This is a genomic window from Dokdonia sp. Asnod3-C12, from assembly GCF_045063975.1.
GTDB lineage: Bacteria > Bacteroidota > Bacteroidia > Flavobacteriales > Flavobacteriaceae > Dokdonia.
Genome location: NZ_JBEFNY010000003.1, coordinates 2,554,313 through 2,611,983 on the forward strand (window position 1 = coordinate 2,554,313; position 57,671 = coordinate 2,611,983).

Consider the following 57,671-nt stretch of genomic DNA (forward strand, 5'->3'; position numbering starts at 1 on the left):
AGTACACTCTAGTGCTGAAGATATGAACACCTTAAAAGAAATGTTAGAAAACGGTAGCATTAAACCAAACATTTACAAAACGTTTGCTTTTGAAGATATGGCTGCTGCCCATACTGAAGTTGAAAAAGGAAGAACAGTGGGTAAAGTAATCGTGACACTTTAGTATCAACTATTAAAACACAATGAAAATGAAATTACAAGAAGAATTACCAAATTATACGAGAAAAATATTTGTTGGTGGTGAATGGAAAGACGGAAAAGGACCAGCAATTAAAGATATTAATCCTTGGAACCAAGAGGAGTTATTCTCTTTAAATGGAGCTACTACAGATGATGTAAATGAGGCTTTTGAACAAGCAGCAGCTGCGCAGAAAAAATGGGCAGCGGTACTACCTCCTGAAAAGAGTAGAATGATGCTTAAACTAGCCGAAGTAGTTAGAAACCGAAAGCAAGAGTTTGCAGAATGGGCAAGAAAAGAAGTAGGAGCAACCTTAGCAAAAGGGTATTTTGAAGCAGAATTGGTTGCTAGCGTTTTTGAAAGTGCGGTGCATTTACCATTACAAGTAGAAGGTAAAATATTACCACAAGATATTGATGGCAAAGAATCTATGGCAGTTAGAAAACCATTAGGTGTTATTGGTTTAATTTCTCCTTGGAATTTTCCGGGTCAATTAACTGCGCGTACTTTAGGTCCAGCATTGGCAGTTGGTAATGCTGTGGTCTTAAAACCGGCATCAACGTCTATAGTAACTGGTGGTTTAATTTTCGCTTCTTTTTTAGAAGAGGCAGGTTTCCCGAAAGGGTTATTAAGCGTTTTACCAGGTGGTGGTAGTACTATTGGTACGGCAATTACAAAGCACCCAATCTCAAAACTAATTTCGTTTACAGGCTCAACACCAGTTGGTCGTCAAGTTGGTAAAAATGCTCTGGAAGCAGATATCATTAAAAATATCGAGTTAGAATTAGGTGGAAATAGTCCGTTTGTGGTGCTAGAAGATGCAGATATTGATCAAGCGGTTGAAGCTGCTGCTTGGGGTAAATTTATGAACCAAGGTCAAATCTGTATGGCTATCAACAGAATTATCGTTGAAGATAAAGTCTATGATGAATTTACAGAAAAGTTTATAGCAAAAGTTAAGACCTTAAAACGTTTGGATATGAATGATCCGGATACGTTTGTAGGTCCTATTATTGACCAAAACCAGTTTGATACTGTTAAAGGCTTAATAGACGATGCAAAAGAACAAGGTTACAAAATGGCATTAGGTGGTGAAGCTGAAGGTTTACATATGCCGCCACACGTTTTTGTAGATGTAGACGAAAACTGTCCGTTGTTTCAAAATGAGATTTTTGGACCAGCAGTGTCTATTGCTAGAGCAAAAGATACTGAAGATGCGCTACGATTAGCAAATGCTACAGACTACGGTTTATCTAGTTCTGTATTTACACAAGACGAAGCTAAAGGAATGGCATTTGCACAAGGTATTGAAGCTGGTATGACACATATTAATGACCAACCAGTTAATGATAGTGCTTATGCACCTTTTGGAGGGGTTAAAAACTCAGGTCTAGGTCGTTTTAATGGACAATGGGGGGTGAAATCTTTTACCGTAGCACATTGGATAACCATTCAAAAAACACCTAGGAAATATCCTTTTAAAGCAGCTGACTTCCAATAAGAGTAACTATTTGAGAATGTTCATACTGTGGGAATCATTAGAAAATATTAATCTCGTTATTTTTATGATATTTCTTAAATAGTCTATATTTAACACTAGATAATAACGGCGTTACAGCGTTTCTATACCGTTTTAAACAAAATAACAATCAGAAACAACCTAGTGATTAATGGATAACCTACTTACGTTTGCAATTACTGTGTTTACAGGCTTTTTTGCTATAACAAATCCTATCTCAAACATGACCATCTTTTTGTCGCTTACAGAGGGAGCAGATAAAAAGACAAAGCAGAATATCAATAAAAGGGCAAACATAGTTGCGTTTATTATTGTAGCAGGTTTTGTCTTGTTAGGTAAATTTATCTTTGAGTTATTCCAAATAACAATCCCTGCTTTCAAGATATTTGGTGGCATCCTAGTGTTTCTTATTGGATTTGATATGTTACAGTCTAAAAAAGTTAATGTCAAACATTTAAAGGAAGTAGATATAGATGAAAATATTGCTATCTCACCCTTAGCTATACCGATTATTGCAGGTCCAGGAACCATTGTTACAGCCATGAATACTGTCTCAGATGCCACTTATATACAGATAGGCATGGTGATTGTAATTTTTGGAATTATGTGTTTGTTAATGTATGTTACTTTTAGCGCAAGTACACTTATAGTAAAGGTTTTAGGCAATAATGTAATTTCCGTAATAGGTAAAATTATGGGATTAATTATAGGTATCATAGGCACGGGAATGATTATAGAAGGAGTGAAAATTTCATTCAACTTGTTTCCATAAATCGTCAAGGCAGTATCATGGAACGGCATAAATGCTATGCCTATAAATTTATGGCGAGTAAATTATCCTTCTTTTAAGAATGTATTGTTATAATTAACAAGGGAATCTTTTTTTTCATTTAAAAACCACCTCTACAATAGTTGCTTCGTCCTTTCTGGCTTCGTTAGAGATAAAAAGCTTTCCGTCAGGACTAAAAGTAATTCCCTCCGGCTGAGCAAAGTCGTCTTTATCAAGCTTGTATACTTTTTTAATTGTACCATCGCTATCTAGCATCGCTAGCTTTGGGTTTTTACCTTCGAGCACATAGTAGTCACCTGTTACTGGATGTATTGCCACGTCAGAGGGACTAAAGGTGCGATATGCTTTCTTCTTTTTATAATCCTTAAAAGCTTTATCATTCATATCTATGCGTAAAAGCGGCTTTTCATCCATCGTTTTTGCATCTAGCGTGATATAATACAAACCTTTAAAGTCATCAGATTGATCGCGATCTTTTGGTGTTACTACTAAGCTATTTTTTTCGGCGTCTAGCGTGAGTGTTTCTATATTATTACGAGCGGTAAATGCTGTTTGAAAAGTAGTTATTTCAGGTTCGCTTTCGCGAAAGCGTGATACCTCATAAATCAATCCATCACTTCGCATCACATAAGCATCCTTGTCATTAATCGCGATACCCTCATAGTCCCCACCACCAGCAAATGTTATTTCTTGAATGACTTTTTCCTTTTTGAGATCATATATAAAAATGATACCGTCTTCATCCTCTACACAAGCTATGGTGTTTTCAGAAATCCACGAGATACCACTTACCTCATTTAAAATTTCTGGCATTTTCCAGGTATTAATAATTGTATAGTCCTCCTTAGATTTTTTTTGAATCGTTGTTTTATCTTTTTCATCGCTCTGGCCGTTGTAGCTATTTGCACAGCTTATAGTGAGAATGATTGCGAGAGTAACAATAAATAGGTGAGGTATATATTTTCTATAGTTCATTAGATTTCTTTTTAAAGATATTTTGAGTGTGTTTCTTTTTGCTTTCGCGAAAGCTTAAAACATATTTTTAGGTAGCTGGATCACGTTTAAAAATCTGAATTAAATCAAAAACAATCACACAAAATACTACCCAAACAAAGCCTGCAATAAATCCACCTGCAATATCTGAGGGATAGTGTACTCCTAAATAAATACGACTTATACCGATACTTAAAATCAGGATTAAGCACAAAGTGATAAATAGGACTTTATAGAATCTCTTAATTGGAAACTTACTGATTAAAAATAACAAGGTTCCGTAAAAAGCCATTGCCATCATAGCATGCCCGCTTGGGTAACTCAGAGTTTCTACCGTAACGAGGTGTTCTACATCTGGTCGAGCTCTATTGATTATTTGTTTTAAGAGAAGATTAGAACTTAGAGCAAGCACCATTACAAATGCAAGCTGAGCAACGTATCTCCATTTTTTAAACGTAACGTAAAATATAATCGTACATAATACAAACGTGATTACATAGCCTAATGCATCACCTAGATCTGTGACAAAAACAAAATAACTAGTGAGGTAAGGTGTTCTGAAACTAGCTACATAATTAGAGATTGCCGTATCAGACTCAGCTAGATAGGTGCTTTTTAAAGTTTCTGTAAGGGATATAAATAATTTAATACCGCCTATAAAGAGTGCTAAGGCTATGGTTGTGGTGATGATATAAGCCCATCTACCATCATATTTTTTAAATACCTTGACTAATAAACTTTTAATCCAATAAATAAGTGATGCTAGTTTTTGCTTCATGCTTTATAATTACCATTCTCTACAAATTTAAGTATCAAAAATTAGTAAAGTCTAAAGAAGATTATAATGTTAAGATCTAAATTTATTTTAAACCAACCGTCGATACATAGGATAGGAGCATAATTACAAACGTTGTTGAGTTTTATATCCTAATTATTTCTAGAGCAGTCAACTTTATTGTTAAATAAGAGAGTGCTAAAAATGTATGGTCTAAGACTTTTAAGTAGAATTTTGTACAAAAAAAAAGGCTTTACATTTCTGTAAAGCCTTTATAATTATGTAGCGAGAGGGGGGCACGATCCCCCGACCTCCGAGTTATGAATCCGACGCTCTAACCAGCTGAGCTACCTCGCCATAATTTTAAATTGCCAATAAATAATAAAAGCAATTCTGTATGCTCGCATAAGCAATGTGCCTAAGCGGGTGCAAATATAAAATATATTTGTGGTTGTGCAAACCTCTTTCTTAAATAAAATCAATTTAATTACTTTGTTCTACAAATTACTTTCAATATATTGTCGTTCTATTAATACCTTTCTATGAGCGATAAAATAAAATATGAGATTGAGTTTGTTGTAAGAGCTTCTCCTTCTTTATTATACCAATATATAGCTACTCCATCAGGAATGAGTGAGTGGTTTGCAGATAATGTAAATTTAAGAGGTGACCACTATACTTTTATTTGGGACGGAAGTGAGGAAATAGCAAAACTTCTTACTAAAAAGAACGGTGACCGCATAAAATTCCAGTGGGAAGCAGACGAGGGAGAGGAGTATTATTTTGAATTACGCCTGCAAGTAGATGAGATCACAAAAGATGTATCTATCATGGTAACAGATTTTGCAGAGGAAGATGAGATTGATGAGGGTAAAATGTTTTGGGAAAACCAAATTTCAGAGTTGAAACAAGTAATAGGCTCTTCATAACTAAAGCCTAATTAATATCTTTGCACCGCCTCCCTAAGAGGCGGTTTTTTTATGGTAAATCACAACGGAACAATATTCTCACCAGAGGATGCGCAACTTAATCCATTTAATAGAGGTCTGCTTTATGGCGATGGACTTTTTGAAACAATTAAAGCAGTAAATGGGAAGCTCCTTTTCTGGGAAGACCACTACTTTAGACTTATGGCTTCTATGCGTATACTTCGCATGGAAATCCCAATGGAGTTTACACCAGAATTTCTTGAGGAAGAACTCTTAAAGACATTGACGGCGTCAGGTTTAATTGATCAAACAGCGCGTATACGTATCACAGTGTATAGATCTGGCGGTGGCACCTACTTGCCAGAGGAGCGCGGTGTGGGGTATTACGCTTTCGCGAAAGCGCACCCTAATCCTTTTTATCTCCTTAACGAAGAACCTTACGAGGTTGAGTTGTATAAAGACCACTATATAAATGCAGATTTAATATCTACACTTAAAACAACTAATAAGATTGTACATGTTACAGGAAGTATTTATGCTCAAGATAACGGATATGATAATTGTCTGCTTGTCAATAATGAGAAAAATATAGCCGAAGCATTACAAGGTAATTTATTCCTTGTAAAAGGAACCCACATTAAAACGCCACCACTTTCTGATGGTTGCTTGCGTGGAGTTGTTAGAAAACAACTCATTAGTATTATAGGGTTGATGGATGACTATACTTTTGAAGAGGCTTCTATATCACCGTTTGAATTGCAAAAGGCAGATGAGCTTTTTATCACAAACACCATTATGGGAATACAGCCTATAACAAAATATAGAAAAAAGGAATTTAAAATAGAGACAGCCGCAGCGTTACTTAAAAAGCTTAATGTAAAAGTACGTCTAGGTTAATTATATTGAGGATTTTCTGGAGCATTAGACCATAATGCATAATCACCGCCTATCTCAATAATTTTATCTCTCCACAGTGCTGTGTGGTTATCTTTGAGTAGCTCGTCATGTTGATCATTTTCAAGAATAACCCAGCTGTTTTGAATAATCTCTTGGTTGAGCTGGTTACTCTCCCAGCCGCTATAGCCTAGAAAAAATTTAATTTTCTCACAGCATATCTCTTTATTCATGATTAGATCTAGCGCTCTCTCAAAATTACCACCCCAGTAAATACCTGATGCTATCTCTAGGCTGCCTTCTATGAGGTCTGGAGCAGTGTGTATGAAATAGAGATTTTCTTGTTCTACAGGACCGCCATTATATATAGGCATCTCACATTCTTCTATTCCTTCTATTAAATCTGATAGTGTGACATCCAGTGGTTTATTGAGAATAAACCCTACAGAACCTTCATCATTATGATCTGCAAGAAGTATTACAGACCTAGTAAATGATGTATCACCTAGGATAGATGGTTCGGCTACTAATAAATGTCCCTTTGTAGGATATGCAATCATAATAGTGACGTTTATATATATAAAATTAGGTTTTTTTTATATCACAAAAAATATATTTCGAATATTTTTCACTAGTAAAAATTTAACTTAAGTAGCTGTAAATAAGAGGTTTATTAATTTTATGGTTTAGCAGGTATGTAAAAAAACATAGATGTAAGGCAATAAATAGAGGATGAAGCGCTTACTTTTTGAGGAAAATACGGGAAACTTGAGATCTTTAGAATATCTTTCTGTTAGTAAAGTATGCATATGATTAAGTACTTTTACGAGACTAATACAATCCTATTGAAAGCACATTATAAAAAGCATATTTTAGAATTTAAGAGACCTAGCGGTACTTCTCGAGGGGTCTTGCGTACTAAAGAGACATGGTATATCATTATTCAAGATGCTGGTAAAACGGGCATAGGTGAGTGTGGTATTCTTAGAGGTCTTAGTTATGATGATGTGCCAGGCTATGAAGAAAAATTGCAATGGGTATGCGCTCACATTTCAAAAGGACCTCAGGCGCTTTGGGATGAGCTAATGGAATATCCAAGTATACAGGCAGGTGTTGAGATGGCATTTTTATCGCTTGCATCTAGCGATCCCTTTGTTCTATTTCCATCTTCTTTTACAAGAGGAACATCTGCTATAGATATTAACGGACTTGTGTGGATGGGAGATGAGGATTTTATGAGAACCCAAGTAGCCGAAAAGCTTGAGCAAGGTTTTGATTGCATAAAAATGAAAATAGGTGCTATTGACTTTAAAGACGAAATGGCGATTCTTTCCTCTATAAGAAAGAATTACAATAAAGAGCAACTTACCTTGCGGGTAGATGCAAATGGTGGTTTTGCTTTCGCGAAAGCTAAAGAAGTCCTAGCCCAACTAGCCGAGCTAGATATTCACTCGATAGAACAACCTATTGCTACAAAACAGTGGGAAGAAATGGCCGAATTATGTGCCAGTACACCTACACCAATAGCGCTAGATGAAGAACTTATAGGAGTGACAGATCTCGCTTCAAAACGTGAGCTACTAGAAACTATACAACCGCAATATATTATTTTAAAGCCTAGTTTTATAGGAGGTTTTAAAGGAAGTCAAGAGTGGATTGACGTAGCAGATTCATTAGGAATCGAATGGTGGGTTACCTCTGCATTAGAAAGTAATGTTGGACTTAATGCTATCGCACAATGGACACAAAAAATAGGAGCAAAAGGTCCTCAAGGACTGGGTACTGGAAGCCTTTTTACAAACAATATACCTTCACCACTAGAAGTGGTGAATGGAACTTTAAGAACGGATAATAACAAGTATTGGGATTTTAAAATATAACATATGTATATAGAGCAGGCGTACAAGAGTTTACACGAGGGATGGAGATATATAATAGGTTTCATGATTATATTTTTTGTAGGCTGGCAAATTTTAGGAGCAATTCCATTAATGGCAGGCTCGTGGATGAGAGCTGGTGATATAAATACTTTTTTAGAAGCAGGTGAAGAGAACTTCTTTCCGCTTTTTGAGGGAGAAAGCAATCTCTACTTAATACTTGCACTTTGTACTTTTTTAGGAGGGCTACTTGGACTCGTTGTTGTGGTAAAGTATATCCATAAACAGCGATTTACAAAGCTAGTAACCGCTAGAAAAAACATAGATTGGTCGCGTTTTTTCTTTGCTTTTGGTATTTGGGGTGTCTTTTCTGTAGTATCGACATTAGTTACATACTATTTTGCTCCAGAAGATCTTGTGTGGAACTTTAATCTCATGCCTTTTCTTGGGCTTCTAGCCATCACATTAATTTTGTTACCCTTACAAACTTCTTTTGAAGAGTTTCTTTTTAGAGGATATTTAATGCAGGGAATAGGAGTTGCTGCAGGTAATAAGCTTGTTCCTCTTATTATTACATCGCTCATTTTTGGACTCATGCACGCGCTTAATCCTGAAATAGAAAAGCTAGGATATAGTATTTTATCGGTCTACATAGGTTTAGGTTTCTTTCTTGGCATTATAACGCTTATGGATGATGGAATGGAGCTTGCACTAGGATTTCATGCAGCAAATAATATGTTTATTGCATTGCTCGTAACATCAGACTGGAGTGCGTTACAAACTAATTCTATCTTTCGTGATGTTGCAGAGCCTTCGGCTATAGGCCAGATTGTTCCTATCTTCATAATACTGCCTATTCTCATGTTTATTTTTGCTAGAAAATATAAATGGTCTAACTGGAAAGAGAAACTCACAGGTAGTGTAAAGCCTCCTGTTGCCGCTTAAATAGTTGAGCAGACTTACATTTTACATTTGCTTAATATTAATCTTACAAGGAACCCGTATATTTAAATGATATGACGGAGCTTGCTGAAAAATATACGCGCTTACACCCTAAATTTAAACTTAACGGTGCTTCATTTACCATTGCTTCATTAAAGGAGCAAGCGCATACCTTTATTAAAGAAGGAGAACCTTATGAGGAATCTGTAGGTGAGTTTATTATAGAGTGGCTAGATGCTAAGAAGTATGTGACGGTACGTACCTCTGGATCTACGGGAACACCTAAGCTTATTAAGATAAACAAGGAACATATGATCAATAGTGCAAAAGCAACTGCAAAGCACTTTGATGTATTTGAAAAAACAACAGCATTACTTTGTCTTCCTGCGCATTACATTGCTGGGAAAATGATGCTTGTAAGAGCCATGACATTGGGATGGCGTATTGATATGGCGCAGCCAAAATCCAATCCGCTGGATGCTGTGTATAGAACGTATGATTTTTGTGCAATGACGCCTTTTCAGCTTGATAATTCGTTATCGCGATTACACCTACTTTCAAAGCTCATTGTAGGAGGAGGAGCAATATCACCAGCACTTTCTTTAAGGTTACAAGGACTTAAAACTAAGGTTTATGAAACCTATGGAATGACCGAAACCGTTACTCATATTGCAGCGAGGAGAGTTAATCCTAAAAAAAATAAAGAAGGAATTATTCCTTTTAAAGTGCTAGATAAAGTCACGGTAGAGACAGATAGCAGAGACTGCCTTGTTATAAAAGCTCCTAAAGTGAGCTCAGATCCGGTGATTACAAATGATCTTGTAAAGCTTATAACCTATAAAAAGTTTATCTGGCTAGGTCGTATTGATAATGTGATAAATAGTGGTGGAGTAAAATTGTTTCCAGAACAGATAGAAGCTAAGTTGGCGCCATATATCCACGTTCCATACTTTGTCGCTGGAGTTCCAGATGAACTGCTGGGCGAGCAATTAACGTTATTTGTAGAGCAAGAAGAACCTCTTTTTATAAAAGAGCATATTACTGATACATCAGCTTTTGATCCTTTTGAACTTCCTAAGCTGGCAGTTTCTTTAACTTCCTTTAAGCGCACAGCGACAGGGAAAATACAGCGAGGCCAAACCTTAAAAGAATATTTAAATAGTTTATAGAGTTGAGGTTACGCTTTCGCGAAAGCGTAATAAATACATTATACTACTTCGCTCATTGGTACTAGGCTTTTGCTCATTCTAACTGGAAATGACATCGTATAGAGTATAGGTTTACAACTCATTTAAAATGTATGACCTATGAAAAGTATCTTCACACTAGCCCTATTATTTATTGTATTACAACTATCTGCTCAAAACGAAAGTGAGATCAGATCTGCGGTTATAAAAGCAGAACATCTCATCACCTATGCTGCCGAAAACTTCCCAAGTGATGATGCTCAGCAACTCTATATCCTTGTAGAGACGGGAAAGGCAGGAATCTCTCCCGAAGATAAGTTTTATATAGAGCAAGGAATAAAGCTCCTCATTAAAAGGCTTGATGGTAATGATATGATAGCGATAGGAACCTATGGAGCGATAAGTGCAAATATTCTTCCCTTTACAGAAGTAAGTAAAGCAGTAGTATTGCAAGAGGCGGTAGAAAGTTTATTTAAGGGTGACTTTATTGCGATGACTTCCTCTGGAATTTCTATAGCTTATGATATGATGGAGGCACATTATGATGAGGGAAGAGTGAGTAGTGTGATTATGATAAGAGGTACGGGAATTGATCTTAGTGAAGACGCGCAAGAGGTAATCGCCAGCGCTAGCGGTGTAAAAAGTCCGGCTGCCACCACATCATTATACCAAGGAGCAGAAGTTTCTAGTCGTGATAAAAGAAAGCAAGAAAGAGAACAGCGCAAACAATCAAGAGCTGCAGATCATAAAAATCTAGGTGGCGCAATTGCTTTAACTGCACTAACCTTATTGCCAGAAATACTTGATGTAATTAAGGATTAATAATTTGGGCATCATTATTGAATATGAGTATTCACGAAATAATTATGCATATTTGCAAAAATAGAAAGTCTAGTTTATGAGATATTTTATAGTGATAGTAATGATGTTGTCCTTAGTGAGTGTAGAAGCTCAAGGATACGGAAACCCTTATGGGAATTCAGGAAGAAGAAGAAGCTCAGTACCTGCACCTCCACAAACAAATCAGGGAAGCCCAGAAAGACCAGACCCTAATATATTAAGTTTAGAGCGATCAAGCGTATATCAAGAAATGTTTGAACTAGACGTTTTTGGTAAAGAGGTGCTTAGAAGTTATTTAAAAGATTACTATACTGTCTTATTGGCAATCCAAGATGATAAGGATATGGTTATTGATGATAAGCGTAAAAAAGCCGAACTAGAGAAAAAGAAATTTGAATCTCAGTTAAGAGATATCCTGACCGAAGAACAAGTTGTAAAAATCATAGCAGAGGAGGAGTCTGGAAGAACTCAAAAGCTAGTTGCTAAAAAGCAAAAGAAAGAGCGCAAGAAAAAGCGCAAAAATAAAGGTGACAAATAAAATAGTCATACATCAATTTATAATTAAGAAAAGAGTATTCAGATGAATACTCTTTTTTGTTTTTAGTATTTTTAAGGACTAGCAACTTAACTATGAAAACATTACTATTACTTTTACTACTTCCGTTTACATGTATGTACGGTCAGATTTTAACAGAACGGGATAGAGCAGACGTAATCGATGAGGTCTTGGCAGATAGATTTGATAATTTGTTACCTACTTTAATGGATCGCGCAGATATCGATATGTGGGTTGTGATTTCTAGAGAATATAATGAAGATCCGGTTATAAAAACGATGCTTCCCTCTACGTGGCTCAATGCGAGAAGAAGAACCATATTAGTTTTTTATAGAAATAAAGAAAAAAACACGATTGAAAAGCTAGCAGTAGCTAGATACAACGTAGGAAAGAATATCATCTCTGCATGGGATAAAGAAAAACAACCAGATCAATGGGCACGTCTTCTAGAGATTATCGAAGAGCGCGAGCCTTCAAAAATTGGTCTTAATTATTCTGATGATTTTGGTCTTGCAGATGGAATTGCAAAGACAGATTATGAGGCATTTATATCAAAACTATCATCTGCTCAACAAGCAAAAGTAGTTTCTGCACAGAATCTAGCTGTAGGATGGCTAGAAACACGCACGGCACTTGAAATGAAATATTTTGAACAGCTAGTAGATGTGACGCATGATATTATTAAGGATGCCTTTAGCTATAAAGTGATTGTCCCAGGCGTTACAACTACAGATGATGTGGTGTGGTATTTACGCCAGCGAGTTACAGATATGGGATTAGAAACATGGTTTCACCCTACAGTTGATATCCAGCGTTCTGAAGAGAAATTAGAAAGTCATATTGTTTCATTTTCTAATAGACCAGAAGGTAAAGTAATTCAAAAAGGTGACTTGCTACATTGTGATTTTGGAATAACCTACTTACGTCTCAATACAGATTGCCAGCAACACGCATACGTTTTAAAGGATGATGAGAAAGAACTGCCAGCATTCTTGAGTAAAGCATTTGCAGATGGTAACCGTGTGCAAGATGTGCTTGCGTCAAATTTTATGACAGGTAAAACTGGAAATGAGATTCTTTTAAAATCATTAAAAGAAACTAAGGCAGAAGGCCTTGTTCCTTCTATCTATACGCACCCACTTGGACTATACGGTCATGCCGCTGGCCCTACGATTGGGATGTGGGATTCTCAAGGAGGGGTGCCTGGTACAGGAGATTACAAACTCTACGAGAACACGGCGTACGCTATAGAACTTAATACAACAGTAACTATTCCAGAGTGGAATAAGGACATTAGAATCATGCTTGAGGAAGCAGGATTCTGGGGTGAAGATGGCTTTAGATATGTTTCAGGAAGGCAAGAAGAAATACTTATTGTTGAGTAATATAAGTACGCTTTCGCGAAAAATTGAAACAAAATCCTAAGAATCCTTTCTAGGGTGATATTGCTCCATCACACGAGCGAGATCACTACGGTCTACATGCATATAGATTTCGGTAGTTGTGATGCTCTCGTGACCTAACATTTGCTGAATACTCCTTAAATCGGCGCCATTTTGTAAAAGGTGGGTAGCAAAGCTGTGACGAAACGTATGCGGACTAATACTTTTCTTAATTCCAGCTTTTACTGCGAGATCTTTTATGATCGTAAAAATCATGGCACGTGTGAGTTGGCGACCTCTTCTATTCAAAAATAAAATATCTACATGCTCTGGCTTGACGTCTATATGCGTTCGTATTTCATTGCGGTATATGTCGATATACTTCTGAGTATGCTCACTTATAGGGACAAAGCGCTGTTTGTCTCCCTTACCTATCACATTTATAAACCCTTCTTCAAAATATAGGTCAGAAAGTTTTAAGCTTATTAATTCTGTTACACGCAGACCGCAAGAATAGAGTGTCTCTAGCATTGCGCGATTGCGTTCTCCCTGAGGAGTAGAGAGGTTAATTGCCGTGATAAGAGCGTCTATTTCTTCTTCGGCGAGTGTGTCTGGAAGTTTTCTTCCTAGGCGAGGTGATTCAATAAGGTCTAGAGGATTGTCTTTTCTATAATCTTCAAATATCAGGTAATTAAAAAAACCTTTTAGCCCAGAGATGATACGAGCTTGTGATCTCGCTTGTACTTCTTTGGCTATGGTGTATATAAAGTCTTGAATGTCATCTTTAGCTATAGTAATAGGGTCTGGTGGGCTATCTAATTGCTCCAGATGACGCGTTAGTTTTTTTAAGTCTCGAGCATAGTTGTCTATAGTGTTCTCAGAGAGACCACGTTCTATACGTAAGTAACTTTTGTAGTTTGATATGCCTGTTTCCCATTTCACGAAAGTGAAAATACAATTATTAAAGGATTCTCAATTAACAAGAGTTTAGAAAGTGCCTAACACGCATTTAACACGATGATAGATAGCTTTGAATATCATTTAAAACAAACACAAACATGAAAAAAATAGTAGTAGTAGCAATCGCAGCCTTATTTGGAACTGTAGCAGTTCAAGCACAAGATGAGGTGTCATTTGGAGCAAAAGGAGGAGTTAACTTTGCAACCGTAGGAGGAGACGATTTTGATGATCCAGATGCAAGAACAAGCTTCCATTTTGGAGGATTTGTAGAAGTGCCTATCACAGAGAAATTCTCAATACAACCAGAGGTTTATTATTCAGGTCAAGGATATGATATCCAGAGTGTTAATAACGGAGATGATGTCGAGTTTCAGCTAGATTATATTAACGTGCCAGTACTTGCAAAGTATTACTTTGTAGATGGGTTTTATGGGGAAGTAGGGCCGCAAATAGGATTTAATGTAAATAGCGAGATTGATTCTAATCCTGATGGAGATTCTGGAGATATTGATTTTAACAACGATGCTATAAACACGGTAGACTTTGCTGTTGTAGGTGGTTTAGGATATAAACTTAACAATGGTTTGTTTTTTAACGCACGTTATAATCTAGGACTTTCTGATGTTTTTAGTAGTGAAGATTTAGGAGGTTTTGACCTTGATGCTCGTAATAGAGTATTCATGATAGGAGCTGGATTTGCATTTTAAATCATAAGTAAAAAGAATTATCAAAAGCGCCTCAGTAGAGGCGCTTTTTTTACGCCTTGTAAATCTGTATTTTTATGCTTTCGCGAAAGCGTACTCAACAACTATAAACTATGAAATTACTTATAATAAATGGCCCTAATTTAAATATGCTAGGTAAGCGTGAACCAGAAATTTACGGGACTGAAACATTTGAGGATTACTTTACAAAACTTCAATTTGCATATAAAGATACAGAGCTTAGCTATTTTCAAAGTAATATAGAAGGAGAGCTTATTTCAAAATTGCACGAAGCAAACGATACCTTTGACGGAGTGATTTTAAACGGAGCAGCTTATTCTCATACCTCTGTAGGACTAGGAGACGCTGTAGCATCTATAAGTACGCCAGTTATAGAAGTCCATATTTCAAATACATTTGCGAGAGAAGAGTTTAGACATCATTCATACCTCTCTAAATATGTAAAAGGTGTAATAGTAGGCTTTGGTCTTAATAGCTATAATCTTGCTATTGAGAATTTCTTGATGAAGGATTGAAAGATATTTTAAGGCTATTCATTAAGGGGTTATTCTTGTAGCATGCCTTTTAAGTAAGATAATTTACCATCTACATTAGTTGGCACAGCTAGCCCTAGAATTTTACATATCATAGGGTATACGTGAATGTTTTTTACAGAAGGTAAACTTCCTCCCACGTTTATTGCCGGACCTTTTGCATAAAGAATGCCGTGCATATCTTTTAAAGCAGGAGTGAACCCATGCACACCAAATACTTCTTGGTTTCCAGCCTTTCTTCTATAGATACTCTTACTTGAACTAAAATAATATCCATCATCAGGGATTACTTGTATGGGGCCCCAGTTTTTATTCTTTGGGACATCTTCAAAATGTGGTGTGTCTTTGGTTTTATAAACCGTGAATTTGTTTTCTAGTTTCTTTAATCGGTTGAAGATGTTATCAGTTTCCTTACTATTATGAGGATGTATATTGAGAATGACACCATTGTCAATCATGTTGTAAAAAGCATCATTGATTAGTGGCTCCGTACTAATGAGTTTTTCAATAGATTGCTCTGCCATACCATGGTCTGAGACAATGACAATATTAACTGGTAATCCCGTGTTATTAACGCGATTGAATAAATCACCAAGTGTGTTATCTAGCTTTAATAAAGCTTCTCTAAGTTTCTCTTTGTTGTTGGGGCCGTAACGATGTCCAGTATCATCCATATCAGAAAAATATAGGGTAATGAGATGTGGTCTCGATTCTTCGGGCATTTCTAACCACTTTATTGCTTGATTTACGCGTTCTTGATTGGTTACTTTTCCATCGTAATTATAATAGTAAGTAGGGTGTACACCTTGTATATCTGCTTCTGTGCCAACAAAAAAGTAACTAGCTGTTACCATACCTGCACTATTTGCATTTACCCATAATGGAGTTCCTTTATAAAAAGACCCATCTATAACGGTCTCGCGATTACCTATGCTGTACGTTTTTTTCTTATCATAATCATAGTATGAGTTTGCAAGCAGCCCGTGGTTATCAGGATACATTCCTGTTGCGATCGTGTAATGATTAGGGAATGTTTTTGTGGGAAAAGATGGTATTAGAGAAGCGGTTTGAGATCCTTCTTCTATAAATGAACTTAGATAAGGAGGGTTATAAGTATTTACATAATCATGTCTAAAACCATCTAAGGATATTAATATAACATATGGTTTCTTTAAGGACTCCGCAGTATTTACCGTAGTAAGTGGTGAAAAACTGCTCACGTTTGAAGTGGATTCACATGATGCTAGCGCTAAGAAAATTACTAAAGGGAAAAATGACTTAAATAGAGCGGAATGTTTCATAATACAACTGTTAAGTGCCGGTAGTAAAGCTAACTATTTTGAGAGGTATTAAAACAGAAAATCCTGCCAAAGGCAGGATTTTCTAAAAACTTTATATGTATAAAGTATAGCTCTTATAAGTGAATTACTTCTCCATAAGCATCTGCCACTGCTTCCATTACAGCCTCACTCATTGTAGGGTGTGGGTGAATAGTTTTTAATACTTCGTGACCTGTAGTTTCAAGTTTACGTCCTAATACAGCTTCTGCTATCATATCTGTAACTCCTGCACCTATCATGTGACAACCTAGCCACTCACCGTATTTTGCGTCAAAGATTACTTTTACAAAACCGTCTTTTGCTCCAGAAGCACTTGCTTTACCAGATGCAGAAAAAGGGAATTTACCCACTTTTAATTCGTATCCAGCTTCTTTTGCTTGCTTCTCTGTCATTCCTACAGATGCAATTTCAGGAGAGGCATATGTACATCCTGGTATGTTGCCGTAGTCTATTTTTTCTACGTTCATACCTGCAATTTTCTCTACACAAGTAATTCCTTCTGCAGATGCTACGTGAGCAAGAGCAGGACCAGGAGTTACGTCACCTATTGCATAGTAACCTGGCATGTTAGTTTGGTAAAAATCGTTAACGATAATTTTATCCTTATCTGTAACGATACCTACATCCTCAAGGCCTATGTTTTCAATATTGGTTTTGATACCTACAGCACTTAGTACAATATCTGCTTCAAGGATTTCTTCTCCTTTTTTAGTTTTTACTGTAGCTTTTACGCCAGTCTTTGTTTTTTCAACCTTTTCTACAGAAGAGTTTGTCATCACTTTAATTCCAGCCTTCTTCATAGAACGCTCAAATTGCTTTGATACATCTTCATCCTCTACAGGAACAACGTTTGGTAAGTACTCTACAATAGTTACATCTGTACCCATTGTGTTATAAAAACTAGCAAACTCAACACCTATTGCTCCAGATCCCACTACGATCATAGATTTAGGTTGCTTCTCAAGTGTCATCGCTTTACGGTAACCTATTACTGTCTCACCATCTTGCTTAAGATTAGGTAACTCACGTGAGCGAGCTCCCGTTGCAATGATAATATGGTTTGCGCTATATTCTTTACCGTCTACATCTACCTTTTTACCAGGCTTGATTTTTCCGTAACCGTTTATAACGTCTATTTTATTTTTCTTCATTAAGAATTGAACACCTTTGCTCATTCCCTCAGCAACACCACGGCTGCGTTTTACAACTGCAGTAAAGTCTTTTTCTACTCCTGTTGCTTTAAGACCGTAGTCTTCTGCGTGATTTAAGTATTCAAATACTTGAGCACTTTTAAGAAGGGCTTTTGTAGGGATACAACCCCAGTTCAAACACACACCTCCTAGGCTTTCTTTTTCAATAACCGCTGTTTTTAAGCCTAACTGGCTTGCGCGTATTGCTGTTACATATCCGCCTGGACCACTTCCTAAAACGATTACATCATATTTGCTCATATCTAGATTTTTTTAAGTCTAATTATTGTAGTTCAAAAATACGGATTATCCCGTCATATATAAAACAGAAAAACCGAAGTGTTTGCTTCGGTTTTTAATGTTGTTTTTACGCTTTCGCGAAAGCGTTATTTTCAAATATTTTATTTTTCAAAGTCTATACTGAGCGAATTTACACAGTATCGTTGTCCGCTTGCAGTAGGGCCGTCATCAAAGACGTGTCCCAAGTGGGAACCACAATTAGAACATAGAATTTCTGTTCTTATCATCCCTAACGTTTTGTCACGTACATACTCCACAGTTCCCGGAATGGACTCGTCAAAACTAGGCCATCCACAACCACTGTCAAATTTTGATGCGCTTTCAAAAAGCTTTTGATCACAAGCACCACAATGGTAAGCGCCTTCGTCGTTGTGTAAGTTGTAAGTGCCAGTAAATGGACGTTCTGTTCCTTTTTCTCTCAGTATGCGATAACGTTCTGGGCCCAGCTCCTCGAGCCACTCTGCCTCTGTTTTTTCTATTGGGTAGCTCATATTATTTTGATTCTGGCACAAATACGAGTGCGTCTCCATTAATACAATGTCTCTTTCCAGTAGTTTCTTTAGGTCCATCGTTAAAAACGTGTCCTAGATGTCCACCACAAGTAGCACAATGCTCTTCGGTTCTTGTATAACCAAGTTTACGATCAGAGCTATATGCTATATTTCCTTCTATACCTTTGTCAAAACTAGGCCAGCCAGTACCACTGTCAAATTTATCTTTTGTTTTAAATAGCGGCGTGTCACAAGCAGCACAGTGAAAAGTTCCTGCTTCTTTTACATTATTGAGCGGGCTAGAATTAGGTCGCTCTGTACCTTCTAAGCGCAATACATAATACTGCTCTTCTGTGAGTTGTGCTTTCCACTCGGCATCTGTTTTTGTAATCTCAAAACTTTCTTTTTTACTCTCCTGAGCAGACCCCTTGCAACTTGTAAAAATGCTTAACAAAGCAAATACTCCAATTATTCTTCTCATAACTATTTTCTTTTTAAGTAAAGTTAATTCATTAGTTCACACTTGGTCGTTAAAGCATTGTGAAAATGACGTGAGGTTGTATAAAATGATACTAATCATAAGGCTCTATTATTAATGATTAATTAGGTGTTGTTACTTAATCATTAATAATTTGTGAAATTAATTGTAGTAATTACCTATAAATCCTGCGAAAACATGCTTAGTTATTTGTGATTTAACCTATATTTAATAGCTCATAAAGCATCGTACTCTTAATAACGGTTACATTTAAGATGTTATCTAATTACCTGAAACTATGAATATTCTTCACGTAAGTGCCGAGTGTTATCCTGTTGCAAAAGTGGGTGGGCTGGCAGATGTGGTAGGAGCTCTTCCTAAATATCAAAATCGCATAGGTCATACTGCTGCGGTGATTATGCCGTACTATAAAACAAGCTGGGTGGAACATGCAAATGGCACCATTGTTTTTTGTCATGACTTAGTGATTGAAGGTAAGACGTATTTCAGCGAAGTGATTGATGTAGATAATGAGCTTGGTTTTCCATTATTTGTAGTAAGAATTACAGAACTCACAGATAGAAAAAATGTATACGGGTATGAGGACGATTCTTTGCGCTTTGTTGCCTTTCAGCGAGTAGTGCTGCAGTGGGTGCTGAGTTTAAAGAGAAAGTTAGACATCATTCATTGTCATGATCACCATACTGGTTTTATACCCTTTATGATGCAGCATTGTCCAGAGTTTGATAGTCTTATGAAGGTGTCTACATTACTTTCAATTCATAATGCGCAGTACCAAGGTAATTTTCCTCACGATATGGTAGGGATGTTACCACGCTTTCGCGAAAGCGATCTAGGACTCCTAGATTGGTACGGTGATATAAATCCACTTGCTGCCGCTATTAAATGCGCATGGCGAGTGAATACCGTTTCTCCATCATATATGGTGGAATTACAAGAAAAAGCAAACGGACTAGAAGGCTTACTTCGAGAAGAGAAATTAAAGTGCGTGGGAATTCTAAACGGTATTGATGCCGAAACATGGAATCCTGCCACAGATGATTATCTTATTAAAAATTATACAATAAGAACGAGAGCTAAAGGCCGTGAGGCTAATAAAAAGGCTATTTGTGATGAGTTTGGACTAGACGCCTCAAAACCACTCTTTGGGTTTATAGGTAGACTTGTTTGGGAAAAAGGAGCAGATTTACTGCCTGAGATTATCGATACTGCGTTAAAGCAACACGATATTAATATCATTTTACTAGGAAGCGGCTCGCCAGAAGTAGAACGCCAGCTAGAGGAACTTAAAACCACTTATAAAGGAAGATATAATGCTCATATAGGTTATGAAGAAAGGATGTCACACCAAGTATATGCTGGAGCAGATTTTCTTTTAATGCCTAGTAGGGTGGAGCCTTGTGGTTTAAATCAGTTGTATAGCTTGAGATACGGTTGTATGCCTATTGTACGCCGTACGGGTGGTTTAAAAGATACAGTAGTAGACATAGGTGATGGCGGTAATGGTATTTGTCATGATCAAACTTCTGTATGGGATGTTGTATACAGTATAGAACGTGCTTCTCTTTTTTATAAGGATAAGAAAGCCTTTAGTGCAAATCAAAAACAAATGATGGAGATAGACCACAGCTGGGAAAATGCAGCTGGAACTTACGCTTCATTATATGAAGAAATGATACCAAAAAAAGTAACTATCAAAAAATAAAAATTCCAAACTCTAAAAGCAATAAATAATGAATAAGGAAGTACTAGCGATTATATTAGGAGGAGGTCAAGGCTCAAGATTATACCCACTCACAGCACAGAGATCAAAACCCGCTGTTCCTATTGCAGGGAAATATCGTCTAGTAGATATTCCTATTTCAAATTGTTTGAATTCTAATATCAAAAGGATGTTCGTGTTAACTCAGTTTAACTCGGCTTCACTTAATAAACATATTAAGCATACCTACCAATTTTCTTATTTTTCTGATGCTTTTGTAGATATTCTTGCAGCAGAGCAAACTCCAGAAAATAAAGGTTGGTTTCAAGGTACTGCAGATGCTGTAAGACAGTGTTTACACCATTTTAAAGGTTATGAGTCTGATTATATTATGATACTCTCTGGGGATCAATTATATCAAATGGATTTTAATGAAATGCTTGATGCTCATAAGGCTTCAGGAGCAGAGATAAGTATTGCATCACTGCCTGTAAATGCAAAAGATGCTACGTCCTTTGGTATTCTTAAAACTAAAGAGGATAATATGATTGACTCTTTTATTGAAAAACCAGCTGCCGAACTTCTTCCAGAATGGGAATCTGAAGTTTCACCAGCAATGAAGAGCGAGGGTAAACATTATCTCGCATCTATGGGGATTTATATTTTTAATAAAGACTTATTGATTAATCTGCTAGAGGGGACGGATACTATGGATTTTGGAAAAGAGATTATTCCGCAATCTATAGAAAACCATAAGGTGCTTAGTTATGCCTATGAAGGGTATTGGACAGATATAGGGAATATTGATTCCTTTTTTGAGGCAAACATAGACCTAACGTCAGATATGCCTAAATTCAATTTGTTTAATAAAGGACAGACTATACTCACAAGACCACGTGTATTGCCACCTACAAAGATTTCAGGAACAACACTTGAAAAATCTATAGTAGCAGAAGGTAGTATCATACACGGTAGTCGTATTGCAAATTCTGTGATAGGAATACGATCACGTATAGGTAAAGGAACGGTTATTGAAAACTGCTATGTAATGGGTAGCAATCGCTTCTTAGATCTTGAAGAGATTAATGCGGCTCGTGATAAAGGCATTCCACACGTAGGTATAGGAGATCGCTGTTTTATAACCAACTGTATTATTGATAAAAATGCAAAAATAGGAGACGATGTTCGTATTACTGGAGGAAAGCATCTAGACGATGTAGAAACAGATACTTATGTAGTGCGAGATGGCATCGTGGTTGTAAAGAATGGAGCTACTATAGTGTCAGGAACTACTATTTAATGGCAGAAGTAATAGCACATAGCTTATTTACAGCATTTGACATTGACCTTTTTAAGGGAGGGAAACACTATCGTCTTCATGATAAAATGGGTAGTCATCCCATAACTGTAGATGGTGTAGATGGAACTTATTTCTCCGTATGGGCACCTAGTGCAAAGAGAGTATCTGTTGTAGGTGATTTTAATTACTGGAATGAGGACGAGCATATTCTTAACGTGCGATGGGATGGAAGCGGGATTTGGGAAGGTTTTATCCCAAAAGTATCTCATGGTGAAGTATACAAATACAAAATTCACTCCAACCACAATGGCATTGTCACAGAAAAGGCAGATCCATACGCGAGACGAGCAGAGCACCCACCTCAAACCGCTTCTGTAGTTTATAAAACAAATCATAACTGGAAGGATGGGGCGTGGATGAAAAAACGCCATAAGCACAACAGTCTTAATGCGCCGTACTCTGTGTATGAAATGCACCTTGCAAGCTGGAGAAGAAAGCAAGATGAAGGAAATCGTAGCCTTAGCTATACAGAACTAGCCAGCGAACTCGTGGCTTATGTGAAAGAATTAAATTTTACACATGTGGAGTTTATGCCGGTAATGGAGCATCCTTATGATCCAAGTTGGGGTTATCAAATTACTGGATATTTTGCGCCTACCTCTCGTTTTGGATATCCTGAGGAGTTAATGACTTTGATAGATGCGCTGCATCAAAATGACATTGGAGTAATTTTAGACTGGGTACCTTCTCATTTTCCAGAAGATGCGCACGGTCTTGGTAACTTTGATGGAACAGCCTGTTACGAGCACCCAGATAGAAAGAAAGGATGGCATCCCGACTGGAAGTCACTTATTTTCAATTACGAACGTAATGAAGTGAGAAGCTTCTTGATAAGTAATGCGCTATTCTGGTTAGAGCAATATCATGTAGATGGCTTGAGGGTAGATGCTGTAGCGTCTATGTTGTACCTAGATTATAGTAGAGAAGAAGGCGAGTGGGAGCCTAATGATCAAGGAGGAAGAGAAAACCTCGCTGTAATTTCGTTTCTAAAGGAGCTTAATGCAGAGGTGTATGCTAGTTTTCCAGATGTTCAAACCATTGCAGAGGAGTCTACTAATTTTCCAGCAGTGAGTAGGCCAGTATTTTCAGGAGGTTTAGGTTTTGGGATGAAGTGGATGATGGGATGGATGCATGATACCCTTGCTTATTTTAAAAGAGATACTATCTATAGAAATCATCACCACAATGAGATTAGCTTCTCAATGACCTATGGTTTTACAGAGAACTTTATGCTACCATTATCTCATGATGAGGTGGTTTATGGTAAAAAATCTATCATAGGTAGAATGCCTGGAGATGAGTGGCAACGCTTTGCAAATCTTCGCCTTTTATATACCTATATGTATACGCATCCTGGTAGTAAGTTACTCTTTATGGGTAGCGAATTTGGTCAAGGTACAGAGTGGAATTTTCAAGAGCAGCTAGATTGGTACGTGCTTGAATATGATATTCATAAAGCAGCACTAAGTGCTTTCAAGGATATTAATGGCCTGTATACATTGACACCTGCTTTGTACGAGAAGCAGTTTGAACCAGAAGGTTTCGAATGGATTGCACACGATGATAATACAAATGCCATACTAAGTTACATTAGAAAGGGCAATGATGAGAATAGCGTAGTTGTGTGTGTGTTTAATATGACACCTACACCGCAGCCTCAATATCGCATAGGGTTACCTTTTAAAGGAAGCTTACGCGAAATATTTAACAGCGACGCAAGTAAGTATGCTGGAACGGGTGATTATCACAACAAAACACTCGATGTTATCGAAACTTCATGGAATGGAAAAGACCACTCGGCGGAAGTGAAGATAGGGCCTTTGGCGGGAGTGATTTTTGAATTGAAAAAGTAGTTAGCGTACTAGGTTTCAATTCGGTAAACTGAGAAAATAATGAGGCTTATACAAATGCACACTTGCGGGGCTCTATAACCCCGATTGCAATGGAAATCCCGCAAGAGCAGATCAAAGTCGCGATGAGGAATTGTAGTGGAAAGCGGGATGAACATCTAGCAAAAGAGCTGTGATTGTGCGTTCCAAACACTCTAAAGGTGATATAAATACCATTTCTGAGCTTACGAAAACGTTAGCGTTAATAACTAATTACGAATTAACTTCATTTTTACACGATATAGTGTTTATTTGAAAGGAAATAACAATTACTATGATTGTAAATACAGAATTAGAGCAAAAAGGGAATCAATTTCCTAAAAACGTGGTAGATGTCAAACAAGAGACAGATATCTTATATTTTACTACCTCAAATGAGGTGATTTTAGAACTTACTGTGTTGCGAGATAGTGTGATACGTTTTCGCTTTGCAACAGGTGGCGTTTTTGAGCCAGACTTTTCTTATGCGATAGATGAAGATGCACCTCGTGGCTACAATCATCTGGAACTTACAGATGATGATAAATATTATCACGTAAATACTGCAAAGCTTCACATACGTATTGAGAAAGAGAGTTTACAGACAAGTATTTACGATACAAAAGGGAATCTTATTAATGAAGACGAATTAGGTTTTCACTACGAGGAGAGCTTCCAGTATGGAGGTAATATCGTTAAGATGAGTAAGAAAGCACAGCATGCAGAGTCCTATTATGGGCTAGGTGATAAGCCTATGCATTCTAATTTACGAGGAAAGCGAGTGCATAACTGGGCAACAGATCAATATGCATTTGCAAAGGATCAAGATCCAATATATAAAGCAGTTCCTTTTTACATAGGGCTACATCAAAAGAAGGCGTACGGTGTGTTTTTTGACAACACGTTTAAAACGTATTTTGATTTTGCTCATGAGCGTATGGGAGTTACAAGCTTCTGGGCGCAAGGAGGTGAGATGAATTACTACTTTATCTATGGTCCAGATATGTCTGAGGTTGTAGCAAGTTATACGAATCTTACAGGTGTTCCTGAGCTTCCGCCATTATGGGCGCTGGGATATCACCAGTGTAAATGGAGTTACTTTCCAGAAAGTAATGTAAAGGAGATTGCAAGTAAATTTCGCGAACTCAAAATTCCTTGTGATGGGATTTATCTAGACATTGATTATATGGATGGCTGGAGATGTTTTACATGGAATAAAGATCATTTCCCCGATCCTAAAAGAATGGTAAAGGAACTGGCAGATGATGGTTTTAAAACCATTGTTATCATAGATCCAGGAATCAAAATCGATAAAGATTATTGGGTTTATAATGAAGGTGTAGAAAATGACTACTTCTGTAAGCGCGCAGATGGTCCTGCTATGAAAGGTAAAGTGTGGCCTGGAGAATGTAATTTTCCAGATTATACAAACCCTAAAGTACGCGATTGGTGGGCTGGTTTATTCAAAGAGCTTATTCAAGATGTAGGCGTAAAAGGAGTGTGGAATGATATGAATGAACCTGCAGTGATGGAGGTTCCAGGGAAAACATTTCCTCCAGATGTGCGTCATAATTACGACGGGCACCCTTGTAGCCACTTAAAAGCACATAATATTTACGGTACTCAAATGGCTCGCGCTACTTATGAAGGTGTGAAGAAATTTGCGTATCCTAAACGTCCTTTTGTTATTACAAGGTCTGCATACTCAGGAGCGCAACGTTACACAAGTTCTTGGACGGGTGATAACGTGGCTAGCTGGGAGCATTTATGGGTAGCAAATATCCAAGTGCAACGTATGTGTATCTCAGGAATGAGTTTTACAGGTACAGATATAGGAGGATTTGCAGAGCAACCTACAGGAGAGCTTTATGCAAGATGGATACAGCTAGGAGTTTTTCATCCTTTCTGCCGTACACACTCCTCTGGGCATCATGGAGACCAAGAGCCGTGGACCTTTGACGAAGGTGTGACAGATATCGCTCGTAAGTTTATCAACTTGCGTTATAGATTATTACCTTATTTATATACTATGTTTTATGAGTATATCAAGAAAGGCACGCCATTATTAAAGCCGCTTGTATATTTTGATCAAGATGATGCGCAAACGCATTATCGTACAGACGAGTTCATCTTTGGGCATCATATTCTAGTTTGTCCGATACTAGAGCCAAATGCTAAAGGACGTCGTATGTACGTTCCTAGGGGACAGTGGTATAACTACTGGACGAAGCAAATTGTACAAGGAGGTAAAGAGCAATGGGTGGATGCAGATATTGACGAGATGCCATTGTTTGTAAAAGAAGGAACCATCTTACCTAAGTATCCTATACAGCAATATGTAGGAGAGCTTGAGATAGAGCAAGTAGAACTAGAGGTGTACTACGGTCTTGGTAAAAATGCTTCAAAATTATATGAAGATGCTCAAGATGGATACGATTATAAAAAAGATCGTTACAGTTACCGCACCTTCAAAATGGTAGGTAGAGAAAAAGACTGGATTATACAGCAGCACAAACGTGGGGACTTTATCACTACATATGACACTTTTAGAATACATTTAATAGGTTTACCGTTTGAAATCACGACTATAGAGTTAGATAATGAAGAGATTTCTATGGAAGATGTGCATTTTGACCCGAAAGCTTGTGCTTTAATCATTAAGAAAGATTTCACAGAGCTACACCTAAGTGGTATTTAACATTTACGTATTTTTATATCCTGATTAAAAACCATCATTATGAAACTTAAAAATACATTTGTTCTTATCATGACCGTACTTCTGGTATGTGCATGTAAGACGAGCCCATTTACGGGAAAGAAGACACTAAACTTTGTAAGTAACGATCAGTTATTTCCAATGGCATTCCAACAGTATGACGCATTCCTATCTGAAAATAATGTCATTACTGGAACAGCAGATGCTAATATGGTAAAGCGCGTAGGTGAAAAAATAGCCGTAGCAGCAGAGCGTTACCTTACAGCACTAGGAGAGCCTGGTTATTTACAAGATTATCGCTGGGAGTACAATCTAGTTAAAGATGAAGCAGTAAACGCTTGGTGTATGCCAGGAGGGAAGATTGTAGTGTACACTGGAATTTTACCGATTACTCAATCAGAAACTGGACTAGCAATGGTAATGGGGCATGAGCTTGCTCACGCACTTGCAGATCACGGTGCTCAACGTATGAGTGCTGCACAATTACAACAATATGGTGGTGTTGCCACTGCTATTGCAGTAGGAGGTCAAGATCAAGCAAAGCAACAACAAATCATGCAACTATATGGTATAGGAACTCAATTAGGAGGGATGCTTCCTTTCTCACGTAGCCATGAGACACAAGCAGACGAGATTGGAATCGTAATTGCAGCAATAGCTGGATACAACCCTGATGAAGCAGCAGAGTTATGGAAACGTATGAAAGCTGCAAGTGGAGGTGAAGCGCCACCACAGATTATGAGTACGCACCCATCATCAGATAGTCGTATTGCAAATCTTACTGCCAAAGCGCCAATGGCGAGAGCAGAAGCGGCAAAATTTGGAGTGACTTCTTTTAAATAGAACTTTACACGAAATATATAGTAAGAAAAGCTGTGCAATCGCACAGCTTTTCTATTTTAGTACTATGAATAACGAACTACAAAAAGGAGATAAAAAATTGTTAAATGCATGGGCATTTTATGATTGGGCAAACTCCACCTACAGTCTTGTAATAGCATCTGCTATATTTCCACTGTTTTATGGAGCCCTCTTTAGAGGTGCTGGTATAGAGGAGATTGAAGTTTTTGGGATGATGTTACGTCGCAGTCCGCTTATATTTTATACTACTGCGGTGGCGTTTTTAATAGTAGCAATCATTTCTCCTATTCTATCTGGAGTGGCAGATTATCTAGGTAATAAAAAGTACTTTCTTAAGTTTTTCTGTTACATGGGAGCGCTAGCGACCATAGGACTATACTGGTTCAGCTTAGAGCATATATATTTAAGTCTTTTGCTTTATGCATTAGGACTTATAGGTTTCTGGGGTAGTCTCGTATTTTACAACTCCTACTTACCAGATATTGCTTTTCCAGATCAGCACGATGCAATAAGTGCCAAAGGATATTCTTGGGGATATATAGGGAGTGTCATATTGCTTGGCTGGTGTTTATTTATGATTCTGGGGTATGAGATTTTTGGCTTTGAAGATGAAGGTTTTCCAACGAGGCTTTCTTTTGTGCTCACTGGAGTTTGGTGGATAGGTTTTAGTCAGTACACTTACAGGTATCTTCCTAAGGGTAATAAAGCAGACGGTAAACTTACTGGAGCTGTGCTCTTAAATGGTTTTAACGAGTTGAGAACCATCTGGAGATCCATGCAGTCACAGCTACGACTCAAAAAATATCTTATTGCATTCTTTGTATATAGTATGGCAGTACAGACGGTAATGCTTGCGGCAGCATACTTTGGAGAGCAAGAACTAGAATGGGGAAGTGACAGCGAGCGTACCACGGGACTTATAGGTAGTATTTTATTAATACAACTAGTCGCCGTTGCTGGAGCTTACTTGACCTCAAAATTATCGGCTAGAATAGGGAATCTTAAGGCACTTATTATCATTAATATTGTTTGGATTTTTATCTGCGCTTGGGCCTACTTCGTGTACACTCCTGTTCAGTTTTACATTACGGCGGCATTTGTAGGCTTAGTAATGGGAGGAATTCAGTCGCTATCAAGATCTACGTATGCTAAGTTTTTACCAGAAACAGAGGACACTACTTCATATTTCAGCTTTTATGATGTTGCTGAGAAAATAGGGATCATCATCGGTATGTTTTTATACGGTTTCATAGAAGAACTTACAGGAAGCATGCGCTATTCGATTGTGTTTTTAATTTTATTTTTTGCGGCAGGTGTCGTGTTATTACTTCGAGTGCCTAAAGACAGGACGGTAATTACGTAGGTTACGCTTTCGCGAAAGCGTAAATACTCAAACTCCCAATCTTATAAGTAGAGAGGGCTTTGCTAAAGTTTATTATTCAATAATTAAGTTGCTACGGCATACAATAGATAGTTATGGCTGGATTTATTCAAGAATTCAAAAATTTTGCGATCAAGGGTAACATGATCGATATGGCAGTAGGTATTATTATAGGTACTGCTTTCAATAATGTGGTAAACACGATTGTAAAAAAAGTCGTGATGCCACCGTTATCACTACTCACAGATGGTATTAATCTCGCAGATAGAAAGTACCTCTTGCGTGCAGCCGAAGGTGAAGAAAAGGAAATAGCAATTGGTTATGGAGAACTTATTGAGGTTTCAATAGATTTTTTGGTAATCGCAATTACCATTTTTGTAGTGATTAAAGGGATCAATAGATTTAAAGACAAGGCAGAAGATCCTAAAAATACAGAAGAAAAAACTCCGAAAAATATAGAACTGCTTGCAAACATTGAGCATCTTATGCAAGAGCAGAACAACCTGTTAAAGGCTCGCAAGGACTCATAGTCTAAGAGCAAAACAGTGCAATAAATTGATTATGTTTGTGTTTCAGATTTAGAAATTACTACTACGATGAAAAAACTACACGTTTTATTTTTATTTATAATGATGGTTGCAGTGACGGTTGTCTCTTGTGATGACGAACCTCTTGAAGGGGTTTTTAGCGTTACAGGTGATGGATCTGATCCAAGTGAACCGGATCCAGATAGTGAAACTTGCCAATTAGCTTTTGATACTCTCGTAGCAGCACAGGCGGCTTTTAGTAGTGCAACAGAGGCAAATTACTCACAAGCTTGTGGTGCATATGCAACTGCAATTCAAGCAACAATTCAACTTTGTGGTGATGCATCTGGAACATTACAAGCTACTCTTACAAGCTTAGGAGATTGCTCTACGCCAGATTCTTGTTTTCAAGCGGAGACTGCTGTAAATGCGGCATTAGGAGCTTTTAATAATGCAACTAGTGAGAATGAAGAACAATTATGCATTGCTTATAGCGCCGCTTTAATAACTCAAATAGAAGCTTGTGGTGATGCAAGCGGAAATATACAAGCTACCATTGACGCGTTGAACTGTGGTGGTGATTGTGCTGCAGCACAGGTTACTACATCAGAAGCGAGAGAGATATTTAATGCAGTAGATCCTCTTGATGAGGAAGCGTATACTGCAGCTTGTGCAGACTACTCGATGGCTTTACAGACGCAAATTGCTGCTTGTGGAGATACAGATGGAAGTCTTACTGCTATTGTACAAGATCTAGGAGATTGCTCTCCACCAGAACAAGATGGGCCAGTGCAAGTAACCGTGGGAGAAGTATTTACAAATTTTAATACAGCTACTGTTTCCATAAGCGGATCTTTACTGAGCGTGGTTGCAACAGATATAGATACGGGAGATACGTTTACTTTTGATATAGTATTACAGCAAACAGGAGATAATGTGATGCAAAATACGATTCTAACAGTAGGAGGTGTTGTGCACACACCATCTATAGAAGCGACGACTCCATTTGTAAATAATATCACTGCAAACGATGGTACTACAATCGTAGGAACTTTTTCTGGAACATTTACAAATCCAGATAGCGAAGAAGTACTTACCGCAGATGGAGTAATTAATATTATCTATTAATATCCATAAACGACATATTTTTAAAGAGCATCTGTAACCAGATGCTTTTTTTATGTGTTGTTATTAATGATGGCTCATTTATTGTACATTTAATTCTATGAAAAAAATATATATGAAAGGTATAGCTATTGCTGTGCTTATGTTTGTGACTACGGCTGTAAGCGCTCAAAGAGAGCGAGTAAAAGGAAGTAGAAATGTGAAAGATGTATCTGAGGTATTACGTCCATTTACAGATATTAAAGTAACAGATGGTCTAGAAGTTACACTTATTGCAGATTCTCAACCAGGCTACGAGCTTGAGATGGATGATAACCTTATTGAATTAATAAGCTTTGATGTACGTGATAGTGTATTGCTAGTTTCTGCGAGAAAGGATATCAGAAGTGCAAAACGTCTTGATATCACGGTGCGTTTTGTGACTCTTAATTCTGTAAGCTTAGATGCAAAGAGTAAGGTGAAAGCACAATCTGTTCTTAAATCAGATTTTTTTAGAGGAAGTTTTTTAGATGATAGTCAGTTTGAAGGAGAGGTAAAAGCAACACAAGCTTCCATAACTGCAAATTCAAATTCAAAAATTGAGATGGATTATATGGGTGATGATTTGACCATGAATGTTACAGATAACGCTTTCGCGAAAGCGGATATCAATACAAAAAAATTCACGCTATCTGCATCTGAAAGATCAGACCTAGAATTAATAGGAAATGCTCAAACTGTAACGCTGGATTTAAAAGACAATGCTGAGTGCAAAGCTCAAACATTTAATGCAGATGTGATCAACGTAATCGGAGCAGGAAATTCTACAACAATTGTAACTGCAGATCAGGAGATTGTTGTAGATCTTGCAGATAAAGCACAACTTCAAGTGTATGGTGAACCTAAATTAACGATAGAACGTTTTACAGGAACCTCAAAAATCTTAAAGAAGGAATAAAAATTACAACATGGAATTCTATAAAAAAATGCCCTCTTATGAGGGCATTTTTTATTCTTGTAAAGAAATGTTTTTAAGGATTATCCTCTTGTAATATCTCCAGAACCAGAAACCTTAGTGTCTTGTTTTGATGGGTTTCCTACGTACTCTATGTCACCAGAACCAGTTACACGAGCTCTTATGCTTTTTTCACAAGCTACGCGTATATCTCCAGAACCTGTAACTTGAGCATCTACCGTCTCTGCTTTAAAGCGTCCAGCTTCTATATCTCCAGAGCCTGTAACTTTTACAACGTGATCTCTGGTGGAACCTTTAAGTATCAGGTCACCAGATCCTGTCACTCGGCTCTCTGTACGGTTTGCTTCCACAATAAGAGCAACATCTCCAGATCCAGAGACAGAAACTTCAAAAGTATTTGCTTTTATTACATCATCACTCATAATCTCCCCAGATCCTGATAATGACACTCGATCTAAATCTCTAAAAGGAATTTTAATTTTAATATCCTTTCCGTAGCTCGTCTTTAGATTTTGCTTGTTTTGAACTTTGATAGTAAGTCTATCGCCGTTTACTTCTGTTTCAACATAATCTAGTAGGTTGCTTTCTCCTTGTAATGTGATTTCTCCTTCCTCTCCGGCTACTAGTGTTACGTCAAAGAATCCAGCGATGCTAATCTCATCATATTCTCCTACGTTGCGTGTCTCGGTTTCTAGCTGTCCATTACCTTTTATACTCTTACCCCACCATTGTGCGTGGATTTGTGTACTTGCTAAAAGAATGAGACTGAGTGTGATTAATTTTTTCATGAGTGTTGTTTTTTGATGATTGATTATTAGTTTTTGAATAAAGTGACGCCACCGTATTCTGAGTTGATGTTTACGTGATTATTAGTATTAGAATTTCCTCTGTATCCTTCGTAGTATTTGTCTGAAGATTCTATGCGCTCCTTATTAAAAGTGAGATCTTCTTTACCGCTCAAGCCTGCATACTCTAGTTTTATAGCAAACGTAAAGTTGTATTGAGGGTTATAGCCAACTTTAATACCCGTGTAGTCACTCTGTATAGAGATGTCTCCAGCATCGCTAGCCAGTTCTTCTATACGTATGCTCCCATAATCTGCATTGATATTAAGATCTCCATGTACTACACCAATTTTTGCAGATATGTAATCTCCTCGACCTATAATGTCTTTAGTATCTCCAGTAATTACAGAGCCATAGTCACAATTGTAGTTTAAGTTTTCAATACTCCCAAATTCAGACTTACTATAATCTGCATTAAGTTCAATATCTCCTCCTCTTTCTAAGAAAAAGCTTGAGTAGTCTGCATTAATACGTCCGCTCTTCATGTATCCTATGGTGCTATTCTTAGTGTAGTCAAAGTTGAGGTAGTTATTTTCTGCTAGTAGTTCGCCTATCGTGATTTTCCCATAGTCACAATTTATTTTTGCATTACCCTCTAGTCGGTCAATATTAATTCCTCCATAATCATTGCTTACATCTACCATACTAGTTGCTGGAAGTTTAATGGTATAGTTGATTTCCATATTTACATTACTGTTTTTCCAGCTGTTCCACCATGATCTACTACTGCTTTTTTCGAAGTTTGTTTTTGCGCTTACATAACTACTTGATCCTTCAAAATTGACATCAATCTCGTCTAGTTTTTCTTTTACGCGCTCCTCGTCGTTACCATTAGTTTTTACTAGAACTTCAATGACGATTCTGTTTTCGTTCCAGCTCACCATATTGACATTTCCATAGCTATTGTCAATCACCAGTTTTACATTTGGATTTACAGTATATTCTTTTTTGATTCTCTTTTCCTTAGTGTATTTCCCTTGAGGGTCTACACTCGCAGCCATCACCATAGAAGGGATAATGAGTGCTATAAGTAAGAGTTGCGTTATTTTCTTTTTCATAAGATTATTATTTGAGTAACTAGAGCGTTACGGCTTTTTCAATAGTATTTAATTCTTTGATGGCATCCATTTGTTCTACTACATGCTGTAGGAGGTCAATTCTATTCTGGAAGTTGTCTATCATTGCGTAGATCACACGCTTATCTTCTCCACTTTCAGAAAGGTCTTTCTTTAAACTGTCATAATTCTTCTCTAAGATTTCAAGTTGCTTTATGGCATCCATTACCATGGCTTGGTTCTCAGGATTCATGTTCTCTTTAATATCAAAGAGCTCGCGTTCTATTGTTTTTGTAAAGAAATCTTGCGTGTTTTCCATTTCTGGAGAAACATCTGCGAGTTCCTTAGCTTTAGGCGTATTGTTAAACTGTGTAAGAATTAATCCTGCAAGAAGAATCACACTCGCTGCAATAAACAGCGGTCGCATCCATTGTATTGTTTTTGTTTCCTTTGCAGGAATATCCTCTGTAGCCTGCGCCTGTAATTTTGCTAGAAAATTAGCTTTGTGATCTGCACTAGGTGCAGCTGTATCCAGACGTCCTTCCAGTCGTTTAAATACTTGATCTATAGGTTCCTTTTTCATTGTTATTTAATAGTTTGCGTAAGCTGTCTTTTGCTCTTGACACCATGGTTCTGCAGTTTGCATAGCTTACATTCATTATCTCACTCATTTCCTCGTAGTCATAACCTTCTATAAGATGTAAAGACAGTGATTGTCTATAATTATCTTTAAGCATACTCATAGCATGAACGACTTCTTGTGCTCTCACACTTGTGAGGTCTACCTCACTCACACCCTCTGCATCATCTTCTATCTTATATAGATGATCTTCTAGCGGTGTTTCATCTAGTTTCTTTCCCTTGTTATAAGCATTGAGGCTATTATTTACCACAATACGTTTTAACCAACTTCCAAAGGATGCCTCACCCTTATAACTATCGAGCTTTGTAAAAGCACTCAAAAAGGACTCTTGCATAATATCTTCTGCCTCTGCCTCGTGTTTTACGATGCGTAGCGAAGTATTGTACATCGCATTGTAGTAGCGGTTATACACCTCCATTTGAGCACCCTGATTACCTTGCTGGCACAGTGTTATTAATTCAGTTATTTGATGGTTGGTAAAATTCACTTTTGGTTCATTCTATAGTAAAGATGCGTGTTTTATTTCTTTGTTACACTTTCGTGAAAATTTGACAACATTATTTTGAATCCTTTGAATATAAGGAGGTATTTACTTCATAGATAAAGAACGCGCATTTGTGTTGGTTCTTCAAATTTTCGCGAAAGCAAAATACTCCCTTGGCACAACAATTGAATTAAAGTTCATAGTGAGGGTAACCATTATCTTATGATGGGCTAAACTCACTATATTTAAAGAGAATACTAATAGTTATACATCCACAAGGCGCGTAGCAGTACACGACATTGTGGCACACATTATATATGGCAAAACCAAAATTTACAACATTAGACAGATTGTCACTGCAAGAGATAGATGGAGATGCAGAATTAATCCCCTTAATGACTCCAGAAGACGAGGAGGCAATTAATAACGAGGAGCTTCCAGAAAGCTTGCCTATTTTACCTTTGCGTAACACCGTACTTTTTCCAGGAGTAGTCATCCCTATTTCGGCAGGAAGAGACACTTCTATAAAGCTTATAGATGAAGCAAATAAAGGAGGGAAAGTAATAGGAGTAGTAGCTCAGAAAGATGAAGAGGTAGAAAATCCAGGTGAAGATGATATTCATAAGGTAGGCGTAGTAGCGCGTATTTTACGTGTGCTTAAAATGCCAGATGGTAACGTTACAGTTATCATACAAGGTAAAAAACGCTTTGAGGTAGATCAAGTAACGCAAGTAGAGCCTTACATGAAGGCTACTATTAAGGAATATGTTGAAGTTCGCCCAGAAGCAGGTGATCAAGGTTTTAAAGCAGTTATCGATTCTATAAAGGAATTATCGCTTAAGATTATCCAAGATTCGCCAAATATTCCTTCTGAGGCTTCCTTTGCAATTAAGAATATCCAGAGTGATTCTTTCTTAATCAACTTTGTGAGTTCAAACATGAACCTCTCTGTTGCAGAGAAGCAAGAGCTTCTTAACATAAACGACTTGCATATGCGAGCACTTGAGACGCTTAAGTTTATGGATATGGAGCGCCAGAAGTTGGAGCTTAAAAATGATATTCAGAACAAGGTTCAAAATGACATGAGCCAGCAGCAGCGTGAGTATTTCTTACACCAGCAGATGAAGACTATCCAAGAAGAACTGGGTGGAGCTAGCTCTGAGGATGATCTAGAAGAAATGCGTGCACGCGCAAAGAAAAAGAAATGGGATGCAAAAGTTGAGAAGCACTTTAATAAGGAGCTTTCAAAAATGCAACGCATGAATCCTCAGGTAGCTGAGTATAGCATACAGCGCAATTACCTTGATTTATTTTTAGACCTTCCTTGGAATGAGTTCTCTAAAGATAAATTTGATTTAAAACGTGCCATGAAGATTCTAGACCGCGATCATTACGGTCTTGATGATGTGAAGAAGCGTATTATAGAATACCTAGCGGTATTGAAATTACGTAACGACATGAAGTCGCCTATTTTATGTTTATACGGACCTCCAGGAGTAGGTAAAACTTCGCTAGGAAAATCTGTAGCAGAAGCACTAGGACGTGAGTACGTACGTATAAGTCTAGGTGGAATGCGTGATGAATCTGAAATACGCGGACATAGAAAAACATACATCGGAGCAATGCCTGGGCGTATTATCCAGAGCTTGCGTAAGGCAGGGACAAGTAATCCAGTTTTTGTACTTGATGAGATAGATAAACTAAGTACAGGAAGTCAGGGAGACCCTTCTTCTGCATTACTTGAAGTACTAGATCCAGAGCAGAATAGTGAGTTTCACGATAACTTCCTTGAGATGGGTTACGACCTTTCTAAAGTGATGTTTATTGCAACTTCAAATAGTTTAAATACTATACAGCCAGCACTGCTAGATCGTATGGAGATTATAAACGTTACTGGATACACGATAGAGGAGAAGACAGAGATTGCAAAGCGTCACCTACTACCTAAGCAGCTTAAAGAGCATGGTATGACAGATGACCAGCTTAAAATAGCAAAGCCACAACTAGAAAAAATTGTAGAAGGATATACAAGAGAATCTGGAGTGCGCGGACTAGAAAAGCAAGTTGCAAAAATGGTGCGTTACGGGGCAAAAAACCTCGCGATGGAAGAAGAGTATAATGTGAAAATATCTAATGAAGATGTTATCGAGATACTAGGCTCTCCAAAAATGGAACGTAACAAATATGAAAATAACGAAGTTGCCGGAGTAGTTACAGGGCTTGCGTGGACACGAGTAGGAGGAGATATCTTATTTATAGAATCTGCTTTATCAAAAGGTAAAGGAACACTATCTATCACAGGAAACTTAGGTAAAGTGATGAAAGAAAGTGCTACCATAGCGATGGAGTACATTAAAGCAAATGCAGAGATTTTAGGACTAGAGCCTACCATTTTTGATAATTATAATGTGCACATTCACGTACCAGAAGGAGCAACTCCTAAGGATGGTCCTAGTGCAGGTATTACCATGCTTACATCTTTAGTTTCTTTATTTACACAACGTAAAGTGAAGAAAAATCTAGCGATGACAGGTGAGATTACCCTAAGAGGAAAAGTACTGCCTGTAGGTGGTATTAAAGAAAAGATTCTTGCTGCCAAACGTGCAAGAATCAAGGAAATACTCTTATGTGAGCAAAACCGTCGTGATATAGAAGAGATCAAGCAAGACTACTTAAAAGGCTTAACATTCCACTACGTAAGTGATATGAGCGAGGTGTTAGAACTAGCACTTACTAAGCAAAAAGTAAAGAATGCAAAAACGCTAGCTTAAGGTTAGGTTATCAATTTTTCGCGAAAGCGTAAAAATCATAAAAGGGAAACTCATCACGAGTTTCCCTTTTTCTTTATCCTATAGTTCTAATTATTTCCCATCCCTCTCAAAATATACTATCATTGCAATCGTTATGTATCATGATGCAGTACTGATTAATGAAAAAGAGTCTCTTTTTATTGTTGTTTGCGTGTTCACTAACGGCTTATAGCCAGTTAGGAGGACGTGCTACCTATCAGTTTCTCAACTTGATGTCATCTCCTAGGCAAGCTGCTTTAGGAGGGAAAATCATTACAAACTACGACTACGACCCAGACTCTGCGCTTTATAATCCAGCCAATATTAATTATAGGATGGATAATCAGCTTTCTGTAAACTATGTAAATTATCTGGCAGACATCAATTATGGGACGGCATCTTATGCCTATTTATGGGATAGACGCACGCAGGTCTTGCATGCGGGAATCACTTATGTAAATTACGGAACTTTTGATGGTAGGGATGAGAATGGGAACTCGACTGGAGATTTTGGCGGTAGTGAGGCGTCGCTTTCTTTGGGCTATGCACTCAATATTCCGTACACAGATTTTCATGTAGGTGCAAATGTAAAATTAATCACCTCCACACTAGCTGAGTATTCATCGGCGGGAGGAGCCATAGATCTTGGGCTTACTTATAATTACGAAGATTGGGATCTCAACGCAGCATTAGTGGTACGCAATATAGGAACCCAGTTTACACCCTATGTAGATACATTTGAGAAGCTCCCACTAGAGATAGACGCTGGTATTTCTCAGATATTACCTAACGTGCCTATACGCTGGCATGTCACGCTAGAAAATCTTCAATTATGGAACATCGCCTTCGAAAATGAAGCTAGAGGAACCACAGATCTTGACGGCAACACCACTACAGAAAAAATAGGAATTCTCGATAATGTAATTCGTCACGCGATTGTGGGCGTAGAGTTGTTTCCTAAAGGTGGCTTCAACGTACGACTAGGCTACAACTTCCGCAGGAGTGAAGAGCTGCGTATTGTCAATCAGCGTAGTTTTGCGGGTATCAGTGCAGGCTTTGGAATCAAGATTGACAAGATGCGTTTCAATTATGCATATGCTCGTTATAACAGCGCCGCGGCAAGTAGTTTTTTTGGTCTAGGCATCGACTTACAATAATTCTTTTCAATTTTAGGAGCAGTCCATTTTGGGCATATTTGCAAGGTGGTTTCCCGCTTTTCATTACAATTCCTCGTTGCGCTATCGCTACACTGCGGGATTTTCATTGCAATCGGGGCTAGCGAGTCATGCAGTCGCTTTCTTCCAATTAAAGAAGCGAGTATGCTCATCTATACTAGTAGAAATAATCTTTAAATCTATATGGTAAGCACTAGCATACGTTTTCCTATTTTTGTGTAAAACACAGACTCTTGAAAATTACCATTGCCATAGACGGATATTCATCCACAGGAAAAAGTACAGTAGCCAAACAACTTGCAGACTGGCTAGAATACATTTATGTAGATACGGGTGCAATGTATCGCGCAGTAACTTTATATGCAATGGAAAACAGCCTTATCTCTGATGGTTTTTTTGACAAAGAAAGTTTAGTAAAAAGGCTTGATGATATCGAGATTTCATTTACAAGAGATACCGCTTCTGGAAAAGCAGAGGTTTGTCTTAATGGCAAGAGTGTAGAGAAGTACATCAGAACCCTAGAGGTTTCCTCCTTTGTGAGCCCTATAGCTACTATCTCAGAAGTGCGCGCTAAACTTGTAGAGCAGCAGCAGCGCATGGGAGAAGAAAAAGGAATCGTGATGGACGGTCGTGATATAGGTACCGTAGTATTTCCTAAAGCTGAGCTTAAAATTTTTATGACCGCCAGTGCAGAGGAGCGTGCAAAACGTCGTTACAATGAGCTTGTAGAAAGAGGAGATAAAGTGAGTTATGAGGCAGTACTTTCTAACGTAGTAGAGCGAGATCACATAGATACTACTCGTGAAGATTCTCCACTCGTAAAAGCAGCCGATGCTATTGAGATAGACAATACAGAAACTAATATTGAAGATCAGTTTCATACTATATTACAACTGGCAAAAGATCGTATTGCAAAACGTCTCGTTTAATCGATAATGTCTAGGCTCCCTAAAAATTTACAACTAGCACTATCTGCATGTATTGTGATAGCCATGTCATTTGTTTATGGAGCGCATCCCAGTGTTATACTGCCTTACATTTTTGGTTTTGAAGTTCAAGATCTAGAGCTCAAAAATATCTTTAGAGCGATTATGGGAATCTACATCGCCTTTGGTGGTTATTGGATTTATGGTATTATTAATAAAAACCACTGGAGATCTGCAACCATAGTAAACGTTTTATTCATGGGTGGTCTCGCAGGAGGAAGGCTAGTCAGCACCATTCTAGACGGCTGGTCACCACAATACGGCGCAGGAATGATAGCCGAAGCTGTCATGATGTGGTGGGGTTTATGGAATCTTAGGTTTTATAGTGTTGAAGATTAATATTTACCAATTGATACTTGACAATTAAGATATAATCCGAATAATCAACACGATCAATGTTTAAGTGATTGATAAGTTGCTGCTTATCTGTAAACTTCAAAATAATAAAAACGTCTACCGTGATAAGTATAAATCACAATAGACGCTTATTTTTACAGTTAGATTTATTCCTTAAAAATCACTCAACCCCAAGCCAGCTTTTCCATTAGGTCTTAAGATTCCTTTCTCTAGACTAAACAATACTTTAAAAGGATCATTCTCAAAATCTAGATGTCCATCAAGATCTGCATACACTGTATTAGGACGAGATAATGCAAAGTGTAGTCCAGAAGAAATGCCAAGTCTACACTCATCAATACAGCCTATCATTGCTTCTAGTCCTGCAGCTCTCGCTACAGAGTTGATATGCATTGCTTCCATAATACCACCTACTTTTTGAATCTTGATATTTACCATATTCATACGGCTGTTCTGAGCAAGTCTAAAGGCATCTTTCAGTGATTTTAAACTCTCATCTGCCATTACCGGGATGTGAACTTTTCTCGTTACTTCTCCTAGTTTTTCTTCATCTGCAACTAGGGTAGGTTGTTCGAGTATTTCTATGCGAGACGCTCTTGTTTGTTCAACAAATGTCACAGCCTGCGCTACGGTGTAGCCTTGGTTTCCATCAAAACGTAGGGTGAGGTGTGGATGATTTTCGCGCAAGCGGTGTATTTTTTCTACATCCTCCTCCAGCGATAATCCTCCTTTGAGCTTAATAATTGTAAATCCTTGGTCTACATATTCTTGAGCTTGCTTCAAAGTCTCTTCTACACTTAAAATACCTATGGTAATACTCGTTGCAATACTATCACGATAACCGCCTAAAAATTGATAAAGCGGCACATTCATCTTTTTTGAAGCAATGTCTAGCAGCGCCATGTCCACCATCGCCAGCGCAGAGGAGATAACGCTGAGCAGTGGCTTTATCTCATCAAGAATGCGCGCATAGTTGAGTGCATTTTTACCTTTAAGATATGGAATGATCACAAGATCTAGCGCCCTAGCTACATCATCACCAGTTTCCTTTGTTACCTCAAGATCTGGAGCAGCGCAGCCTAAGCCTATGATGTTGCTGTCTGTCTCTATTTTGAGAATAAAATTAGTTGCCTGCGATACAGTCTCATAAGCAATCGTATAAGGTGCAGTGAGTGTAAGTTCTAGTCGCTCGTAACTAACGTTTGTGATTTTCATGGATTATTTAATGTGTTTTTCAAGAACCTTTATCAAGCCTTCTACGCCATGAGCAAGTACATCAAAAGCGGGAAGGCCTGTCTCGTCTGTAATCGCTTTACAAGCTGGTTCAATTTGTTCTGGTGTCATATTCTCGTGGTTTACTGTCACCGCAATGACCTTCTTGCCAGAGATTACCTCGATGGCATTAATCTGCTCTTGTAATGAGTGCAATTTATAGCCAGGGAATCCATCATATTCCAGACGTGTAGGAGCGTGTTGTAAGATTACATAATCTGGTCTTCCAGCCGCAAGGATTTCAAAACCTCCAGGGTATGCTGGGTTCATAAGACTTCCTTGACCTTCTATCACGATTACATCAGGTTGTTCATTATTGTATGCACTCACTACTGCGTGCTCTATCTCTCCAGACACAAAGTCGTTAATGCAGCTATCCATTACCATGCTGTATTTTGCTCCTTGCATCCACGCAGTTTGACCGGTACCAATCATTTCCGCTTTTTTTCCGCCGTTGCGTAGTCCGTGTACAATTAACCATGAGGTTGTGCGCTTACCAATAGCGCTATCTGTACCTAAAACAGCAATCTTAAGACAATTCACTTTTTCTATTTCGCCAGAGAAAAAATGCAGGGTATCGCGGTCCGGAGTTTTACGCACGTCACGTATTTGAATGTTGTGCTCCTTACTAAGCGCTACAAGATGCTCATCATTGGTAAGGAAATCATGTAAACCACTATCTACATTCCAGCCCTGCTTAATCGCTGTTGCAATGGTTGCTCTTGCCTCCTTAGGAAGACGCCCACCATCTGGTGCAAGACCGATAACAAGCGATTTTGGAAACTCTTTTCCACCTTGTAACGCTTTGATAGCAGTCTCGATATTTTCAAAAATTCGTATTCCATTAGGTTTTCCGTCTAGCACTTCGCCAGCATCTTTACCTGCATACGTACTGTCTATAACTCCCACGACATTATAACGTTCTGTAAAGCGCACTAAGCCGTGAGCCGTTTTTCCGTTTGCAGTATTAAAAGCGCCTTGACAGTATACAAGCGCATTTCCGTCTATTGATTTTTTCATATTTGTGTCCTGACTAAACAGGTATGTGTTAATGTTATATCCAGCGACTGCTGGTGGTAGTTAATTTTTTGCAGTAAGTACTGCTACAAAACGATCTGGAGCGAGGTTCTCCTTTTCATCAAGTTCTAAGAGTGCAATAAGTCCAGCAGTAGAAGCAGGAAGAATGCGTAGTCCCTCTTTTTTGAGTAGGAGCGTACTCATCTCTCTCATTTTTTTATCACTAATGTTAAATGCTTTTCCATCAGATTGCTGGATAGCATACAGAGCTTCCTCTCCATCAAAGCTGTGCCAGTTTATAAGCGGCTCATTGTACTTAGTTTCTTTAATCTTATCTGGATCAAGATCACGACAGTGGTCTAGTCCTTCTTTATGAGATTGAATAATAGGATTTTTACCTGTAGAAGAAGCTGCAATCATTTTAGGAATGCGAGAGGTTTTGCCTCGTTTGTATAAACTTACAAAGCCTCTATAAATCCCAGCAAATAAGGTTCCATTAGACACTGGAGCAGCACAATACTGTGGCGCGTCACCTAATTCATCTACAATCTCTACAGCAATTTGTGAGTATGCAGATATCTGTAGCGGTGTATTTGCACCTCCAGGGTTTGCATCATACCATTCATGTTCTTGTGCTAGTTTACTACTAGCAGTAACTACGTCCTCATAACTACCTTGTAGTCTAAAAATCGTAGCTCCCAGACGTTCCATCTCTACAACACGATCTGTGTGATAAGATTCTGGAATGTATATGTTACAAGCAATTCCGCCTAACTTTGCAGCAAGTGCTACTGCGACACCGTAGTTACCGCAAGTAGCGAGTGACATGGTGTGAAAATCTCTACGCAGGGCATCATATACTTGTGCAAAGGCAATTCTATCTTTTTGTGTTCCCGTAGGGTTATCACCTTCGTATTTGATGTATAACTGTCTAATGTCAAACTCACGTTCAAGAGATTTTGCTCTTGTGAGACCTGTATCACCTACTTCTAAGTTGATAATGTCTTCGTAAGATTCTAAGCGGTCTGTAAGTGATTTTGTGGTGTCTTTTACAAACAGACTAAGTGCCATCGCTTCTGAGGATACTTTATTATCTGATGATTTTACACCGTCTTTAAGATTCATAATTTTAAAACTTAAACTTGTGGAGTACTACTTGGTGTGGAGGGAATACCGCTTTCGCGAAAGCGTGAATCAAATCCATAAAAATAGGGCAGAAGGTATTACCAACTGCCCTATGGTTATAAAGTTATTGAGCTTATTTGATTAACTCAAGAGCAGTAATAGAAAGTACTTCATACTCCTCATCATCTTCATTAATCTCTGAAGCTGTAGTGTAAGTTACTTTAAACATTTTCCCTTGAAATGCCTCAGTAGTAAGATCAAATTGCTTTGCAGCAGCATCACTCATTGCATCAAAAGAATGTGTAAGCTCATCTGCATCTTCAAAATAGAAAGTACCTTCTGAATAGCCAGTAAAAGTAGCGGTAACGCTATCTGTTGTCTGTACATTAAGAGCTAGTGTAACCACTGTAAAAAGGGCAATAAACATTGTTTTCATAATAGTGTAAATTAAAAAGTGTTGTTAATTTAAAATTGCCGCGTGTGCGACCACTATCAAATAGATTTCCCAATCTAGGATTTTACCCTATACCTTATACGTAGTGGGAAATAAGAATGTTACAAAAGGTGTTATAATTTTTTAAAATAATTGCAATTAATTTTAATCCTTTCGTTCTTCTTGATCTTCATCCTCTATATCGAGATCTAGATCGTCATCATCCGTATCATCATCGTCATACTCATCTTGGTCAAAGTCCTCCATCGCTACAACTAGGCGCTTACTTACTTTGACAAGGTATAAGGTGTCTTCTGTAGTTACTTCTACACAATCTACCATCTCACCTTGAGCATTTTTAAAAGAGATAATATGATGAGACTCGTATCCATCTGGATACTTTGCCACTAATAAATTTAATATATCATCATTGAGTTTTGCATAGTCTACAATGACGCGTCTTAGGTTACTCGGTTTTTTCATTATGCGTTTATTATTAAAGATGTGTTGAGACACCTTATTTACATATCTAAGAGGTAAGCAAAGATTAATGGCGCTACAATAGTCGCATCACTCTCAATGATAAATTTAGGAGTATCCATATCTAGTTTTCCCCAAGTGATTTTTTCATTAGGTACAGCTCCAGAATAAGATCCATAACTAGTAGTTGAGTCACTTATCTGGCAGAAATAGCTCCAGAAAGGAGTTTCTGTGCGCTCCATATCTTGATAAAGCATAGGCACTACACAAATAGGGAAATCACCAGCAATACCTCCACCTATCTGGAAGAAACCAATTCCTTTTTCTGAGTTTGCTGTATACCAGTCTGCAAGGAATGTCATGTACTCAATTCCAGACTTCATAGTCGTAGCTTTAAGTTCTCCTTTCATCACGTAGCTCGCAAAGATGTTACCCATAGTACTATCTTCCCAACCTGGGCAGATAATAGGTAAGTTTGCCTCTGCAGCTGCATACATCCAGCTATCCTTAATGTCTATCTCGTAGTACTGCTCTAATACTCCAGAAAGTAACAGCTTATACATGTACTCATGCGGTAAATAGCGCTCACCAGCAGCCTCCGCATCTTGCCATATCTTTACGATATGCTCTTGAATACGACGAAAAGCTTCTTCTTCTGGAATACACGTATCTGTAACACGGTTAAGTCCTTTTTCTAGTAAATCCCACTCATCTTGAGGAGTAAGATCTCTATAGTTAGGCACACGCTTGTAGTGACTGTGGGCCACAAGATTCATGATATCCTCTTCAAGGTTTGCGCCTGTACAAGAAATGATATGCACTTTTTTCTGGCGTATCATCTCTGCAAAGATTTTTCCTATCTCTGCAGTACTCATTGCTCCTGCAAGAGAAACAAGCATTTTTGATCCTTTTTCTAGTTGTGCTTCATACCCTTTGGCAGCATCTACTAGCGCAGCTGAGTTAAAGTGTAGATAGTACTTCTCAATAAATTGTGATATTGCTCCTTTATTAGTCATTATAATCGTCTTCTTCTTGATTAACTTTTTTGCTTTTTTCTTGTAATCCGCTTACTTCGTACTCTTCTCCAGCATCTTCTTGCTCAAATTTATAGCTGAGCATTTTGTAGTATAATTTTGCCGCTGCAAACTCAGAAGGTTTGCTGTTTCCATTAGGACAAAGCTCTACAATATCAAAACCTACAACATTCTTCTCTGCAAACACGCGACGTAAGAAGTCTAACGTTTCATACCAGAATAATCCTCCAGGTTCTGGAGTTCCAGTGGCAGAAAGGACAGATGGATCAAAGGCATCTAGATCAAATGTTACATATACATTTTCTGTCATTGCCTCAATCGCACTGTCCATCCAGTAATCGTCTGTTGCCATCTCGTGAGCAAAGAAAACATTCTCTTCATTCATCACTGTTTTTTCTATGGCATCCATACTACGTATTCCTACTTGTACAAGATTTGTAGTTTGGTTTGCTTCATACACAGCGCATGCGTGATTGCAAGTAGAGCCTTCATAAGACTCACGTAAATCTGCATGTGCATCTAGTTGTAGTACTGTGAGGTTATCAAAAGTCTCATTAAATGCACGAATGGCACCTATGGATACAGAATGCTCTCCACCAAACATGGTAACAAACTTGTTACGTTTAATGTTTTTCTTTACAATCTTGTGTACAGCCTCCACCATTGCTTCTGGTGATGCGTTTTCTGTGATAGGATCTGCAAGGTGTATCCCTTGTTTGTAAACTTCGCTTCCTGTTTCAATGTCGTAAAGCTCCATATTTTCAGAAGCATGTAAAAATGCTTCAGGACCCTTGTCTGCTCCTTTGCCCCAAGTACTAGTTCCGTCATAAGGAACTGGAAGTAAAACAATTTTAGCTTTTTCAGCTCCTGCATATTCTTGTGGTATGCCTGCGTACGTTTTCATGGTGATACTAGATGTTAGATGTAAAGTGAGAATGTTGTTTTCTCGGTGTTGTTACTGTTAGTGGTTATATAATTGATTTAATGTTTTTTTGTTTTGCTTTCGCGAAAGCGTATTTAATACCCTAAGATACCTAATAATTGCTCACTCGTTTGCTGCTCTGCAAACACTTCTGTGGTAATCTCTCCATCTTCATTGCGGTCAATAAGGATGTGCTTAGGAGAAGGCACGAGGCAGTGTTGCAGTCCGCCAAAACCTCCTATAGACTCTTGGTATGCTCCTGTATTAAAGAATCCTATGTAAAGTGGTTTGTCTTTCTTGTATTTAGGCATATAAATCGCGTTCATGTGCTGCTCGCTGTTATAGTAGTCATCACTATCGCAGGTAAGACCACCTAATAATACGCGCTCATATTCCTCATTCCAGCGGTTTACAGCTAGCATGATAAAACGTTTATTTATAGCCCAGGTATCTGGTAATGTTGTGATAAATGAAGAGTTAATCATGTTCCATTTCTCACGGTCGTTTTGTTGCTTCTGGTAAAGTACTTCATAAATAGCTCCGCCGCTTTCGCCAACAGTAAAGCTGCCAAACTCAGTAAAAATATTAGGCACCTTTACATCTGCATCATCACAAGCTTGTTTGATCTGTGCGATGATTTCATTAATCATGTATGCATAATCATACTCAAAAGCAAGCGAGTTTTTTATAGGGAAACCTCCACCTATGTTTAGGCTATCAAGTGACGGACAAATCTTTTTAAGATTAATGTACACTTTAATACACTTCATGAGCTCGTTCCAGTAATATGCGGTGTCGCGTATACCTGTGTTTATAAAGAAGTGAAGCATTTTAAGCTCAACCTTCTCGTTATTTTTGATCTGGTTATTAAAGAATGGAACAATGTTTTTATACCCTATTCCTAATCTTGAAGTGTAAAATTCAAACTTAGGTTCCTCCTCAGATGCGATACGAATACCTACTTTAAACTTACCATTAATCTGGTTGCTTAGTAGTTCTATCTCCTCATAATTGTCAATTACTGGAATTGCATTTTTATGACCATTGTTAATTAGGCGAGCGATGTTTTCTACGTATCTATCACGTTTAAAACCATTGCTTATTACATAGGTGTCGTCTGTTATTTTTCCAGCAGCCTTTAAGCTCTCTACGATATCTATGTCAAATGCAGACGAAGTCTCGATGTGGATATTATTAGACAACGCCTCATTGAGTACATGCTTAAAGTGTGAGCTTTTTGTACAGTAGCAGTAGTTATAGCTTCCTTCATAACCATTTGCCTCGATAGCATCTGCAAACCATTTTTTTGCTCGTTGTATGTTATCAGAGATTTTAGGTAAATAAGTAAACTTAAGTGGTGCACCGTATTGCTCTACAAGTTTCATAAGGTCTATGCCATGAAACTCTAAGTGGTTTTTATTAAGGTTAAATTCCTCTTGTGGGAAATAATACGTCTGCTCGATGAGATCAATGTACTTGGTCTTCATTAATTAGTTTTAAAAGTGTAAGGTATAAAAGGTATAGAAATAGGGGAGATATCCCCTTTAAGAAAAGGTTAAGTCTATGAACCTCAGATGCGGAAAATAAAAACAGTAAATGGAGAGAATGCAAATTCCTCTAAACGCTTAATAGCGATATTGATGGTACAAGCCGGCCATAACATTCGGTTCCCAAATCTTTGGGCAGCTGTTGGATTAGACTTTGTAATCATCCTAAGCCCGAATATGAAATTGTTTTTCATTAAGAGTAGGCAATAAGCTCGATTGAACAAACTTATTTTGCGCGGCAAACATAAACTCAAATTTCAATTAGTGAAATAGCTTGTCAAGTAATTAACAAATATTTAACTTTTTAAAATTTGAAGGCTATTTATTCAGATTTAAAATCGGCCTGTAATTTTTTGATTATGAGAAAGTAATTACCATGAAATTACTTTTAAAGTACAAGAACTGCAGTCTTTAAATCATTGCCAAATTAAGCTGCCAATCGTTAAACTGTGTTAATCTCAATTTTTTAGGAAACCACTCAAACCTTTTTCAACGTACATATGCAAAACAATAATCAATTTAACTTTTAAAATTACGTTTATGAAATCAATAAAAATTTGTGGATTACTTTTAGGAGCAGCATTAGTAGCTGCTAGCTGTTCATCTGATGATGAAGGAGGATCAACTGTTGTAACTGCAGATTCACGTGCAGAACTTTATGCATCAAGTAATAGTGATGGTGATGTAACAGTATATGACGTGAGAGATACTTCAAATATAACAGCTGCTAGCTTTGGTACAGTTTCTACAGATGCAGAAGGTATTTATTATGATGGTTCTAGTGATGAGGTAACTCAGGCATCTAGATCAGGACTACAATTAAATGCTTATGGAAACGTACTGCTGTCTACTGCAGGAATTAATCTTACTGCAACAGTAAGTAGTAATGCAGTATTAGTAAGTCCACGTGACCTTGCTGTAAATGGAGATTTTTATGTAGTTGCAGATAATGCAGACGTAGATGGTGATCCAGCAACAGCAGATGGTAGAATTTTTATCTTCCAAAAATCTGGAGGAAACTTTACTTTAAGAAACACGGTAACTACTGATTTTGCTTTATGGGGAATCGAATTTGTAGGAAATACATTGTATGCAGTAGTTGACAAAACTTCTGATGTAGCAGTTTTTGCAGACTTTACAGCAACAAACACAGCAGATGCAACAATTACACCTTCTAAGAGAATTACTATAGAAGGTATTGTAAGAACACATGGTATTGCAGAGAGTAATGGTACAATGATTCTTACAGATGTAGGAGATGCAGCATCAGATACAGACGGTGGTTTCCACGTGATTTCAAACTTTGAGTCCAAATTTGCTGCCGTAGCAAATGGAGAAACTCTTGCAGTAGCAGGAAACCAAGTGCGTGTAGCTGGAGCAGCTACCTTTTTAGGTAACCCAGTAGCAGCAGAGTATGATGCAGTAAATGATATCGTATATATTGCAGAGAGAGCAAATGCTGGAGGTAGAGTGCTTGCATATGCAAACGTACAAGCAGGAGGAGATCTTGCTCCAACTGTAAACAATGAATTAGAAGGGGCTTCATCTTTGTATTTATACCAAGAGTAGTAGTCACATAATTCCATTAAAAAACCCTCAAGAAAAATCTTGAGGGTTTTTTTTATGCGTCAATTTCAGACTTATGAAAAGTCTACAGTAATGATTGGAGATAAGTAATTAAAGCTTTTAATTGAGTAGGAGGATTGCCATGGTCAAATTGAGATGAATTATACATCTCGCTCTTTGAAGGAGAGATTTGCAAACTGGCTATAGCACTTCTATCTGTATACGCGCCGGTACTAGGTCGCACTAGATCCTTTATTTGAGGTAAATCAATATCTCTAATAAGGGATGTTATTTGCGCTACTTCGTCTGTAGATAATGCACGTTGTTGCTTTATTATACTTTCCGAGCTATTTGTGTAAGTAAGTGTATGCTCGACAATAGAAATTTCATAATTGAAACCCCTTGTTTGCGCGGTGTAGTTGATTGTCATTTTATCATCAGTATGTTGACTACATGATTTTTGCACACTCATTATGATGAGGAAGGTATAGAGAAAGTATTTCATATGTAAATATAAAAATACAGCGCCATAAAGGCGCTGTATTGTAGTTTGAAAGAAAGTGTTTAGTTAGTTTATAAAACCACTACGTACTCCCCCAGCTTCAAATAATGCTCTCATTCTTTCCTTTTGACCATTTGAGAACATATACATACAATCATCATTTACATAATCCATATAGTTCATAGTCATATCTGTAGATCTACAGTGTGTAGTAGGGAATGAAGGGCAGCTATAGTTAGGTTGATCAGAAGAAGGAGTATCTGCTACAAAATCATCACGTTTGCAACGACCATCACCCCAGATGTGACGAAGATTTAACCAGTGTCCAACTTCATGAGTTGCCGTACGACCTCCATCAAAAGGAGCTTGAGCCGTTCCTGTGCTACCAAAGTACTGAGGAGAAATTACTACTCCATCAGTAGCTGCAGCACCACCAGGGAACTGCGCATAACCTAATATTCCACCGCCTATGTTACAAACCCAGATATTGAGGTGTGTGCTAGGCGTTACCACGTTAGACCCTCCATTTGCAGAAGACTTCATCGCGTCATTAGTGCCCCAAGTTGCTGTAGAAGAAGCTTTTCTAATAGTTTGATCAAGTGTGAATGTTATCTCGCTATTTGCTACTCTATCTGCAAATAGTGCAGGTACTGATGAAGCATCACTATTTTGAAGTGTAAAATCTTCGTTAAGAACAGCGATTTGAGATGCGATTTGTGCATCACTAATATTTTCAGAATTGTTACTATAAAGTACGTGCACAACTACAGGGATATTAATAGTCCCTAAGTTATCAGTAGTGCCACCACCTGTATCACCACCACCAGTGTCACCACCGCCTGGCTTACCTCCTGGTTTACCTTTTGCATTTGAGCGTGAATTAATAATAGAACGTACGTTAGACTCTACATTATACATGCTTGCATATAACGACGGATCCTTATCTAATTTATCATTAAGAACTTTCATAGAGTGGCAATCTCTTCCGCCAGTTGAGCGGCCAGAATTATCGTCCTCTGTATATAAGTAGAAGTCACTCATATCAATTTGTTGTTCTTCTACTGCTGCTAGAGATTCATCCTGATCCTTCTCACATGATGTAAACATCATTGCTAATACTGCAGCGCTAAATAGTATTTTCTTCATAATTATCAAAAATTTAATAGGGTTACCATCACAATGTATTAAAATTTGTTAATTATTTTATGATTTAATTAACAAAATATTGAATTTTTTCAAGAGTAGATAGATGGTTATTTTAATGTGCTAATTTTCAACAATATATAAAGGAGACTTAATAGATTAAGTCTGGATATTTTTATATTTCTAATCTTTTGAGCGTTAAGTGAGCCTATGATTATTTTTTCAAATCTCGTATTTCGGCATATTTAGTATTCGGGGAATTGTATTTTCGATGAAATACACAGTTTTTAAAGCAAAAAAAAGCTTCAAGGTTTACCTTGAAGCTTTATATATATAAAACGTATAATTTTTACTCTTCTTCCTCTGCATTTGCTTGCATCGTAGAGAATACATTTTGAACATCATCATCTTCATCAAGCTTATCGATAAGCTTGTTTACATCTGCCTCTTCCTCTGGAGTAAGTTGCTTAGTTACTTGTGGTATACGGTCAAAACCAGATTCTAAGATCTCAATTCCTTTTCCTTCAAGGGCGCTTTGTATCGCTCCATAGCTTTCAAAAGGCGCATAGATATGTATCCCGTCTTCATCTTCAAAAACTTCTTCGGCACCAAAGTCTATAAATTCAAGTTCTATCTCTTCTACATCTTGTCCCTCTGCATTCACACGGAAAGTACAAGTGTGGTCAAACATAAATACTACAGATCCCGAGGTACCTAGGTTACCGTCACATTTATTAAAAGCAGCTCTCACATTTGCCACCGTACGTGTATTGTTATCTGTAGCGGTTTCTACAAGTATTGCGATACCGTGTTGTGCATATCCTTCAAAGATTACTTCCTTGTAGTCGCCTTGGCTCTTATCTGACGCTCTTTTAATGGCACGTTCTACGTTATCCTTAGGCATATTTACCGCCTTAGCATTCTGTATTACCGCACGCAGTCTCGAGTTTGAGTCTGGATCTGGACCACCTTCTTTAACGGCCATTACAATATCCTTACCTATGCGTGTAAATGCCTTAGACATTGCGCTCCAGCGCTTCATTTTACGTGCTTTTCTAAACTCAAATGCTCTTCCCATGTATATAAAGTAATAGATATTTTCGCGTAAGCAAAAATCTCCTTTTTAATAATAGTGTAATTAAAAACGCGATCAATACAAAAAGTATTGATCGCGGTAAAAATATGAAATCGGTTGATTTCTTTAAAATTTATAGTCCTTTATGCGCCTAAAATATCATCTATAGCCGCTGCAAGGTCAAAATCCTTTTCTGTCACACCATCTGCATCGTGTGTGTTAAGAGAGATTTCTAGCTCATTATACGTATTTGTCCAGGTAGGGTGGTGATCCATTTTCTCACACTCAAAGGCAATACGCGTCATGGTTGCAAACACCTCGCGGAAGTTTTCAAACTCAATCGTGGTGTGTATCGCGTTATCGTCATACTCCCAGTCTGGAAAATCTTCTAGTCTATTGTTGATTTGATCGTCTGTAAGTTTCATATGCTTGTTTTTAAAGTGCTAGATAAAGATAGATAATTACGCTTTCGCGAAAATAGGATTTCGATTAAATCTTTGTTAATGCATTTTATAAAATTGTAGTGCTCTAATGGCGTCAAGCTACATGTACAAACTCACAACCTACCATTAAAAAAGCCCCATCATTTGATGAGGCTCTTGAATATTGTATTGCTTATTTATTCGAGTCAGTCTTTGGTTTCTCAAGACCTCTAATGACTGTCGTGTTTTTCTTAACATTTTCCTTTCCGCGTCTAATCACGGCTTCTAGTTCGTTAAGTTTTTCTTCGGCTTTTGTTATCTTTCTTTGACGCTCTAAAACGTCTGGATTATTTGCACCTTTTTCTGCTTGTTCTTTGATAACTCTATCTTTAGCCTGTTTTACCTTTTCTTTCCCTCGGCGTAGTAGTTCTTCATTTTCTGTAAGGTTCTCATTTGTAAGTTGGATTTTTTCCTTTGCATCTGCTGCTCTAAGTTTTCCAAACTCCTTACCACTCATATCACCTTTCTCTCGGCCATAAGCATTTCCTTTGTTCTCCTTTTCTTTCTTTATTTTCTTCTCTTTTTTTTGCTCCTTTAAAGGTTTTGAGTCATAATCATCTGTTTCTTCATATGCTTCATCTTTAGGGCTTTTTAAATCTTTCTGTTCCTTTATTTCTTTTGCTTTACTCTTTCCTTTTTTCTGAAATTTTCTTGATTTCTCTTCCTTTATTTCAATCTCCTCATCTGCATCTTCTCTTACTTCTTGCACTTTTTCCTTAGAAGCTTTTACCTTAGCGTTACGTTTTTCTTGAGATTTACCTTGTGCAAAGCCAGAAGCTGTTGTTACTGTAAGCACTAGTAATACTAGTCCTAATATCCTATTTATATTTTTCATAATTCTTTTAATTAATTGTTTAATGAATCAAGCGCCATAAGAGCTTCTTCTGTCTCTTTTGATGTATTCATTAGCTCTTCGTTGGTTTGGTCAAGATTTTCTTCTACGTTATCAATAGTCTGTAACGTAGTTTCTACTTCGAGATTTTCAGGTTTATTCTCACGACAAGAGCTGACTGTAATAGCTAGCAAGATAACTAGGGTGTAGAGCGTTTTCTTCATAATATTCAGGTTAGGGTGTTAATTTGATGTAAAGTAGGTATTACTTTGGATATGTGATTTAATAATCATATAACGCCTAAATATGGTATTTTAACCCTTAAAACGTACCTATTGTGGGTAGAATTATGTTCCATTTGCTATTTTGTAGTGAGATGTAATGGTTCACGTCTAAGCAATCTTCTTGAGGTAGGAATTTAGATTTCTATCATAACAAAGGTCTTACAGCAGTCTAAACTTCATTCTACCCATTAATCGCCAGTGGTCTTTTATTTTGATAGATTTTCTTAAAATCACTTCAAAGTCAACGTCATTGCTACTGCATACTAGAATGATATGTCCCTTCTCAATAGCAGCAATCTTATTATTATCTTGAGGTTCATAACGAACCGTCTGTAACTTAATGTCTTCCCATTGCACATTAAAGGCCGATCCCTTTCTCAGTACTTCTTTAAAATCCTTGGCTGCTTCTGTTTTAAAGTTGGCTATTATGATTGCTACTTCAGGTATGTTTTCGCTAGAACTTGCTTGTATAATAGGGATGAGGTATAAGATGTCATCTTTGGTAGCCAGACTTTCTATGACCTTAGTATCATCTTGGTTTTTCAATGCAGAGAAGATGTTCTTGACTAGTGTTGTTTTTTTGAAATTTTCTTGTGCAACAGCGGTGTTACATACAAATAAGGTTAGTACAAGAAGTACTGTTTTTAGGGAGTTTTTCATTGATGAGATGAAGTGATTTATTGTTTCTAATAGTTAGTTACGCTTTCGCGAAAATAGGGGGTTTGGGGTTGATGATAATGGAATGTTTTTCTAGTTCCGTTGTTGTTCACCCACTATGTTATAGTCATAAATATCTTCGAGATTTTGTAATTCACATTCTTCAGAATTGAAAATATTTTTAAATTCTTTTAAAACTGTTGATGTTTTCTCCTCGGCTATTGCGATTTGTTTGTTTCGTGCACGTAGTTTTCTAGTCAACCTAGAGATATATAGCAAGAGAAATCCTATAAAGATTGAAAGAATTCCAAAACTAATAATTATCTCATGCACTTCATTTTCAATAGCTTTATTGAATCCGTATTCTAAACTTTCAAATATAGAATTGGGTGTTATTTCTGAATTACTAGTAGACAGATTAATTAAGGAATCTTTAAATGTTTCACCAGCTACATCTTTATAATATTTTTCAGTATCGGCTATTAAAAATTCATCAACATTTGTGTTTTCATATATCCAATCTGGATTGATATAAGTAACAAGTCCAGCAATTATTAAAAATAATGATACTGTAATTAATATAAATCGTTTGATAATGAGGTATGTGGTGCTGAAAAAGCGTAAAAATTTATTATATGACAGCTCTTCTTCGACTATTTGTAAGTAATTGATTTGAACATTTAAATGTTTATTTCTTTCTCTTTTTTGATCTATTACTGATTTGAGTTTTCTTCTGTCCATTTATTGATTAGTTGATGTTTAGTAATGTCTTAATTTAAACTTTCGCGAAAGCGTAAAACAACACAGTTGTCATTATGTTTAATGTATTGTCATAGCTTCTCAAGACGAAACTACAAACTCTTTTTAGAATCTCGCTACGGATTTCCGCAAAGAGGTGGAAAAAGAGAAATATTCATTTAAAAACACATAGTGCTCATAAACAATAAAAGCCATAGCTCGTACAATACGAGCTATGGCTTTGAGTGAATATGTATAGTTATTTAGTTTCTTCCAGCCATTACACCGCCATCAGTGTCCCATATGGCACCCGTTACCCATGCTGCTTTATCAGAAAGTAAGAATGTAATACTGTTTGCGATGTCTTGAGCCTCACCAAAACGTCCTATTGGGTGAAAAGCATTAAAACCTACGAGCGCTTTTTGAGCTTCTTCTTCACCGCCAAAAACGCTGTTATATACCGGAGTATTTACAAGAGCAGGCGATACTGCATTTACACGTATGTTATCCTCGGCAAGTTCCATTGCTAGGTGTTGCGTGAGGGAGTGTAATCCTGCTTTTTGCATAGAATATGCAGAAGATGGAGTTGCTTTTACTGCTTGCTTAGCCCACATAGATCCTACATTTACAATAGAACCACCTTGAGTAGCTTTCATTTTCTTTGCAGCACTCTGCGTGATAAAAAAGAAACCTCTATTAAGATCTTGGTAAGAGTTGTAATCTTCCATTGTGTGATCTAAAAATGGCTTAGGGCCAAAGATTCCAGAAGCATTTACAAGATAATCTAAGTTTTCTAGCTCGCTGATTTTAGCAACTAAACCATCCACTTCTTGTGTGTTTGAGATATTCACGGTGTGTTTGATAAGGTTAGGAGCATCACTTATTTTATCTGTGTTTCTACCCACTACGTGTACCGTTGCACCACCTTCAAGTAATGTATTTGTAGTCGCATTACCGATACCGCTTGTTCCACCAATTACTAAGGCTACTTTGTTTTCAAATTCTTTCATAGTTTAATTATTTAATTATTTATTTTGAATTAAAGACAGACAAGTCTGTCTTTTTAGTTGTAAATTTTTTTAAGTGATGAGTCGTTCACAAATATTTTTTGACTCTAGAATAGGCCAGTCTTCTTGGTGCAGGTGACTTTCTCCTACAGCGCTTTCATAAAGTAAATAGATTTGTCTAGCGAGAGAGGCTGTTTGAGGTTCATTTATTCCTTCGATATTAGCCGCTACAAGTTTTGTGATAAGAGCAATGAAAGTGTTTTTCTGTAACTGGATTTCGTCTCTTATGATCTTGTTATCTTTTGGTATCTCTGACACGGTCTTAATGCACCAGCAACCATTAAAATCCTTCTGCTGATAGAAGAGTGTCAAGAAGTCAAAGATAGCAAGGAGTTGTTCTTTTCCTTGTGTTTTTGAAGTAGTGAACGCTTCAAAATCTTCAAGAAAGCTTACGTTTTTATGTTTGAGATATGCTAAGCAAATCTCTTCCTTAGATTTAAAATGATTGTAGAGAGTCGCTTTTGCAATACCAGCTTCAGCAATAATCTGATTGATACCTGTAGCATTATAACCGTTCTTATAAAATAAGCTTGAGGCGGTTTTTATAATTCTACTTTTTACTTCGGCGTGTTTCATTGAGCAAATGTAGCACAAAATATTCAAAAACAGACAGGTCTGTCTATTTTAGTTTTGAGTCACGCTTTCGCGAAAGCATAACAATGGCAGCATCCATTTTTGAAGGCTATAATTTATCAGATGACATTCTAATAATCTTTAATAGATTACATCATAAGGTTATATTTGTTGAGCTCTTGATTGTGTTTGAAAATAATAACTATCACATTTATTCACGATGAGTACTCACTTGTGCTAACTCATGAAATCAATATCCAGATTTTTGTTTATGATGACAATTTATAGAATACTAAAGCTATGTGGTTTTAGTGTGTGCTTGCTGTTACTTCTGGCTGCCTGTACACAGGAAAATACGATTAGTCCAAGTGTTGAGAAAAAACTGGCTGCTATGGATAGTCTGGTACAATTACAACCTGAGCAATCTATTGTGATACTAGATAGTTTGCTGAACGACCATGAAGATCTTAGTGTGCGAGAACGAGCATTACTTTTGTTTCAAAAAGGAGAAGCTCAATATGTGAGTTATCATTATGAGGAAGCATTTAATACGCAGTTGCAAAGCTATGAGCTTTTTACAAACTTAAATGATAGTTATAATGAAGGTCGCGCCTTAATCACGCTAAGTGGCGCTTCTTTACATATGGGAGATGTAGAAGGATCGCAGGCTTATGCTTTGAAAGCGTTGCACCTAGCCAAACTCATTGATAATAATCGTATAGAAGGTAAGGCGTACAATCAATTATTTAAATTGCATTACCAGTTAAAAGATTATGAGAAGGCGCTGTCTTACATAGAGGCAACAGATAGTTTATACTCCAAGCAAGCAGACACGCTTTCTATTATAGCGATAAAGAATAATAAAGCGAGTATATACTTAGAGTTAAAAGAATATAACAAGGCATTAAATAGCTACTCCGAAGCTATGAATCTGAGTCAGTCTAAGGGTGATCCCAAGATATTAGTAAGTGTGCTCAATAATATAGGATACACATACATAGAAGCAGGAAAATATGAGAATGCCGAACAGTTTCTGAGAGGAGCTGTCAGGTTAAATAAGAATATTAATGTTATCAATGCAGCACCATATAAAGGGCTGGGTAATTTGTTTTTATTGACCTCAGAGATTGATTCTGCTCGCGTTAATTACGATAAGGCGCTTCATATTTATCAATCTAATAAGAATGCAAAGG

General features: G+C 37.4%; 58 protein-coding genes and 1 tRNA gene (2 of these 59 running past the window's edge). 28 read left to right on the plus strand and 31 right to left on the minus strand.

Annotated elements, in window-relative coordinates; genetic code table 11:
• The 3 genes from ACJJVW_RS11545 to ACJJVW_RS11555 all read left to right on the plus strand — a co-directional run.
• Positions 1–163, plus strand: partial view of an NADP-dependent oxidoreductase gene (locus tag ACJJVW_RS11545; RefSeq protein WP_405252016.1) — the end only. Its footprint begins 776 nt before the window's first position; the window shows 163 of its 939 coding nt (coding positions 777–939); the start codon falls outside the window, past its left edge; the stop codon is at positions 161–163.
• A gap of 25 nt (positions 164–188) precedes the next feature.
• Positions 189–1,679, plus strand: coding sequence for an aldehyde dehydrogenase family protein (locus ACJJVW_RS11550; protein WP_405252018.1), 1,491 nt, complete (start codon positions 189–191; stop codon positions 1,677–1,679).
• 169 nt (positions 1,680–1,848) lie between these two features.
• A complete protein-coding gene (locus ACJJVW_RS11555; RefSeq protein WP_298326049.1) occupies positions 1,849–2,469 on the plus strand; it encodes a MarC family protein in 621 nt (206 codons plus the stop codon).
• Positions 2,470–2,583: 114 nt separating this feature from the next.
• Here the strand turns inward: ACJJVW_RS11555 and ACJJVW_RS11560 are convergent, their stop codons facing one another.
• From ACJJVW_RS11560 to ACJJVW_RS11570, 3 genes are all read right to left on the minus strand, one after another.
• Entirely contained in the window at positions 2,584–3,462 is an 879-nt protein-coding gene (locus ACJJVW_RS11560; RefSeq protein ID WP_405252020.1) for an SdiA-regulated domain-containing protein, read from the minus strand.
• Positions 3,463–3,529: 67 nt separating this feature from the next.
• Positions 3,530–4,258: a phosphatase PAP2 family protein gene (locus ACJJVW_RS11565; protein ID WP_339847218.1), complete on the minus strand. Its 729-nt coding sequence runs from the start codon at positions 4,256–4,258 to the stop codon at positions 3,530–3,532.
• A gap of 280 nt (positions 4,259–4,538) precedes the next feature.
• Positions 4,539–4,612 (minus strand) — tRNA-Met (locus ACJJVW_RS11570).
• Between the two features lie 185 nt (positions 4,613–4,797).
• On the opposite strand from ACJJVW_RS11570, the gene ACJJVW_RS11575 reads away from it, so the two are divergent.
• Together ACJJVW_RS11575 and ACJJVW_RS11580 are read left to right on the plus strand one after the other, a co-directional pair.
• Entirely contained in the window at positions 4,798–5,184 is a 387-nt protein-coding gene (locus ACJJVW_RS11575; protein WP_298326040.1) for an START-like domain-containing protein, read from the plus strand.
• A 51-nt stretch (positions 5,185–5,235) separates the two neighbouring features.
• Positions 5,236–6,081 carry an aminotransferase class IV gene (locus ACJJVW_RS11580; protein ID WP_298326037.1) on the plus strand — a complete coding sequence of 282 codons (846 nt, stop codon included), beginning with the start codon at positions 5,236–5,238 and terminating at the stop codon, positions 6,079–6,081.
• On the opposite strand, the gene ACJJVW_RS11585 is transcribed toward ACJJVW_RS11580, so the two are convergent.
• Entirely contained in the window at positions 6,078–6,638 is a 561-nt protein-coding gene (locus ACJJVW_RS11585; RefSeq protein ID WP_108878253.1) for a YqgE/AlgH family protein, read from the minus strand. The genes ACJJVW_RS11580 and ACJJVW_RS11585 overlap by 4 nt on opposite strands.
• Positions 6,639–6,923: 285 nt before the next feature.
• Here ACJJVW_RS11585 and menC point away from each other — a divergent pair, with 285 nt between their 5' ends.
• The 6 genes from menC (at position 6,924) to ACJJVW_RS11615 (ending at position 12,865) form a co-directional block, all read left to right on the plus strand.
• On the plus strand, positions 6,924–7,958 hold the full coding sequence (gene menC, locus ACJJVW_RS11590) for an o-succinylbenzoate synthase (RefSeq protein WP_405253097.1): 1,035 nt from the start codon (positions 6,924–6,926) through the stop codon (positions 7,956–7,958).
• A 3-nt stretch (positions 7,959–7,961) separates the two neighbouring features.
• On the plus strand, positions 7,962–8,900 hold the full coding sequence (locus tag ACJJVW_RS11595; protein WP_405252023.1) for a CPBP family intramembrane glutamic endopeptidase: 939 nt from the start codon (positions 7,962–7,964) through the stop codon (positions 8,898–8,900).
• Positions 8,901–8,971: 71 nt separating this feature from the next.
• Positions 8,972–10,066, plus strand: coding sequence for an AMP-binding protein (locus ACJJVW_RS11600; protein ID WP_405252025.1), 1,095 nt, complete (start codon positions 8,972–8,974; stop codon positions 10,064–10,066).
• A 138-nt stretch (positions 10,067–10,204) separates the two neighbouring features.
• The gene (locus tag ACJJVW_RS11605) at positions 10,205–10,906 is read left to right on the plus strand and encodes a hypothetical protein (RefSeq protein ID WP_379953023.1); all 702 of its coding nucleotides are present in this window, start codon (positions 10,205–10,207) and stop codon (positions 10,904–10,906) included.
• A gap of 76 nt (positions 10,907–10,982) precedes the next feature.
• Positions 10,983–11,462: a hypothetical protein gene (locus ACJJVW_RS11610; RefSeq protein ID WP_405252027.1), complete on the plus strand. Its 480-nt coding sequence runs from the start codon at positions 10,983–10,985 to the stop codon at positions 11,460–11,462.
• Positions 11,463–11,554: 92 nt separating this feature from the next.
• Positions 11,555–12,865: a M24 family metallopeptidase gene (locus ACJJVW_RS11615; protein WP_405252029.1), complete on the plus strand. Its 1,311-nt coding sequence runs from the start codon at positions 11,555–11,557 to the stop codon at positions 12,863–12,865.
• A 36-nt stretch (positions 12,866–12,901) separates the two neighbouring features.
• On the opposite strand, the gene xerD is transcribed toward ACJJVW_RS11615, so the two are convergent.
• Positions 12,902–13,804, minus strand: coding sequence for a site-specific tyrosine recombinase XerD (gene xerD, locus ACJJVW_RS11620; RefSeq protein WP_405252031.1), 903 nt, complete (start codon positions 13,802–13,804; stop codon positions 12,902–12,904).
• A 116-nt stretch (positions 13,805–13,920) separates the two neighbouring features.
• Here xerD and ACJJVW_RS11625 point away from each other — a divergent pair, with 116 nt between their 5' ends.
• Both ACJJVW_RS11625 and aroQ read left to right on the plus strand, forming a co-directional pair.
• A complete protein-coding gene (locus ACJJVW_RS11625; protein ID WP_298326011.1) occupies positions 13,921–14,529 on the plus strand; it encodes a porin family protein in 609 nt (202 codons plus the stop codon).
• 110 nt (positions 14,530–14,639) lie between these two features.
• Positions 14,640–15,062, plus strand: a complete 423-nt coding sequence (gene aroQ, locus ACJJVW_RS11630) for a type II 3-dehydroquinate dehydratase (protein WP_298326009.1) — start codon at positions 14,640–14,642, stop codon at positions 15,060–15,062.
• Positions 15,063–15,091: 29 nt separating this feature from the next.
• Here aroQ and ACJJVW_RS11635 read toward each other — a convergent pair whose 3' ends face one another.
• The 4 genes from ACJJVW_RS11635 to msrB (ACJJVW_RS11650) all read right to left on the minus strand — a co-directional run bounded on the left by ACJJVW_RS11635 (position 15,092) and on the right by msrB (ACJJVW_RS11650) (position 18,882).
• Positions 15,092–16,381: an ectonucleotide pyrophosphatase/phosphodiesterase gene (locus tag ACJJVW_RS11635; protein WP_405252033.1), complete on the minus strand. Its 1,290-nt coding sequence runs from the start codon at positions 16,379–16,381 to the stop codon at positions 15,092–15,094.
• Positions 16,382–16,494: 113 nt separating this feature from the next.
• On the minus strand, positions 16,495–17,871 hold the full coding sequence (gene lpdA, locus ACJJVW_RS11640; protein ID WP_379953027.1) for a dihydrolipoyl dehydrogenase: 1,377 nt from the start codon (positions 17,869–17,871) through the stop codon (positions 16,495–16,497).
• A gap of 140 nt (positions 17,872–18,011) precedes the next feature.
• Entirely contained in the window at positions 18,012–18,401 is a 390-nt protein-coding gene (msrB, locus tag ACJJVW_RS11645) for a peptide-methionine (R)-S-oxide reductase MsrB (protein WP_405252035.1), read from the minus strand.
• Position 18,402: 1 nt separating this feature from the next.
• Positions 18,403–18,882 (minus strand): peptide-methionine (R)-S-oxide reductase MsrB, encoded by a 480-nt coding sequence (gene msrB / locus ACJJVW_RS11650; RefSeq protein ID WP_298325994.1) that lies wholly within the window; start codon positions 18,880–18,882, stop codon positions 18,403–18,405.
• A gap of 295 nt (positions 18,883–19,177) precedes the next feature.
• On the opposite strand from msrB (ACJJVW_RS11650), the gene ACJJVW_RS11655 reads away from it, so the two are divergent.
• The 9 genes from ACJJVW_RS11655 (at position 19,178) to ACJJVW_RS11695 (ending at position 31,377) form a co-directional block, all read left to right on the plus strand.
• Positions 19,178–20,605, plus strand: coding sequence for a glycogen synthase (locus ACJJVW_RS11655; protein WP_405252037.1), 1,428 nt, complete (start codon positions 19,178–19,180; stop codon positions 20,603–20,605).
• A 25-nt stretch (positions 20,606–20,630) separates the two neighbouring features.
• Positions 20,631–21,902, plus strand: coding sequence for a glucose-1-phosphate adenylyltransferase (locus ACJJVW_RS11660; protein ID WP_041295587.1), 1,272 nt, complete (start codon positions 20,631–20,633; stop codon positions 21,900–21,902).
• Positions 21,902–23,815, plus strand: a complete 1,914-nt coding sequence (gene glgB / locus ACJJVW_RS11665) for a 1,4-alpha-glucan branching protein GlgB (RefSeq protein ID WP_405252039.1) — start codon at positions 21,902–21,904, stop codon at positions 23,813–23,815. Before ACJJVW_RS11660 ends, glgB begins: the two co-directional genes overlap by 1 nt.
• A gap of 310 nt (positions 23,816–24,125) precedes the next feature.
• Entirely contained in the window at positions 24,126–26,528 is a 2,403-nt protein-coding gene (locus ACJJVW_RS11670) for a glycoside hydrolase family 31 protein (RefSeq protein WP_405252041.1), read from the plus strand.
• Positions 26,529–26,567: 39 nt separating this feature from the next.
• The gene (locus tag ACJJVW_RS11675; protein ID WP_405252043.1) at positions 26,568–27,389 is read left to right on the plus strand and encodes a M48 family metallopeptidase; all 822 of its coding nucleotides are present in this window, start codon (positions 26,568–26,570) and stop codon (positions 27,387–27,389) included.
• 64 nt (positions 27,390–27,453) lie between these two features.
• The gene (locus ACJJVW_RS11680; RefSeq protein WP_379953029.1) at positions 27,454–28,770 is read left to right on the plus strand and encodes an MFS transporter; all 1,317 of its coding nucleotides are present in this window, start codon (positions 27,454–27,456) and stop codon (positions 28,768–28,770) included.
• Positions 28,771–28,883: 113 nt separating this feature from the next.
• Positions 28,884–29,318 (plus strand): large-conductance mechanosensitive channel protein MscL, encoded by a 435-nt coding sequence (gene mscL, locus ACJJVW_RS11685; RefSeq protein WP_108878271.1) that lies wholly within the window; start codon positions 28,884–28,886, stop codon positions 29,316–29,318.
• A gap of 66 nt (positions 29,319–29,384) precedes the next feature.
• On the plus strand, positions 29,385–30,443 hold the full coding sequence (locus tag ACJJVW_RS11690; RefSeq protein ID WP_298325973.1) for a hypothetical protein: 1,059 nt from the start codon (positions 29,385–29,387) through the stop codon (positions 30,441–30,443).
• Between the two features lie 97 nt (positions 30,444–30,540).
• Positions 30,541–31,377: a GIN domain-containing protein gene (locus tag ACJJVW_RS11695; RefSeq protein WP_298325970.1), complete on the plus strand. Its 837-nt coding sequence runs from the start codon at positions 30,541–30,543 to the stop codon at positions 31,375–31,377.
• An 80-nt stretch (positions 31,378–31,457) separates the two neighbouring features.
• Here the strand turns inward: ACJJVW_RS11695 and ACJJVW_RS11700 are convergent, their stop codons facing one another.
• The 4 genes from ACJJVW_RS11700 to ACJJVW_RS11715 are packed head-to-tail and all read right to left on the minus strand — an operon-like array spanning position 31,458 to position 34,356.
• Entirely contained in the window at positions 31,458–32,183 is a 726-nt protein-coding gene (locus ACJJVW_RS11700) for a head GIN domain-containing protein (RefSeq protein WP_298325968.1), read from the minus strand.
• A 26-nt stretch (positions 32,184–32,209) separates the two neighbouring features.
• Positions 32,210–33,298, minus strand: coding sequence for a hypothetical protein (locus ACJJVW_RS11705; RefSeq protein ID WP_298325965.1), 1,089 nt, complete (start codon positions 33,296–33,298; stop codon positions 32,210–32,212).
• 19 nt (positions 33,299–33,317) lie between these two features.
• Positions 33,318–33,878 carry a hypothetical protein gene (locus tag ACJJVW_RS11710; RefSeq protein ID WP_298325962.1) on the minus strand — a complete coding sequence of 187 codons (561 nt, stop codon included), beginning with the start codon at positions 33,876–33,878 and terminating at the stop codon, positions 33,318–33,320.
• The gene (locus tag ACJJVW_RS11715; RefSeq protein WP_379953361.1) at positions 33,847–34,356 is read right to left on the minus strand and encodes an RNA polymerase sigma factor; all 510 of its coding nucleotides are present in this window, start codon (positions 34,354–34,356) and stop codon (positions 33,847–33,849) included. The genes ACJJVW_RS11710 and ACJJVW_RS11715 overlap by 32 nt, the downstream gene beginning before the upstream one ends.
• Before the next feature lie 383 nt (positions 34,357–34,739).
• Here ACJJVW_RS11715 and lon point away from each other — a divergent pair, with 383 nt between their 5' ends.
• The 4 genes from lon to ACJJVW_RS11735 all read left to right on the plus strand — a co-directional run bounded on the left by lon (position 34,740) and on the right by ACJJVW_RS11735 (position 39,711).
• Positions 34,740–37,193, plus strand: coding sequence for an endopeptidase La (gene lon / locus ACJJVW_RS11720; RefSeq protein ID WP_298325955.1), 2,454 nt, complete (start codon positions 34,740–34,742; stop codon positions 37,191–37,193).
• A gap of 158 nt (positions 37,194–37,351) precedes the next feature.
• Positions 37,352–38,368, plus strand: coding sequence for a type IX secretion system protein PorQ (gene porQ, locus ACJJVW_RS11725; protein ID WP_405252047.1), 1,017 nt, complete (start codon positions 37,352–37,354; stop codon positions 38,366–38,368).
• Positions 38,369–38,619: 251 nt separating this feature from the next.
• A complete protein-coding gene (gene cmk, locus ACJJVW_RS11730) occupies positions 38,620–39,315 on the plus strand; it encodes a (d)CMP kinase (RefSeq protein WP_298325949.1) in 696 nt (231 codons plus the stop codon).
• Between the two features lie 6 nt (positions 39,316–39,321).
• Positions 39,322–39,711, plus strand: coding sequence for a DUF4345 domain-containing protein (locus tag ACJJVW_RS11735; RefSeq protein ID WP_298325946.1), 390 nt, complete (start codon positions 39,322–39,324; stop codon positions 39,709–39,711).
• A 171-nt stretch (positions 39,712–39,882) separates the two neighbouring features.
• Here ACJJVW_RS11735 and ACJJVW_RS11740 read toward each other — a convergent pair whose 3' ends face one another.
• The 8 genes from ACJJVW_RS11740 to ACJJVW_RS11775 form a co-directional block, all read right to left on the minus strand.
• Positions 39,883–40,944 carry a mandelate racemase/muconate lactonizing enzyme family protein gene (locus ACJJVW_RS11740; RefSeq protein ID WP_405252050.1) on the minus strand — a complete coding sequence of 354 codons (1,062 nt, stop codon included), beginning with the start codon at positions 40,942–40,944 and terminating at the stop codon, positions 39,883–39,885.
• Positions 40,945–40,947: 3 nt separating this feature from the next.
• Complete coding sequence (locus ACJJVW_RS11745) at positions 40,948–42,021, minus strand: DUF1611 domain-containing protein (RefSeq protein ID WP_339847279.1); 1,074 nt, start codon at positions 42,019–42,021, stop codon at positions 40,948–40,950.
• Positions 42,022–42,081: 60 nt separating this feature from the next.
• Positions 42,082–43,143 carry a pyridoxal-phosphate dependent enzyme gene (locus ACJJVW_RS11750; RefSeq protein ID WP_405252052.1) on the minus strand — a complete coding sequence of 354 codons (1,062 nt, stop codon included), beginning with the start codon at positions 43,141–43,143 and terminating at the stop codon, positions 42,082–42,084.
• A gap of 133 nt (positions 43,144–43,276) precedes the next feature.
• Positions 43,277–43,579: a hypothetical protein gene (locus tag ACJJVW_RS11755; RefSeq protein ID WP_339847284.1), complete on the minus strand. Its 303-nt coding sequence runs from the start codon at positions 43,577–43,579 to the stop codon at positions 43,277–43,279.
• A gap of 162 nt (positions 43,580–43,741) precedes the next feature.
• Positions 43,742–44,059, minus strand: a complete 318-nt coding sequence (locus ACJJVW_RS11760; protein WP_405252054.1) for a hypothetical protein — start codon at positions 44,057–44,059, stop codon at positions 43,742–43,744.
• A gap of 38 nt (positions 44,060–44,097) precedes the next feature.
• On the minus strand, positions 44,098–45,072 hold the full coding sequence (locus tag ACJJVW_RS11765) for a deoxyhypusine synthase family protein (RefSeq protein ID WP_013749755.1): 975 nt from the start codon (positions 45,070–45,072) through the stop codon (positions 44,098–44,100).
• Positions 45,065–45,994: an agmatinase gene (gene speB / locus ACJJVW_RS11770; protein ID WP_405252056.1), complete on the minus strand. Its 930-nt coding sequence runs from the start codon at positions 45,992–45,994 to the stop codon at positions 45,065–45,067. The genes ACJJVW_RS11765 and speB overlap by 8 nt, the downstream gene beginning before the upstream one ends.
• Positions 45,995–46,107: 113 nt before the next feature.
• Entirely contained in the window at positions 46,108–47,499 is a 1,392-nt protein-coding gene (locus ACJJVW_RS11775; RefSeq protein ID WP_339847290.1) for an arginine decarboxylase, read from the minus strand.
• 600 nt (positions 47,500–48,099) lie between these two features.
• Between ACJJVW_RS11775 and ACJJVW_RS11780 the strand changes: the two genes are divergently transcribed.
• Positions 48,100–49,128, plus strand: coding sequence for a hypothetical protein (locus ACJJVW_RS11780; protein ID WP_405252058.1), 1,029 nt, complete (start codon positions 48,100–48,102; stop codon positions 49,126–49,128).
• 82 nt (positions 49,129–49,210) lie between these two features.
• On the opposite strand, the gene ACJJVW_RS11785 is transcribed toward ACJJVW_RS11780, so the two are convergent.
• The 10 genes from ACJJVW_RS11785 to ACJJVW_RS11830 form a co-directional block, all read right to left on the minus strand.
• Positions 49,211–49,630 carry a hypothetical protein gene (locus ACJJVW_RS11785; protein WP_405252060.1) on the minus strand — a complete coding sequence of 140 codons (420 nt, stop codon included), beginning with the start codon at positions 49,628–49,630 and terminating at the stop codon, positions 49,211–49,213.
• Between the two features lie 63 nt (positions 49,631–49,693).
• A complete protein-coding gene (locus ACJJVW_RS11790) occupies positions 49,694–50,773 on the minus strand; it encodes a zinc metalloprotease (RefSeq protein ID WP_298325919.1) in 1,080 nt (359 codons plus the stop codon).
• A 346-nt stretch (positions 50,774–51,119) separates the two neighbouring features.
• Complete coding sequence (locus ACJJVW_RS11795; RefSeq protein ID WP_405252062.1) at positions 51,120–51,848, minus strand: YebC/PmpR family DNA-binding transcriptional regulator; 729 nt, start codon at positions 51,846–51,848, stop codon at positions 51,120–51,122.
• Between the two features lie 140 nt (positions 51,849–51,988).
• Positions 51,989–52,270: a 4a-hydroxytetrahydrobiopterin dehydratase gene (locus tag ACJJVW_RS11800; RefSeq protein WP_013749750.1), complete on the minus strand. Its 282-nt coding sequence runs from the start codon at positions 52,268–52,270 to the stop codon at positions 51,989–51,991.
• Between the two features lie 190 nt (positions 52,271–52,460).
• Positions 52,461–53,162 (minus strand): hypothetical protein, encoded by a 702-nt coding sequence (locus ACJJVW_RS11805; RefSeq protein WP_405252064.1) that lies wholly within the window; start codon positions 53,160–53,162, stop codon positions 52,461–52,463.
• A gap of 11 nt (positions 53,163–53,173) precedes the next feature.
• The gene (locus ACJJVW_RS11810; protein ID WP_298325908.1) at positions 53,174–53,383 is read right to left on the minus strand and encodes a hypothetical protein; all 210 of its coding nucleotides are present in this window, start codon (positions 53,381–53,383) and stop codon (positions 53,174–53,176) included.
• Positions 53,384–53,602: 219 nt separating this feature from the next.
• A complete protein-coding gene (locus tag ACJJVW_RS11815) occupies positions 53,603–54,103 on the minus strand; it encodes a hypothetical protein (protein WP_405252066.1) in 501 nt (166 codons plus the stop codon).
• A gap of 90 nt (positions 54,104–54,193) precedes the next feature.
• Positions 54,194–54,841 carry a hypothetical protein gene (locus ACJJVW_RS11820; RefSeq protein WP_405252068.1) on the minus strand — a complete coding sequence of 216 codons (648 nt, stop codon included), beginning with the start codon at positions 54,839–54,841 and terminating at the stop codon, positions 54,194–54,196.
• 260 nt (positions 54,842–55,101) lie between these two features.
• Complete coding sequence (locus tag ACJJVW_RS11825) at positions 55,102–55,848, minus strand: SDR family NAD(P)-dependent oxidoreductase (RefSeq protein ID WP_298325901.1); 747 nt, start codon at positions 55,846–55,848, stop codon at positions 55,102–55,104.
• Positions 55,849–55,917: 69 nt separating this feature from the next.
• Complete coding sequence (locus tag ACJJVW_RS11830; protein WP_405252070.1) at positions 55,918–56,481, minus strand: TetR/AcrR family transcriptional regulator; 564 nt, start codon at positions 56,479–56,481, stop codon at positions 55,918–55,920.
• Between the two features lie 388 nt (positions 56,482–56,869).
• Between ACJJVW_RS11830 and ACJJVW_RS11835 the strand changes: the two genes are divergently transcribed.
• Positions 56,870–57,671: the 5' portion of a histidine kinase gene (locus ACJJVW_RS11835; protein ID WP_405252072.1), read on the plus strand. It continues 929 nt past the right edge of the window; 802 of the gene's 1,731 nt are visible here — the first part of the coding sequence; it begins with the start codon at positions 56,870–56,872; the stop codon falls past the right edge of the window.

Bases quoted from the DNA above. Each gene is read 5' to 3' on its own strand.
- ACJJVW_RS11745 (WP_339847279.1), bottom strand. From the start codon at position 42,021: ATGAAAAAATCAATAGACGGAAATGCGCTTGTATACTGTCAAGGCGCT.
- ACJJVW_RS11560 (WP_405252020.1), bottom strand. From the start codon at position 3,462: ATGAACTATAGAAAATATATACCTCACCTATTTATTGTTACTCTCGCA.
- ACJJVW_RS11715 (WP_379953361.1), bottom strand. From the start codon at position 34,356: ATGGAGGTGTATAACCGCTACTACAATGCGATGTACAATACTTCGCTA.
- ACJJVW_RS11815 (WP_405252066.1), bottom strand. From the start codon at position 54,103: ATGAAAAACTCCCTAAAAACAGTACTTCTTGTACTAACCTTATTTGTA.
- ACJJVW_RS11615 (WP_405252029.1), top strand. From the start codon at position 11,555: ATGAAAACATTACTATTACTTTTACTACTTCCGTTTACATGTATGTAC.
- porQ (WP_405252047.1), top strand. From the start codon at position 37,352: ATGAAAAAGAGTCTCTTTTTATTGTTGTTTGCGTGTTCACTAACGGCT.
- ACJJVW_RS11585 (WP_108878253.1), bottom strand. From the start codon at position 6,638: ATGATTGCATATCCTACAAAGGGACATTTATTAGTAGCCGAACCATCT.
- ACJJVW_RS11600 (WP_405252025.1), top strand. From the start codon at position 8,972: ATGACGGAGCTTGCTGAAAAATATACGCGCTTACACCCTAAATTTAAA.
- speB (WP_405252056.1), bottom strand. From the start codon at position 45,994: ATGAAAACGTACGCAGGCATACCACAAGAATATGCAGGAGCTGAAAAA.
- ACJJVW_RS11765 (WP_013749755.1), bottom strand. From the start codon at position 45,072: ATGACTAATAAAGGAGCAATATCACAATTTATTGAGAAGTACTATCTA.
- ACJJVW_RS11605 (WP_379953023.1), top strand. From the start codon at position 10,205: ATGAAAAGTATCTTCACACTAGCCCTATTATTTATTGTATTACAACTA.
- ACJJVW_RS11790 (WP_298325919.1), bottom strand. From the start codon at position 50,773: ATGAAGAAAATACTATTTAGCGCTGCAGTATTAGCAATGATGTTTACA.
- ACJJVW_RS11550 (WP_405252018.1), top strand. From the start codon at position 189: ATGAAATTACAAGAAGAATTACCAAATTATACGAGAAAAATATTTGTT.
- ACJJVW_RS11705 (WP_298325965.1), bottom strand. From the start codon at position 33,298: ATGAAAAAGAAAATAACGCAACTCTTACTTATAGCACTCATTATCCCT.
- ACJJVW_RS11750 (WP_405252052.1), bottom strand. From the start codon at position 43,143: ATGAATCTTAAAGACGGTGTAAAATCATCAGATAATAAAGTATCCTCA.
- aroQ (WP_298326009.1), top strand. From the start codon at position 14,640: ATGAAATTACTTATAATAAATGGCCCTAATTTAAATATGCTAGGTAAG.
- msrB (WP_405252035.1), bottom strand. From the start codon at position 18,401: ATGAGCTACCCAATAGAAAAAACAGAGGCAGAGTGGCTCGAGGAGCTG.
- ACJJVW_RS11800 (WP_013749750.1), bottom strand. From the start codon at position 52,270: ATGAAACTTACAGACGATCAAATCAACAATAGACTAGAAGATTTTCCA.
- ACJJVW_RS11825 (WP_298325901.1), bottom strand. From the start codon at position 55,848: ATGAAAGAATTTGAAAACAAAGTAGCCTTAGTAATTGGTGGAACAAGC.
- ACJJVW_RS11780 (WP_405252058.1), top strand. From the start codon at position 48,100: ATGAAATCAATAAAAATTTGTGGATTACTTTTAGGAGCAGCATTAGTA.
- ACJJVW_RS11565 (WP_339847218.1), bottom strand. From the start codon at position 4,258: ATGAAGCAAAAACTAGCATCACTTATTTATTGGATTAAAAGTTTATTA.
- ACJJVW_RS11820 (WP_405252068.1), bottom strand. From the start codon at position 54,841: ATGGACAGAAGAAAACTCAAATCAGTAATAGATCAAAAAAGAGAAAGA.
- ACJJVW_RS11775 (WP_339847290.1), bottom strand. From the start codon at position 47,499: ATGAAGACCAAGTACATTGATCTCATCGAGCAGACGTATTATTTCCCA.
- ACJJVW_RS11625 (WP_298326011.1), top strand. From the start codon at position 13,921: ATGAAAAAAATAGTAGTAGTAGCAATCGCAGCCTTATTTGGAACTGTA.
- msrB (WP_298325994.1), bottom strand. From the start codon at position 18,882: ATGAGAAGAATAATTGGAGTATTTGCTTTGTTAAGCATTTTTACAAGT.
- glgB (WP_405252039.1), top strand. From the start codon at position 21,902: ATGGCAGAAGTAATAGCACATAGCTTATTTACAGCATTTGACATTGAC.
- ACJJVW_RS11655 (WP_405252037.1), top strand. From the start codon at position 19,178: ATGAATATTCTTCACGTAAGTGCCGAGTGTTATCCTGTTGCAAAAGTG.
- ACJJVW_RS11680 (WP_379953029.1), top strand. From the start codon at position 27,454: ATGAATAACGAACTACAAAAAGGAGATAAAAAATTGTTAAATGCATGG.
- ACJJVW_RS11690 (WP_298325973.1), top strand. From the start codon at position 29,385: ATGAAAAAACTACACGTTTTATTTTTATTTATAATGATGGTTGCAGTG.
- ACJJVW_RS11575 (WP_298326040.1), top strand. From the start codon at position 4,798: ATGAGCGATAAAATAAAATATGAGATTGAGTTTGTTGTAAGAGCTTCT.
- ACJJVW_RS11610 (WP_405252027.1), top strand. From the start codon at position 10,983: ATGAGATATTTTATAGTGATAGTAATGATGTTGTCCTTAGTGAGTGTA.
- ACJJVW_RS11555 (WP_298326049.1), top strand. From the start codon at position 1,849: ATGGATAACCTACTTACGTTTGCAATTACTGTGTTTACAGGCTTTTTT.
- ACJJVW_RS11760 (WP_405252054.1), bottom strand. From the start codon at position 44,059: ATGAAAAAACCGAGTAACCTAAGACGCGTCATTGTAGACTATGCAAAA.
- ACJJVW_RS11670 (WP_405252041.1), top strand. From the start codon at position 24,126: ATGATTGTAAATACAGAATTAGAGCAAAAAGGGAATCAATTTCCTAAA.
- ACJJVW_RS11635 (WP_405252033.1), bottom strand. From the start codon at position 16,381: ATGAAACATTCCGCTCTATTTAAGTCATTTTTCCCTTTAGTAATTTTC.
- ACJJVW_RS11810 (WP_298325908.1), bottom strand. From the start codon at position 53,383: ATGAAGAAAACGCTCTACACCCTAGTTATCTTGCTAGCTATTACAGTC.
- ACJJVW_RS11830 (WP_405252070.1), bottom strand. From the start codon at position 56,481: ATGAAACACGCCGAAGTAAAAAGTAGAATTATAAAAACCGCCTCAAGC.
- lon (WP_298325955.1), top strand. From the start codon at position 34,740: ATGGCAAAACCAAAATTTACAACATTAGACAGATTGTCACTGCAAGAG.
- ACJJVW_RS11695 (WP_298325970.1), top strand. From the start codon at position 30,541: ATGAAAAAAATATATATGAAAGGTATAGCTATTGCTGTGCTTATGTTT.
- ACJJVW_RS11675 (WP_405252043.1), top strand. From the start codon at position 26,568: ATGAAACTTAAAAATACATTTGTTCTTATCATGACCGTACTTCTGGTA.
- ACJJVW_RS11580 (WP_298326037.1), top strand. From the start codon at position 5,236: ATGGTAAATCACAACGGAACAATATTCTCACCAGAGGATGCGCAACTT.
- lpdA (WP_379953027.1), bottom strand. From the start codon at position 17,871: ATGAGCAAATATGATGTAATCGTTTTAGGAAGTGGTCCAGGCGGATAT.
- mscL (WP_108878271.1), top strand. From the start codon at position 28,884: ATGGCTGGATTTATTCAAGAATTCAAAAATTTTGCGATCAAGGGTAAC.
- ACJJVW_RS11595 (WP_405252023.1), top strand. From the start codon at position 7,962: ATGTATATAGAGCAGGCGTACAAGAGTTTACACGAGGGATGGAGATAT.
- ACJJVW_RS11805 (WP_405252064.1), bottom strand. From the start codon at position 53,162: ATGAAAAATATAAATAGGATATTAGGACTAGTATTACTAGTGCTTACA.
- ACJJVW_RS11740 (WP_405252050.1), bottom strand. From the start codon at position 40,944: ATGAAAATCACAAACGTTAGTTACGAGCGACTAGAACTTACACTCACT.
- ACJJVW_RS11710 (WP_298325962.1), bottom strand. From the start codon at position 33,878: ATGAAAAAGGAACCTATAGATCAAGTATTTAAACGACTGGAAGGACGT.
- ACJJVW_RS11735 (WP_298325946.1), top strand. From the start codon at position 39,322: ATGTCTAGGCTCCCTAAAAATTTACAACTAGCACTATCTGCATGTATT.
- ACJJVW_RS11700 (WP_298325968.1), bottom strand. From the start codon at position 32,183: ATGAAAAAATTAATCACACTCAGTCTCATTCTTTTAGCAAGTACACAA.
- ACJJVW_RS11755 (WP_339847284.1), bottom strand. From the start codon at position 43,579: ATGAAAACAATGTTTATTGCCCTTTTTACAGTGGTTACACTAGCTCTT.
- ACJJVW_RS11795 (WP_405252062.1), bottom strand. From the start codon at position 51,848: ATGGGAAGAGCATTTGAGTTTAGAAAAGCACGTAAAATGAAGCGCTGG.
- ACJJVW_RS11785 (WP_405252060.1), bottom strand. From the start codon at position 49,630: ATGAAATACTTTCTCTATACCTTCCTCATCATAATGAGTGTGCAAAAA.